Here is a 56,350-nt window from a genome sequence, read left to right as displayed (position 1 = left end):
GGATCTGGGTTGACTTGACGATGAGGATGACGAATGAAAAAGCGATTTGCACTAGGCGCGGCCTGTCTCGCGTTCGGCGCCGGCAACGCGCGCGCCGTGCCCTATCAGGACGTGTTGCTGGCGGCGGTGCCCGAGTACAACGGCAGGATGACGGAGGGCGTCGCGCTGTATGGTTCGCTCGACATGGGGATCAACTACCAGACGGTCGGCGGCCGTTCGCTGTGGCAGACGCAGAGCGGCGGCGAGTGGACCTCCAAATTCGGCTTCTTCGGCCGCGAGAACCTGGGTGGCGGCTGGCGCGCCGAGTTCAACCTCGAAAGCGGTTTTCTCGCGAACAGCGGCGCGCAGCAGGATGCGCAATCGACGTACAACAGGCAATCGTGGGTCGGCCTGTCGTCGGACAGCTACGGCCGGTTGCGTCTCGGCAAGCAGATCGGCACGGCGCTGCCGCTGTTCATCGACGTGTTCGGCACGGTGGGCACGAACTCGGTCTATACGTGGCTGGGCGCGGCAGCCGTGCAGACGAGCCGCGGCGTCGGCTACAACTCGGACCTCGGGCCGGGGGCGACGCAATTGCCGGCGCGCGTCGACAACGCCATCACGTACCGTACGCCGATCGTCGCGGGCACCACGTCGCTGATGCTGATGTTTGCGCCGAGCAACGTGGCCGGGCGGGCACCCGTGGCGTCCGCGCAAGGCGCGCTGCTGCAGTGGTACAACGGCACGACCTATCTGGCCGCGAGCTACAACCAGGTGTGGGGCGTCAACGGGGCGAGCACCGTGCGCAACGACCTGTACGGGCTCGGCGCCGTCTATGACACCGGGCGGATCGTGCTGTCCGCATCGTTCAACCAGTACGCGCCGAAGCTGGCCGGCGACGGCATTGCGCGCGTCTACACGCTCGGCGCGATCGTGCCGTTCGGCGTCAATGCGATTCGCGCGTCGGTTGTCTATCGCGATACGTCGGGTGTGCGCGACGCGGCCGGCCAGCCGGCCAGGGATTCGGCACTCGGTGCGATGCTGGGCTACGACTACCTGCTGTCGAAACGCACCGGCCTCTATGCGCGTGCGGGGTTCATCCGCAACTATGGCATCTCGACGGTGTTGCTGAACGGCAATCCGCTGCCGACCGAACCGGGCGGAACGACACCGCGCACCGGGACGACACCCGTGACACTGTCGCTCGGCATGTATCACAACTTCTGAACGGGAATTTTCGATGCATACCCTGAATCGCACGGCCGCTGCGCCGGTCGAATCCGGGCCGCGCGTAACGCGCCGCACGGTCGTTGCGGCCGCACTCGGCAACGGGCTCGAATTCTTCGACTTCACCGTCTACAGTTTCTTCGCCGCATTGATCGGCAAGCTGTTCTTTCCCGCGTCGAGCGATGTGGGCGCGCTGATGCTGTCGCTCGCGACGTTCGGTGTCGGGTTCGTCGCACGGCCGCTCGGCAGCGTCGCGATCGGCGCCTATGCGGACCGTGCCGGCCGCAAGCCCGCGCTCGTGCTGACGGTCGCATTGATGGCGCTTGGCACCGGGATCATCGGCTTCGCGCCGACCTATGCGCAGATCGGCATCGCCGCGCCGCTGCTGATCGTCATCGGGCGTCTGCTGCAGGGCTTTTCGGCGGGTGGCGAAGTGGGGGCCGCGACGACCCTGCTGATGGAGTCGGGTGACACCGGCCGGCGCGGCGAGCGGGTGAGCTGGCAGATGGCGAGCCAGGGCGGTGCGACGCTCGTCGGCGCGTTCGTCGCGCTGACGCTGTCGCGCGCACTGCCGCCCGACGCGCTGCACGCGTGGGGGTGGCGCGTCCCGTTCGTGCTCGGTCTGCTGATCGGCCCGGTCGGCTTTTACCTGCGGCGCCATCTGGACGATACGCTGCCGCACGCAGCGGCCGGCGCACCGCGCGAGCGTGCGCGCATTCCGTGGCGGCAGGTCGTGGCCGGCACGCTGCTCGTGATCGGCGGCACGTCGACCACCTATACGATCGTGTTTTTCCTGCCGTCGTTCCTGACGCTGACCGTCGGCATGCCGGCATCGGTGTCGCTGCTGTCGGGCTGCGCGGCAGGTGCAGTGCTGCTGCTCGGTTCGCCGTTCGCGGGGCGGCTCGCGGATCGCGTGCGTCGTCGCAAGCGGCTGGTGGGCGTGACGTGCGTCGCGTCGGCCGTGCTCGTGCTGCCAGCGTTTTACGCGATGAAGATGTGGCCGTCGGCGGGCACCGCGGTTGCGGTCGTGATCGTGCTGATCGGCTTGATGACGCTGTCGAGTCCCGCCGGCTTCGTGATGATCCTCGATGCGTTTCGGCCCGAGGTGCGGGCGATGTCGCTCGGGATGATCTATGCGCTCGGCGTGACGATTTTCGGCGGGTTCGCGCAACTGATCGTCGGCGCGATGTGGCGCGCGACCGGCAGCTTTTACGCGCCTGCGTGGTATGTGCTGGGATGCAGCGTCGCGAGTCTGGCCGGTCTGGCGCTGTTCGCGGAAGCGTCCGACGTGGAAGGCAGGCGGTGAACGGGAGAGGCCGACACATGACGTGCCCGCCCTGGGGATGGTGTGCGCGACGAACGGACGGGCGGGGCCTCTCCGTTCATCGCGCGTGCGCTGTCGCGCAATCAGGCCGCGTCGCTCAGCGCCGGGTAATCGGTATAACCCGTTTCGCCTTCCGCGTAGAACGTCTCCGGCACCGGCTGGTTGAGCGGTGCGCCGAGTTCGAGGCGGCGCGGCAGGTCCGGGTTCGCGATGAACAGCTTGCCCCATGCGATCGCGTCGGCGTTGCCGCTGGCGAGCGCGGCTTGCGCGGTGTCGAGCGTGAACTGCTCGTTGGCGATCAGCGGGCCGCCGAACGCTTCCTTCAGGCGCGGGCTCAGGTGGTCGCCCGAATACGATTCGCGCGTGAAGATGAACGCGATCTTGCGGCGGCCGAGTTCGCGCGCGACATAGCCGAACGTTGCCGCCGGATCGGAATCGCCCATCGTGTGCGCGTCACCGCGCGGTGCGAGGTGCACGCCGACGCGGCCGGCGCCCCACACGTCGATCGCGGCGTCGACCACTTCGAGCAGCAGGCGCGCGCGGTTCTCGATCGGGCCGCCGTACGCATCGGTGCGGTGGTTGGTGCTGTCCTGCAGGAACTGGTCGAGCAGGTAGCCGTTCGCGCCGTGGATCTCGACGCCGTCGAAGCCGGCGGCCTTCGCATTCTCGGCACCCTTGCGGTACGCGGCGACGATGCCCGGGATCTCGTCGAGTTCGAGTGCGCGCGGCGTCACGTACGGACGCTGCGGACGCACGAGGCTCACGTGGCCACCCGCGGCGATTGGGCTCGGTGCGACCGGCAGGTCGCCGTTCAGGAACACCGGGTCGGAGATCCGGCCGACGTGCCAGAGCTGCAGCACGATGCGCCCGCCGGCCGCGTGCACGGCCTGCGTCACCTGCTTCCAGCCTTCGACCTGTTCGTCGGACCAGATGCCGGGCGTGTCGGCATAACCGACGCCCTGCGGCGTGACCGACGTCGCTTCGGTAATGATCAGGCCGGCCGATGCGCGCTCGCGGTAATAGCGCGCCATCAGCGCATTCGGCACGCGCGTCGTACCCGCACGGGCGCGGGTGAGCGGCGCCATCACGATGCGGTTCGGCAGGGTCAGGTCGCCGAGGGTAACGGGGTCGAACAACGTTGGCATGGCAGATAACCTCTTCACTAAGGGCGGGAACTCCGTCGCGTCATGTGCGGCGGCGGCCCGCATGGCCGGTTCGGCCGTTGGCTAGAGTTCGCGGCGCAATGCGTCGTGAAATGCGTCGATGACGGCCTCGTTGCGCTGGAAAAACGCCCACTGGCCGATCCGCGTCGACGTCACGAGCCCCGCGCGCTGCAGCGTCGCGAGGTGCGCGGAGACGGTCGATTGCGACAGCCCGCAGCGCGCGTCGATCTGGCCCGCGCAGACGCCGTGTTCATACGGCAGCGTCTGGTTCGGGAAATGCACGTCCGGCGTTTTCAGCCAGGCGAGGATTTCCCGGCGCACGGGGTTCGAGAGCGCTTTCAGGATCGCTTCGATGTCGAGTTCGGTCGGCATGGACAGGTTTGGCGTTTCGCTCGGGTAACGAGGTATCGTCGATGGGCGAATCTTATATCGGAACTTGACGATATGTTTGAAAGCATTGCCGGCAATAGGGTTGATAGCGAAGGGCGATTGCGGGGACAGAGCAAGACGACCGCGAAGGACGCGGAGCGGAGCCGCCGCCCTGCAACGCGCCATCCGACCCTCAGTCGGACACGTCGATGATCTCGTACCTTCCCTGCGTCGCATCGACGTGCGCGAGCGTATCGAGCACGCGTATCGCGGGCGGGGAGCCGCGAGCTTCGGCAACTCGAGCAGCGCCTCGTCGCTGGATCTTCCCGGGCGCACCACGTTGTGCATCCTGTGGGATGCTACGCGGCGAGGCGCGACCCGGACGGGTTCGACGCGGCCGATCGCAAGCCATCCGGCCAGGAGCGCCGATCAATCGACGCGCGCGCGTGCGCATCGCAACGTCATGCCGGTTCGTCCATCGCGCACGAACCGATTTTTTGCGGAGTCCTTTTATGTCTGTTCGGGCCGTCATCTTCGATTTCGATCTGACGCTGGCGGATTCGTCCGCCGCGATCGTCGCGTGCACGGAGTACGCGTTGCATCAGCTGGATGCCGCCGGCGCGACGCCGGCGCAGATCGCGGCCGTGATCGGGCTGCCGCTGCACGAGATGTTCCGCTCGCTGACGGGCGAAACCGAGCCGGCGCGGGCCGACGCGTTCGCGCGTCACTTCGTGGTGCGGGCCGACGAGATCATGGTGCGCGGCACGCGCATCTATCCCGAGGTGCCGCCCCTGCTCGCGCGTCTGCGCGAGCAGGGTCTCGCGGTCGCGATCGTTTCGTCGAAGTTTCGCTACCGGATCGAGGCGATCCTTGCGCTGAACCAGTTGCAATCGCTCGTCGACGTGCTGATCGGCGGGGAAGACGTGCAGCGTCACAAGCCCGATCCCGAAGGGCTCGTGCTGGCGTTGGCGCGGCTTGGCTTGCCGGCTCGTTCGGCGATCTACGTGGGCGACCACGCGGTGGACGCGCAGGCGGCCGAGCGCGCCGGCGTGGCGTTCGTCGGCGCGGTGAGCGGGATGACGTCGTTCGACGGATGGGCACGTGCGGGCAAGCAGGCGGTCGCCAACCATATCGGCGAACTGGACGCGATCGTGCAGCGGATGCGGCGCGACTCGTCCGCGGCATCGGGCTGACGCGCCCCCGAGCGGCGCCCGCGCCGACGCGCTGCAGGTAGCGTTGCGCCTATTGCCGAGGCGGGAATCGCGGTGTCGAGCACACGTTCACCGCCGAGGGTCGTCGACGATTCGCTCTGCTACGATCCTCAACACCATGCGCTCTGCGCGGATATCGGCAGGCTGCCCGATTCGCAGCGCGTGCCGGTGTTCGACTACCCGGCCACTGGCGACGGATTTCGCGACCTTCGCCGTTAAAGTCATATCCGCCACTCGATCCGTCGCCATGTCACTCATTTCCGTCGCCTTCGCCAACCTCCGGTTCTCGGGCATGCTGCCGGCCGCCCGAACGCTGTCATGCGCCGTTTCGCTCGCGGCAGCCTGTGCCGCCATCGGCATGCCGGGCGGCGCGCGTCCGGCCGAAGCCGCCACGCTCACGCAGCGCGAACGCCTCGAGGCGCCGGTCAAGGCCGTCGCCGGCCAGCGCGTGGCCGTCGATACGCCGCAGGGCAATGCGGTGCTGCCCGTCTACGCCGATCGTCCGCTCGACCAGGCCGCGCCCGATGTCACGCGGGTCTTCGTCGTGATTCACGGCACGCTTCGCAATGCCGACGCGTACTACGCATCGGGGCGCGAGGTCGTTGAAAAGGCCGGTGCGGCCGGCAAGGGCACGATGGTCGTCGCACCGCAGTTCCTGACGCGCGCCGATACGCGCGCGTTTTCGTTGCCCGCGCAAACGCTCGCCTGGACGCAGGAAGGATGGAAGGGCGGCGACGCGGCCCGTCAGCCGGGGCCGATCAGTTCGTTCACCGCGCTCGACGCATTGCTCGCGCATTTCGCCGACCGCAGCCTGTATCCCGCGTTGTCGAGCGTGGTCGTGATCGGCCATTCCGCCGGCGCGCAGTTGCTGCAGCGCTATGCGGTGGCCGGGCACGAGGGCGACGCGCTGGTACGGGCCGGCATCGCCGTGCGTTATGTGGTCGCGAACCCGTCGAGCTACCTGTATTTCGACGACGAACGGCCGGACGGCCAGGCGATCGCGGGCGGTACCTGCCCGCGCGCGAACGAGTGGAAATACGGGCTGGAGTCGGCGCCGCCCTATGTCGCGTCGCAGGACGTGCGCGCACTCGAAACGCGCTACGCGGCGCGTCATGTCGTATACCTGCTCGGGCAGGCCGACACGAATCCTTACACGCACTTCATCGACCGTTCGTGCGCGGCGATGGCGCAAGGCCCGTACCGGCTCGCGCGCGGGCTCGCGTATTTCGACTACCTGAAGAAGCGGCATCCGGACGATCTCGCGCAGCAGGTCGTCGAGGTGCCGGGCGTCGGGCACGACAATCTCGGCATGTTCACGTCCGCCTGCGGGCTCGCCGTGCTGTTCGGGCAGGCGCTGCCGCAATCGTGTCCAGTCGTCGCCGGTACCGCGCCGGCCGTGCGGGCGGAATTGCCGTAAGCCGTCGTGCCGTCGTGCCTTCGTGTGATAACCGCCGCGTCGACGATCGATCGGAGGCCGATCGCGCGTGATTTCGCCATGCTGCCGGCGCGCGATGGCGGCGCCGCGCGTCATGCCGGTGTTCCGGCGCCCGGCGCCGCGTCCGGGTCGAATACCGTCAGCCCTTCCGTCGGGTCCGTCGGCAGCTCCCACGGACGTGCGGCGATCGCCCGCCGCGCGGCGTCGTAACCGGCCTGCCGGCGGGCCGCGATGCCGGCCGGCGTGAAATCGATGTCCTTCAGCTGATTGTCGCTGGCGAGGCGCGGCGCCGCGAGCTTGACCAGGTGCATCGTCGTCTCGCATCCCCACGCGGCGAGCCGGCGCACGGCCGGCGACGCGCGTTCGGCTTCCGGCACGTGGCGGGCCAGCTCGCGGATCACGTGGCGCAGCCGGTGAATCTGCTGCTGGCGCGCGATGTGGCTGTCGGTGCGGCTCGCGTACTGGATGTCCTTCTGTCGCTCCGACACCTGCCAGATGCTCTCGGGCTCCGGGCCCGCCGGATTCCACATCTGCACCGAGAAGATGATCGAGCTGCGGCGCGGATTGTCGTCGAGCACGACCTCGACCGGCGTATTCGAATACACGCCGCCGTCCCAGTAAGGCTCGCCGTCGATCCGTATCGCCGGAAACGCGGGCGGCAGCGCGCCCGAGCTCATGATGTGCTCGATCCCGAGCCGCGTATCGCGCGAATCGAAATAGCGCATCGTGCCGGTGCACGCATTGACCGCGCTGACGGTCAGGCGCGGGTGGCCCGCGTTCAGCAGGTCGGGGTCGATCAGCGACGCGAGTGTGTCGCGCAGCGGTGCGATCCGGTAATACGACGCACGATCGACGCCGAGGCGCACCATCGGCCCGAGCCACGAGGCCGGATTGGGCTGGAAGAATCCCGCGATGCCGCCGCCGATGATCATCATCTCGGCCAGCATCCGGTCCCAGCCGGGCACCAGCGGCGGGACGTCGAAACGGGTTCGTTCGGTCACGCGCCGCCAGAACGCCGACAGTTTGTCGTAACGCTGCTCCGGCGGATTCCCGGCGATCAGCGCCGCGTTGATCGCCCCGATCGACGTGCCGACCACCCAGTCGGGCCGGATCCCGGCTTCGTCCATCGCCTGAAAGACGCCGAGCTGGAATGCGCCCAGTGCGCCGCCGCCCTGGAGCACGAGCACGATTTGTCCGGGGAGGTTCATGCGTGCCGGTTCGCTCGCGGTCATGGCTCGCCTTGCTGCGTGTGAAGGTCGCGCGTCGCGCAACGTGAGTGGGTCGGAACCGAATGGCTCGATTCAGTGTAGGCGATGGCCGGCGGAGATCGCGCGCCGCGCAACGGCGATTCGCGCCTGCTTCGCCGGTCGCTTCCGGCGCCTTCGGGGCGTCGGCATCGCGAAGCCGGCGTCCGGCGCGCGCGGCGCGCCTCGCGGTGCATCCGCGCGCGACCCGCGACCCGCGTCACGCGTCCGGGTAAGGCGTGCCGTCCTTGTGCAGGAACCGGCCGTCGCGGCTCGGGCTCATCATGTCGATGTCGGCGCAGGTGATCACGTCGTCCGGCGAGCGCGAGCCGACTTCGAGATAGACGGCAACCGCGTCCGACCGGTTGACCAGGTGATGACCGTTGCCCGAGTTCTTCGGAAACGCCGCGCAGTCGCCCGCGCGCAGCACGGTTTCGCCGTCGTCCTCGATCATCACGAGTTCGCCTTCGAGCACGTAGACGAATTCGTCTTCGTCGGAATGCCAGTGGCGCTGCGCCGACCAGCCGCCCGGCGGCACGCGCATCAGGTTGACGCCGAAATCGCGCAACCCGCCGGCGTCGCCGACGCGCTGGCGGATGCGCTGCGCGCACGGCGCGTCGAACGGCCGCGGATAGCCGCTGCCGCGGCGTTCGGGCACGGCGTTGAGGTCGATCCTGGGCATGGGCGGCTCCGTCGGCCACGCGGGCGAATGGGATGCGGGCATTGTAGGCGCCGCTGCCCGCCATTCGTCCGCGCGTGTCGTGGTGCGCCGCGTCATTCCACCGTGATGGTCTCCTTCATGTACGGGTGAATCCCGCAGAACACCTTGTAGACGCCCGGCTTGTCGAAGCGGAACGAGTACGTGTCGCCCTGGTCGAGCGCCGACGAGTGAAAGATGCCGGCGTCGTTGACGACGGTATGCGGCTCCCCGTCGAGGTTCTTCCACGTGACCGTCGTGCCGGCCTTGATCGTGGTCGACATCGGCGAAAACATGAAATTGCGGATCGTCACGAGCGGGCCGCCCGGGCCCTGAGCGAACGCGGCGAGCGGGGCGGTGGCGCACAGGATCAGCGCCGCGACGAGGCTGGCGTGCTTGAAGCGGGTCATGTCGGTCTCCTTGCGGTTCGGTGCGTCAGGCCAGCGTCGCATCGTGCAGCGACGACGCAACCGGATGGCCCGCGAATTCGACGGTCGTCACGCCGAGCATCGACGGCAGCCGGTCGCGCGGCACGGTGAGCGGCACGGGGCCCGGGCCGTTGCCGGCCGTCGGCTGCGGGAACGCGGTGGAGCGCGCGGTGTGGAACGTCACGTTGCCCTCGACCTTCGACACGATCTGGTGGATGTGGCCGTTCAGCACGGTGACCGAGCCGAAGCGGCGCAGCAGCGCCATCGTCTGCGGCGCGTCGCCGGTGCCCCAGCCCCACGGCTCGTAGATGGTCCACATCGGCATGTGCGAGAACACGACGATCGGCGTGCTCGACGAGCGGCCCTTGAGATCCTGCGCGAGCCAAGCGAGCTGGTCGTCGCCGAAGCTGCCGAGCCCGTTCGGCTTGAAGTGCATCACGTTGACGAGGCCGATGAAGTGCACGCCCGCGTGATCGAAGCTGTAATAGCCGCGGTTGTCCGACGCCTTGCCGAACCGGCTGAAATATTCGGCGCCCGAACCGTCGGTGACGTCGTGCTCGCCGGGCACCGTATGCAGTTCCGGCACGCGCAGCGCGGACAGCAGCTGCGACGCGTGGTCGAACTCCTCGGCCTTGGACAGGTGCGTGATGTCGCCCGTGTGGATGGCCAGCGCGGGCATCGCGGGCATGCCGTTGACGAGTTCGATCGTCTGCTTGAGCGTGGCCGATACATCGGGATTCGCGTCCTTGTTGAAGCCGATGTGCGTGTCGCTGACCTGCACGAACAGCGGCTTGCCCGCGTTGGCCGGGAGCGCGTCGCCGGTTTGCGCGAGCGCCAGGTCGAACGGCGTCAGGATGCCGCCCGACAGCGTAAACAGCGTGCCGAGGCCGCCGAAGGCCATGCATTGCAGGGCCTTGCGGCGCGACGGGCGGGTGGGGGTCGATGAAGACATGGGAGCCTCGCAATCGTGTGACGAAACCGGACGGCCGGATCGTCCTGGAATAAACCGGCGCCTTCGCGTGCCATACCGGCGAAGCGGCGGATTTATTCCCGCGCGTTGCGCGGTCGATCACCCGTGTTCGCGGCTTGCGCGGCGATGCGCTGTCCCGGAAAGATGACCTGTCAATGTCCTGTAAGTGACACGTCACATTTGCGTCACGGCCGATCGATAGCCTGCCACTCCGAGTCACCTCTCCGGAGCCCCTTCATGCCGAATCTCGCGGCAACGGAAACCAGCGGTGCGGTCGGCAACCGCACGCGTGCCGTCAGCCTCGCGCTGATTTTTCTGATCGTTGCCTGCGGCATCGTCTACGTCGGCATCCATCCGGGCGCCGATCTCGGCCCCGTCAAGGAAAGCTCGATCCTCCCGTTCCTGCTGCTGGTTGTCGCGCTGCTGGCCGCACTCGGCTTCGAGAGCGTCAACGGTTTCCACGACACCGCGAACGCGGTCGCGACCGTCATCCATACGCACTCGCTCGCTCCACACCTCGCCGTCGTGCGGTCGGGCCTCCGGAACCCGTTCGGCGTGCTCGTGTCGAGCGGCCCGGGCCTGCGCCGGGATGCGGTGCGTAACCTGATGCTCGCGCGGGTGCTGACGCTGCCCGCGTCGATCGCGCTGTCGGCCGTGCCGTACCGGGCGCTGCACGGGCTGTTCTGATTCGCGCCGGGGGGGCGCCTTCCGGCTGCGCGGCGCGTGGCCGGTCCCGTCGATTTTCAATTCAACACAAGACGCTACCGATGGATATCAGGTTCTTCGATCCGAATCGCACCGCGAACGCTTCGGCGTGGCGCGTGCTCCCCAACCGCTGGGATGCCATCGCGTTTCCGCTGATCATCTGCCTGCTCGCGATGGCGATCGTCGGCTTCCATCAGACGATGGCGCCGATCGGCACCCTGCAGACGCAGAAGATCTCGCTCGATCCGTGGAACCTGCCCGAATACGCGTTGCGCACCACGCTGCGGATGCTCGCCGCGATGGTCGCGTCGCTCGCGTTCACGCTCGTCTACGGCACGCTCGCCGCGAAGAGCCGCCGCGCCGGCATGGTGCTGATCCCGATCCTCGACATCCTGCAGTCGGTGCCGGTGCTCGGCTACATCTCGTTCACCGTCACGTTCTTCCTCGCACTGTTTCCGGGCCGCGTGCTCGGTGCCGAGCTGGCCGCGATCTTCGCGATCTTCACGAGCCAGGCGTGGAACATGACGTTCAGCTTCTATCAGTCGCTGCGTACGGTGCCGCGCGACCTGAGCGAAGTGTCGCGCGGCTTTCACCTGACGCCGTGGCAACGCTTCTGGAAGCTCGAGGTGCCGTTCTCGATGCCGGGCCTGATCTGGAACATGATGATGTCGATGTCGGGCGGCTGGTTCTTCGTCGTCGCGTCCGAGGCGATCACCGTCGGCAACCAGACGATCACGCTGCCGGGCATCGGCGCGTATCTCGCTCAGGCGATCTCGGACAAGAACCTCGGTGCGGTCGGCTGGGTGATCGTCGCGATGTCGGTCGTGATCCTCGCTTATGACCAGTTCCTGTTCCGCCCGCTCGTCGCCTGGGCCGACAAGTTCCGGATGGAGAACACCGCGTCGGGCGATGCGCCGCAATCCTGGCTGCTCGACATGATGCGCCGCACGCACCTGATCCATCAGCTGCTCGTGCCGGCCGGCTGGCTGCTGTCGCAGGCCGCGCGGATTCCGCTGCGCGCGCCGTCGCGGCAGGGTACGCGTGCGCGCGGCGCATCGGCGCGCCGCTCGTCGAGCATCGGCGACATCGTGTGGGGCGCGTTCGTGATCCTGCTGACGGTGTACGTCGTGTGGCGCGTCGTCACGTTCGTCGCGACCGGCGTGACGATGGGCGAGGTCGGCCACGTGCTCGGGCTCGGGCTCGTCACGCTGTTGCGCGTGCTGGTGCTGATCGCGATCGCGTCGCTGGTCTGGGTGCCGCTCGGCGTGCTGATCGGGCTGCGCCCGAAGCTGGCCGAGAAGATCCAGCCGCTCGCGCAGTTCCTCGCCGCGTTCCCGGCCAACCTGCTGTTCCCGGTGTTCGTCATTGTGATCGTCCACTTCCACCTGAATGCCGACATCTGGCTGTCGCCGCTGATCGTGCTCGGCACGCAGTGGTACATCCTGTTTAACGTGATCGCCGGCGCGATGTCCTACCCGAACGACTACAAGGAAGCGACGAAGAATTTCCGCATCCGCGGCTGGCAGTGGTGGCGGCAGGCGATCCTGCCCGGGATCTTCCCGTACTACGTGACGGGTGCGATCACCGCGTCGGGCGGTGCGTGGAACGCGAGCATCGTGTCCGAGTTCGTGCAGTGGGGCGACACGAAGGTCGTCGCGCACGGCCTGGGCTCGTACATCGCGCAGACCACCGCCGCCGGCGATTTTCCGAAGATCATCCTGGGCATCGCCGTGATGTCCCTGTTCGTCACCTTGTTCAACCGTCTGCTGTGGCGTCCGATGTACGCCTATGCGGAATCCCGGCTCCGTCTCGATTGAGAGTAAGCGCGATGCAAAATTCGACCGTTATCAACGCCCCCGTCAAGACGTCCCAGCCGCTGCAGCCGCCGCGCCTCGGCGAAGAAATCCTGCGCGTCGACCACGTCTGTCGCGGCTTCAACAAGACGCAGGGCGAGCTGCTCGTGCTCGACGATGCGAACCTGTCGCTGCGCGAAGGCGAGATCGTCGGCCTGCTCGGCCGTTCCGGCTCGGGCAAGTCGACGCTGCTGCGCATCATCGCCGGGCTGATCGAGCCGACCGGCGGCGACGTGACCTACCTCGGCAAGCCGCTGCGCGGCCCGGCCGAAGGCGTCGCGATGGTGTTCCAGACCTTCGCGCTGTTCCCGTGGCTCACCGTGCTGCAGAACGTGGAAGCCGGGCTGGAAGCGCTCGGCGTCGGCGCGCGCGAGCGACGCGAGCGTGCGCTCGCCGCGATCGACCTGATCGGTCTCGACGGTTTCGAGAACGCGTACCCGCGCGAGTTGTCGGGCGGCATGCGCCAGCGCGTGGGCTTTGCGCGCGCGCTCGTCGTCGATCCGACGATCCTGCTGATGGACGAACCGTTCTCCGCGCTCGACGTGCTGACCGCCGAGACGCTGCGTACCGACCTGCTCGACCTGTGGACGCAAGGCCGCATGCCGATCAAGTCGGTGCTGATCGTCACGCACAACATCGAGGAAGCGGTGTTCATGTGCGACCGGATCCTCGTGCTGTCGTCGAACCCGGGCCGCGTGATCGCCGAGATCAAGGTGCCGTTCAAGCATCCGCGCAACCGGCTCGACCCGGATTTCCGCAAGCTCGTCGACGACATCTACGCGAAGATGACGGCCCGCCAGACCGGCGAGGCGACGAAGAAGGGGCTGGAGCTCGGCAGCTGGCTGCCGCAGGTGTCGACCAACCTGATGGCCGGCCTGATCGAGACGCTCGCGATGGCGCCGTACCACGGCCGCGCGGACATGCCGGAAATCGCGCGCACGCTGCACCTCGAGGTCGACGAACTGTTTCCAATCGCCGAAGTGCTGCAATACCTCGGCTTCGCGGACGTGCGGGAAGGGGACGTGTTCCTGACGCCGCCGGCGCGTGTGTTCGCGGAGTTCGGCACGCAGGAGCGCAAGCTGATGTTCGCCGATCACCTGCTGAAGCACGTGCCGCTGGCCGCGCGGATCAGGAAGGTGCTGAACGAACGGCCGGGCCATCGCGCGCCGCGCGTGCGCTTCGAGCAGGAGCTGGAGGATTTCCTGTCCGATGAAGCCGCCGAGGAAACGCTCGACGCGGTGATCGACTGGGGGCGTTACGGCGAAGTCTTTTCGTACAACGACAAGACGGAAGTGTTCAGTCTCGAGGATGTCGAGAGCTGAAGTCCGTGCCCGAATGGCGAGCGATCGTCATTCGGGCAGATCGCGGCTGTTGGCGTGCTGCTCGATTCCGCCGGTATTGAGCGATTCGATCCTTTCCATCCGCTGCCTTGCCAGCTCAGGCAACCGGTTCGTCACGCCGATCACGAGCGCTTCGGCGAGCGCGAGCGCCGGCACGTTGGTCTGCAGCATCGCGAACGGCTGCCCCTGGATCCGCAGCACGATCTCCGCGAATTCCCCGATCGGCGAATGCCATTCGTCGGTGACCAGCAGCACGCGCGTGCCGAGCTGGTGTGCGGCTTGCGCGAACCGGATGCTGTCGCGCTGGTAGCGGCGGAAATCGAAAATGACGAGCACGTCGCCGGGCCCCATGTCCGCCAGGGCGACCGAGGCGAGGTTCACATTCGGCTCGACATACTGGACGCGTGGCCGCGCATACGCGAGCGTGAACGAAAACAGCGAAGCGAGCGGCGCGGTGTAACGCCCGCCGCCGCAGAAAACGCGAACGTCCTGATCGGCCAGCAGCGCCACGGCGGCATCGAACGCCGCCGCATCGAGCCCTTCGATCGTGGTGGCCAGCGATTGCGACAACCGCTGGAAAATCGCCGCATGACTGTCGCGCAGCCCCGAAGCCGAGTGAAACGCATCCATCCGCGCGAGCGGCGAATTCATCGCGGTGTCGATTTCGCCATACAGCGCCTGCTGGAACGACGAATAGTTGGGAAACCCGATCCTGACGACGAAGCGAAACACGGTCGGGTCGCTCACGTCGGCCTGCTTCGCGAATTGCGCGATGGGCCCCAGCCCGAGACTGGGATAGCGATCCAGCAACGCCTGCGCAACCTTCTGTTCCGACGGCGTGAAGCTATCCATCTGGGATAACAGCAACGCCCTGATGCTCGTCCCCATCGGGCACTCCGACTCTCTCAATCCAAATGACAAACGGCAGACGTGCGTCTGCCGGCGAACCCACGCATGTTAGCCGATTGACGTGCGGCGGGCCGCCCGTAACCCGGATTTAGAGGGACGCATCGCACGGTCGGCCGGCTCGTCAATGAATGTAATGAAACATACATTGATAAAGAAAACATCCGGTCGATATTCGTTCGTGGTTCAGTGATAACCCTAGGTTTTGGTGTAAAAAACCGAGTGCTATGATCGCGGCCTCGCTGGAATGTACGGTTCATTACATCGCGAATCGATGCTTCGATGTGTGACGATGCGGCGTCGCATTCCGGCATGGCACGGTTTATTTGTCTGGAGGATTCCGTCATGAGGCGGCTCGTAGTACTCACCCTGTTGTCGGCAATGAGCGTGTGCGCGTTCGCCGCGTCGGACCCGGCGGTCGAAGCGAAGAACGGCATGGTCGTGTCCTCGCAGCACTTCGCGTCGCAGATCGGCGTCGACATCCTGAAGGAAGGCGGCAACGCGGTGGATGCGGCAGTGGCGGTCGGCTATGCGCAGGCCGTGACCAATTCGTGCTGCGGCAATATCGGCGGCGGCGGTTTCATGACCCTCCACCTGGCCGACGGCCGCGACCGCTTCATCAATTTCCGCGAGACCGCACCGGCCGCGGCTTCCGCGAACATGTACCTCGACGCGAACGGCAACGTCATCCCCGACGACAGCCTGTACGGCTATCGCGCGGTCGGCGTGCCGGGCACGGTCGCGGGCCTCGATCTCGCGCAGCGCAAGTACGGCAAGCTGACGCGCAGGCAGGTGATGGAGCCGGCGATCCGGCTCGCGCGCGACGGCTTCGTGCTGACGCGCGGCGATACGGACATCCTCGACACGACGGTCGCGCGCTTCAGGAAGGACCCGGAAGCGGCGCGCATCTTCCTCCGCCCGGACGGCACGCCGCTGCAGCCGGGCGACCGCCTCGTGCAGAAGGACCTCGCACGCACGCTCGAGCGCATCGCGGAGCAGGGGCCCGACGCGTTCTATCACGGCGAGATCCCGAAGATCGTCGAGGCCGCGGCCAGGCGCGCGGGCGGCGTGATCACGGCCGCCGATTTCGCGTCCTACCGCGCGCAGGACATGGCGCCGCTGACGTGCACGTATCGCGGCTACGAGTTCGTGTCGGCGCCGCCGCCGAGCTCGGGCGGCGTGACGATGTGCGAGACGCTGAACATCCTCGAAGGGTACGACCTGCGCAAGCTCGGCTACCACTCGGCCGCGGCGGTTCACTACATGACCGAAGCGATGCGGCACGCATACGAGGATCGCAACACGCTGCTCGGCGATCCGAACTTCGTCGACAACCCGGTCGCGAAGCTGACGAGCAAGGAATACGCGGCGCAGATCCGCAAGAGCATCCATGCCGATACGGCGACGCCGTCGGTGGACGTGCAGCCGGGTGTCGGCGTGCACGAGAAGCCGGAGACGACCCACTATTCGATCGTCGACAAGGACGGCAACGCGGTGTCGACGACCTACACGGTCAACGGCCGCTTCGGCGCCGTGGTCATCGCGCCGGGCACGGGCTTCTTCCTGAACGACGAGATGGACGATTTCACCGTGAAGGTCGGCGCGCAGAACCTGTTCGGTCTCGTGCAGGGCACGCGCAACTCGATCGCGCCGGGCAAGCGTCCGCTGTCGTCGATGGCACCGACCATCGTGAAGAAGGACGGCAAGGTGTTCATGGTCGTCGGTTCGCCGGGCGGGTCGCGCATCATCACGATCACGCTGCAGACGGTGCTGAACGTGATCGACTACGGGATGACGCCGCAGGATGCCGTCACCGCGCCGCGGATCCATCACCAGTGGCTGCCTGACGAGGTCTATTACGAGACCTACGGCCTGTCGCCCGACACGCTCGCGATCCTGCGCAACATGGGCTACAAGATGGTCGAGCAGACGCCGTGGGGCGCCGCCGAGCTGATCATGGTCGGCCTGCCGGGCACCGAAGCCGCGAGCCGCCAGAGTTCCGGGAACGATTCGTCCGTGTCCGGCAACGTGCGTGTCGGCTTCATCTACGGCTACAACGACCCGCGTCGTCCGGCCGGATCGGCAATCGGCTACTGACCCGATCCCGTCCGCATCGAGATGAGCCGCCGCCGACGACGTTCGCCCTTGCGCGAGCGTCGTTGCGGCGGCAGTCCGTCGGTTCGCGGACATCCGCGAGCCTGACCGGCTCGCCACGCACGCGCCCTGGCACGGCACGGGACGCGCGCCTTTCATCCTTCAACTTCTTCCCGCGCATCGAATTCCATCATGAACAAACGAATGTCCGCGGCAGGCTGGATCCTGCTCGCGATGGCGGCCGGCATCCTGATCGGCTACATGATCTATACGCAACTGCCGGACAAGCAGTCCGCGGCGGAGATCGCCGGGTACATCTCGCTGGTGTCCGACGTGTTCCTGCGGCTGATCAAGATGGTGATCGGCCCGCTGGTGTTCTCGACGCTCGTCGTCGGCATCGCGCACATGGGCGACGCGTCGTCGGTGGGGCGCGTGTTCGTGAAGGCGCTCGGCTGGTTCGTCACCGCGTCGCTGATCTCGCTGCTGCTCGGCCTGTTGATGGCGAACCTGCTGCGGCCCGGCGAGAACCTCGGGTTGCCGCTGCCGGATATCGGCGCGTCCGCGCATCTGGCGACGTCCAAGTTCACGCTGAAGGATTTCGTCGGCCACATGGTGCCGAAGTCGATCGCCGAGGCGATGGCGAACAACGAGATCCTGCAGATCGTCGTGTTCTCGATGTTCTTCGGCGTGGCGCTTGCATCGCTCGGCGAGCGCGGCAAGATCCTCGTCGCGGCGATCGACCAGCTCGCGCACGTGATGCTCAGGATTACCGGCTATGTGATGAAGCTCGCGCCGCTCGCGGTGCTGGCGGCGATGGCGTCGACGGTCGCGATCAACGGCCTGTCGATCCTGCTGAAGTTCGCGGTGTTCATGGGCGACTTCTACCTGAGCCTGTTCCTGCTGTGGGGCACGCTCGTCATCGCCGGGCTGCTGTTCCTCGGCCGCCGCGTGTTCAAGCTGCTGGTGCTGATCAAGGAAGCGTTCATGCTGTCGTTCGCGACCGCGAGCTCGGAAGCCGCGTATCCGAAGATCCTCGATGCGCTCGACCGTTTCGGCGTGCGCCGCAAGATCTCGAGCTTCGTGATGCCGATGGGGTATTCGTTCAACCTCGACGGCTCGATGATGTACTGCACGTTCGCGTCGCTGTTCATCGCGCAGGCGTACGGCATTCACCTGTCGCTCGGCACGCAGGTCACGATGCTGCTGATCCTGATGCTGACCTCGAAAGGCATGGCCGGCGTGCCGCGCGCGTCGCTCGTCGTGATCGCCGCGACGCTGCACCAGTTCAACATCCCGGAAGCCGGGCTGCTGCTGATTCTCGGCGTCGATACGTTCCTCGACATGGGCCGTTCGGCCACGAATGCAGTGGGCAACTCGATCGCCAGCGCGGTGGTCGCGAAATGGGAAGGCGAGCTGATGCCCGAAGCGGAAGCCGAAGCGAATGCGGCGCGGCTGGATGAGGAAGCCGAAGCACGGATGAACGAGGCGGCCCGCGAGGCGGATCGCGTCACCGCTGCCTGAAGCGGTATCCCGCGCCTTCAGGCCGCCTCGGCGGGGCGGGCCGCGTCGATGCACGCGGCCAGCACCATCGCGGCGGCGTTGCCCGGCGTCGAGCCGAGCAATTGCGGCGCATAGACGCTGTCGCCGATCTCGATCGGCTGTCCCGACAGCGCGCACACGCCGCGCTTGCGCGTGGTGAACAGCCGCCACTTCTGATAACCGTAGTGCCCGGTGCATGCGTCGCGCCATGAAATCATCACGGTGTCGGCGGTGGGCCGCTCGAGTACGCTGATGGCCGGCTTGCTCGTCGCGTCCCACGACGGCAGCCGGTCGCGCGTGATGCTACGCCGCCGCGGCGTGCCCCACGAGACGGACGGCATGTCGAAGCTGCCGATCGCGGCGACGGTCATGAGCCAGGGGGCGATACGGTTGTTCATGTCAGTTTTCCTCGAAACGTTACGCGGCACCGCAACGCGCGGCATCACGACAGGCGGATGCGCGGCCGCGCGCAGCCGTTGATCCGTTCGGCGATCCACAGCAGGCTCGCCTTGGAGAAGCCGTGCAGCGCCTGCTGGTGCCGCCGGTAGAGCATCAGGTGGCTGAACTGCGCGAATCGCCCCTGGATGAAGCCGCCACGAAAGAACCCGAACTGCCCGAGCGTGCCGAACGCGTCGTAGTCGCTGATCGACACGAGCGCGCCGAAATCGTGGAATGCGAACGGCGGCATCGGCTTGCCGTCGAGCCACGCGGGCAGGTGCTTCGCGAGATGCTCGGCCTGCTGCGTCGCGACCTGCGCGGTGGGCGGCAGCGGCCGTTCCTGGCCGTCGGGCAACAGGCTCGCGCAATCGCCGATCGCGAACACGTGTTCGTCGCCCGTCGCCTGCAGCGTCGGCCCGACGACGATCTGGTTCGCGCGATTCGTGTCGAGGCCGCCGAGCGCCTGCATGAAATCGGGCGCCTTCACGCCGGCGGCCCACACCATCAGGTCGGCTTCCGCAAACGAACCGTCGCCGTAGTGAAAGCCGTTCGCGTCGGCCGACGTGACGCGGGTCGACGTCAGCACGTGAAAGCCGATCTGTTCGAGCCGTTGCTGTGCCGAGGCGGAAATCTTCGGCGGAAATGCGGCGAGGATGCGCGGACCGCTTTCAAGCAGCGTGAGTTGCAGCCGGTCGCGTACCGTTTCGTCGCCATAGGCTTGTGCCACTTCCAGCAGGCGGCTCAGCTCCGCGGCAAGCTCGACGCCGGTCGCGCCGGCACCGACGATCGCGACGCGGAACGGCTCGTCGCGCGCGATGCTGCGAAATACGCGCATCCGCAACGCTTCGTTGAAGGCCTCGGCCTGTGGCTGGCTGTCGATGAAATAGCAGTGCTCGCGTACGCCCGGCGTGCCGAAATCGTTGGCCTGGCTGCCGAGCGCGAGGATCAGCACGTCGTATTCGAGTTCGCGGGCGTCGAGCACGAGTTCGCCGTCCTGCGAGCGGATCTCGCCGAGCTGCACGCGGCGCCGCGCGCGATCGAGCCCCTTCAGTTCGCCGGGCTGGTACGTGTAACCGTGATCGCGGGCATGGGCGAGGAAGATCACCTGCTGCTGCTGCACGTCGCGCGTACCGGCCGCGATCGTGTGCAGCATCGGTTTCCAGATGTGGGTCGGGCTGCGGTCGACGACGGTGACCTGTGCACGCCCGGACCGGCCGAGACGCTCGCCCAGACGCGTGGCGAGCTGCAGTCCGGCGATCCCGCCGCCGACGATGACGATACGTGTAGGGGTTGCCATGGATAAATCATCACGTGATGAATAAGGTATGATCCTAGCGCTTCCCGGCTTCGCGTGTCAACGGAGCGAGGCAAATCACGCGGTTTCGGCGGTGTTGAAGCGGGGCCGGAACAGGCGCATTCGAATCATTCAAGGAGAGCAGGGAAACGTGGCTGAAGTCACTGAGCGCGCGCCGGGCAAGCGGCGTATGCGAGGGCGGCCGCTGGCCGGGGCGTCCGTCGGACCGGACGTGATATTGCGGGCCGCGCGCCGTACGTTCGCGAAGCGGGGCTACGACGCGACGAGCGTGCGCGAGGTCGCGCGCGAGCTGGGCATCGACGCGGCGCTGATCGCCCATCATTTCGGTACGAAGGAAACGTTGTGGCTGGCCGTCGTCGAGCAGATCGTCGAGATCGCCGAGCCGATGTTCGATGCGCTGCGTGCGTTGCGCACGTCGCCGCTGTCGCATCGCGAACGCGTGCGACGCGCACTCGAGCTGTGCGTCGACCATGAGTTCGACGAACCCGACATGGGCATGTTCTTCTCGACGGCGGCGACCGAAGTGGGCGGGCGGCTCGACCGGCTGCAGGAGCGGCTCGTCCGTCCGTATTACGACGTGATGTTCCCGCTGCTGGCGGACGCCGTGCAGGCCGGCGCGATTCGCGCGGTCGATCCGAACGTGCTGTTCTTCATGATCGCGAGCGCGATCGGCAACACGGTGTCGTACAGCCACATCATGCTGGAGTTCACGTCGCTGCCCACGCAGCCGGACGCGTTCCGGCGTGCCGTGACCGACGCCGCGTTCAACCTCGTCGGCGACTGAGCGCCGCGCGCCACGCGCACACTCACGTCGCGGCAACCAGCCCCAGTTCGCGCACCGCGTTTCGCGCGGTCTCGCGCAGCGCATCGACGAGCGGCGATGGCGTCCGGTACGCGATCGCCAGCTCGTACGCGAGCGGGCTGCCCGCACCCTTCAGTTCGCAGAACGTAATGCCTTTCGGTTGCATCGGCACGAACAGGCGCGGCATCAGTGCGACGCCGATCCCGCCCGCGACGAGCCCGGCCGTCGTCTGCATCTGGCGCGGCTGCTGGACGACGCGCGGCGCGAAGCCGGCCTGCGCGCATGCGGTCACGATCAGCGCATGCATGCCGGGACCGTGGTGTGCGGCGAACATGACCCACGGGTCGTCCGCCAGGTCGGCGAGCGCGATGTGCCGGCGGCGTGCGAGCCGGTGACCGTCGGGCAGCGCCGCGACCATCCGGTCGCGCAGCAGCGGTTCGACGCGCACGTCGCCCGCGTCGGCCACCGGCAGCACGACGAGGCCGATGTCGGTGCGGTCGTGGCGCAGCGCGAGCACCTGCTCGGCGGTCGTGCCTTCCTCGAGCAGGAAATCGACGCCTGGATGGCGTTCCTGGAACGCCCGCAGGATCAGCGGCAATAGCGCGTTGACGGTGCTGTCGACGAAGCGCAGCCGCAGCGTGCCGCCGAGGCCCGCGCCCGCGCGGCGGGCCACGGCCACCGCGCGCTCGGCCTGTTCGAGCGCGCGCCGCGCTTCGAGCAGGAAGGCCTCGCCGGCCGGCGTGAGCGTCGAGCCGCGGTTGTCGCGCTCGAGCAGCGTGACGCCCAGCTCGTCCTCGAGTTTGCGGATCGCCGCGCTGAGCGGCGGCTGCGCCATGTGCAGCCGCTCGGCCGCACGCCGGAAGCTGAGCGTCTCGGCAACCGCGATGAATTGCCTGAACTGGCGCAGATCGACCATGCGATACCTCTCGTGTATCAGTGGATCATCGAATTCGTATTTTACCTATCACCTCGCCACGCCCAGACTTGCACTGTCGGCAATCGTCAACATTCGGGAGGGCAGGACATGACGGGCAGTGAACGGCAACGGACGGCGATCGTCACGGGCGGGTCGAGCGGGATCGGCTTCGCGATCGCACGGCGGCTGGTGGAGGACGGGTATCGCGTCGCGATCGTCGGGCGCGACACGGCGCGGCTGGACGCGGCCGTCGCGCGTCTCGGCGGCGCGGCGATCGGGCAGGCCGCTGATTTGAGCGTGCGGCGCGAGGCCGAGGCGGCGGTCGACGCGATCGTCGCGCAGTGGCCTTGCGTGGACGTGCTGGTCAACAACGCGGGGCTGACCGGCCGCGTTAGCGCGGACACCGAGGCGGGCGAGGCCGAGATCGTGTGGGATGCCGTGCTCGACGCGAACCTGAAAAGCCTGTTCGTGACGACCCTGGCCGTGCTGCCGCACCTGGCCGGGCGCGACGCGCGGATCGTCAACCTCGGCTCGATCGCGGCGCGCGCCGGCAGCCTGCTGCCGGGCGGCCTGGCGTACGCGGCGGCGAAGGCCGGCGTCGAAGGGTTCACCGTTGCGTTGGCGCGCGAACTCGGGCCGCGCGGCGCGACGGTCAATACGGTCGCGCCAGGCTATATCGCCGACACATGCTTCTTCGGCGACGGCGGCGTCGCGCCGGCCATCGCGGCGACGATTCGCGAGCAGACGCCGGCCGGCCGCGCCGGGCATCCGGACGACATCGCGGACGCGGTCGCGTGGCTCGCCGGACCGCGCGCGTCGTTCGTCACCGGCGCGACGATCGCGGTGAACGGCGGCTGGCGCGTCGGGTGACGCCATCCGTACCGGAGGCCGGGCACGGCATCGCGCGCCTCGCCCGGCCGCCGGTCATTCGAGATCCTTGGGCGGCGTATCGCCGAGCCAGCGCCGCGCGCCGGGCCCATTGCGGCCCGCGCGGTCTTCCGGGTTCGTCAGCTTGCAGCGCTTCAGCGACAGGCAGCCGCAGCCGATGCATTCGTCGAGATTGATGTAGAGCCGCTGCAGTTCCTCGATCCGGCTCGCGACGCGTTGCTTCCAGCCGCGCGACAGCCGCTGCCAATCCTTGTTGCTCGGCGCGGTGTCCTCGGGCAGGCTGACGAGCTGCTCGGCGATCTCGTCGAGCGAATAGCCGATCTTCTGCGCGAACACGATGAACGCGATCAGCCGCAGCACCGCGCGCGAATAGTGGCGATGGCTCGAGCCGTTGCGGTGCGACTTGATGAGCCCGCGCGTCTCGTAGAACCGCAATGTCGACGCCGGCACGCCGCTGCGCGCGGCCACTTCGCGGATCGACATCAGCGGCCATTGCGGGATTTCCTGGATACCCATGACACCCCTCCGGGAAAGCTTGACTTGAAGTTAACTTCAACTTTTATGCTACGCGGCAGTTTAACCCGTCGCGAGGCATCATGCTCTCCTTATCCCTACGCAGGACGTCGCCTTTGGGCGCGGCCTGTGCACTGCTGCTGGCGTTGTCGGGCTGTCACGACGGCAAAGGCGCATCGTCGGCCCCGGCCCTTCCCGAAGTCGGCGTTGCCACCATCGCGCCGCGCACGATCCGCCTCGCGGACGAATTCAACGGACGCGTCGAAGCGGTCGACGCAGTCGAACTGCGGCCGCGCGTGAGCGGCTATCTGCAGCGCGTCGCCTACAAGGAGGGCGACCTGGTCACGCAGGGCACGCTGCTGTTCGAGATCGACCCGCGCCCGTACCGGATCGCACTCGATCGCGCGAACGCGCAGCTGCAGCGGGCCCGCGCGGCCGCGAGCCTCGCGAACGTGCAGCTCAAGCGCGTGCAGACGCTGATCGATGCGCATGCGACGTCGCAGGAAGAACTCGACAACGCGCGCGCCACGGCCGAGCAGGCACGGGCTGACCTGCAGGCGGCCGATGCGGCCGTCGCCGACGCGAAGCTCAATCTCGGTTTCACTGAAGTGCGTGCGCCGATCGCGGGCCGCGTCGGCCGCGCGGTCGCCACCGTCGGCAATCTGGCGCGCGCGGACGACACGCTGCTGACGACCGTCGTGTCGCAGAACCCCGTCTACGTGTATTTCGACTGCGACGAACAGAGCTACCTGCGCTACAACGCACGGCGTGCCGACCCGAAGCATCGCGCGATCGGCGCCGATCCGGTTCGCGTGGGCCTCGCGAACGAGACGGGCTTCCCGCATGCGGGCACCGTCGATTTCCTCGACAACCGTCTCGACCCGCAGACGGGCACGATCCGCGCGCGCGTGCGGCTGCCGAATGCGGACCATGCGTTTACGCCCGGCCTGTATGCGCGCGTGCAGCTCGTCAGCGGCCGCGACCAGGATGCGCTGCTCGTCGACGACAAGGCCGTGCTCACCGACCAGGACCGCAAGTACGTGTATGTGATCGGCCCCGGCGACAAGGCGCTGCGCCGTGACGTGACGATCGGCCGCGGGCTGGACGGCGAGCGGATCATCGAGAAGGGGCTTCAGGCGGGCGACCGCGTGGTCGTCGACGGCATGCAGCGGATCTACTATCCGGGCGCGCAGGTGAAGCCGAAGGCACTGCCCGTACGCGCCGATGCCGGTGCCGGTGCCGGTTATGGCGCGGGCAGCGGATCGGGCAACGGCACGCAGGCCGTCGCCGATGCCGGCGCGCCGGCCGTGCAGTGACGGGAGCGATACGATGGATTTCTCCCGATTCTTCATCGACCGGCCGATCTTCGCGGTCGTGCTGTCGATCGTCATCTTCGCGATCGGCCTGATCTCGATTCCGATGCTGCCCGCCGGTGAATACCCGGAAGTCGTGCCGCCGAGCGTCGTCGTGCGTGCGACGTACCCGGGCGCGAACCCGAAGGAAATCGCCGAATCGGTCGCCGAACCGCTGGAAGAGGCGATCAACGGCGTCGAAGGCATCATGTACATGAAGTCGGTTGCCGGGTCGGACGGCAGCCTGCAGGTCGTCGTCACGTTCCTGCAGGGCGTCGATCCCGACACGGCCGCCGTGCGCGTGCAGAACCGCGTGAGCCAGGCGCTGTCGCGCCTGCCCGACGAGGTGCGCCAGTACGGCGTGACCACGCAGAAGCAGTCGCCGACGCCGTTGATGTACGTGAGCCTCTATTCGCCGGACAACAGCCGCGATTCGCTGTACCTGCGCAACTACCTGACGCTGCACGTGAAGGACGAGCTGTCGCGGCTGACCGGTGTCGGCGACGTCGGCTTGTCCGGCTCCGGCGACTACGCGATGCGGCTGTGGCTCGACCCGAACCGGCTCGCGTCGCGCGGGCTGACCGCGAGCGACGTGATTGCCGCCGTGCGCGAGCAGAACGTGCAGGTGTCGGCGGGTCAGCTCGGCGCGGAGCCGACGCCGAAGAAAAACGACTTCCTCCTGTCGATCAACGTGCGCGGCCGGCTGCGCACGGCGCAGGAGTTCGGCGACATCGTGCTGCGCAACGGCGACGACGGCCAGGTCGTGAAGCTGTCCGACGTCGCGCGCGTCGAGCTCGGCGCGGGCGACTACACGCTGCGCTCGTACTTCAACGACAAACAATCGGCCGTGGTCGGCATCTTCCTGTCGCCGGGGGCGAACGCGCTCGAAGTCGCGAAGGCCGTGTATGCGAAGTTCGACGAACTGTCGAAGCGCTTCCCGCCCGGCGTCGCGTACCGTCCCGTGTGGGATCCGACGGTATTCGTGCGCGATTCGATCCGCGCGGTGCAGCACACGCTGATCGAGGCCGTCGTGCTGGTCGTGCTCGTCGTGATCCTGTTCCTGCAGACATGGCGCGCGTCGATCATTCCGCTCGTCGCGGTGCCCGTCTCGGTGGTCGGCACGTTCGCGTGGCTCTATCTGCTCGGTTATTCGATCAACACGCTGACGCTGTTCGGGCTCGTGCTCGCGATCGGGATCGTGGTCGACGATGCGATCGTGGTCGTCGAGAACGTCGAGCGCAACATCGCGCAGGGCTTGAGCCCGCGCGACGCCGCGCACCAGGCGATGCGCGAGGTGTCGGGGCCGATCGTCGCGATCGCGCTCGTGCTGTGCGCGGTGTTCGTGCCGATGGCGTTCATGTCGGGCGTCACGGGGCAGTTCTACCGGCAGTTCGCGGTGACGATCGCGATCTCGACGGTGATCTCCGCGATCAACTCGCTGACGCTGTCGCCCGCGCTCGCCGCGAAGCTGCTGCGTCCGCACGGCGCGCCGAAGGATGCGCTCACGCGCGGGCTCGACCGCGCGTTCGGCTGGCTGTTCCGTCCGTTCAACCGCTTCTTCGACCGCAGCTCGGATCGCTATCACGGCGTCGTCTCGCGCACGCTGAAGCGGCGCGGGGTGGTGTTCGCGGTCTATGCTGCGTTGCTCGGGGCGACCGCGCTGCTGCTCAACGCGGTGCCGGGCGGCTTCATCCCGGTGCAGGACAAGCTGTACCTGTTCGCGGGCGCGAAGCTGCCGGAAGGCGCGTCGCTGGCGCGGACCAGCGAGGTGACCGAGCAGATGACGAAGATCGCGCTCGGCACCGACGGTGTCGAGATGGTGCCGGCGTTTGCCGGGCTGAACGCGCTGCAGGGCGTGAATACGCCGAACATCACGAACTCGTACGTGATCCTGAAGCCGTTCGACCAGCGCCACCGCAGCGCCGCGCAGATCAACGCGGACCTGAACGCGCGCTTCGCGGCCATCGGCGGCGGCATCACCTATGCGCTGATGCCGCCGCCGATCCAGGGCCTCGGCAACGGCTCGGGGTATTCGCTGTACCTGGAGGATCGCGGCGGGCTCGGCTACGGCGCTTTGCAGAACGCGCTCACCGCGTTCCAGGCCGCGGTCGCGAAGACGCCGGGGATGAGCTACCCGGTCAGCTCGTACCAGGCGAACATCCCGCAGCTCGAGGTGAAGGTCGACCGGCTGAAGGCGAAGGCGCAGGGCGTCGCGCTGACCGACCTGTTCAGCACGCTGCAGGTCTATCTCGGCTCGATGTACGTGAACGACTTCAACCTGTTCGGCCGCGTGTACCGCGTGATGGCGCAGGCAGATGCCGGCCACCGGCAGACGGCCGCCGACATCGCGAACCTGCGCACGCGCAACGCGAAGGGCGAGATGGTGCCGATCGGCTCGATGGTGACGGTGGCGCCCGCGTACGGGCCCGACCCGGTCGTCCGCTACAACGGCTATCCGGCCGCCAACCTGATCGGCGACGCCGATCCGAAGGTGATGTCGTCGTCGCAGGCGATCGAGAAGCTGCAGCAGATCGCGAAGGACGTGCTGCCGCCGGGGATCGTGCTCGAGTGGACCGACCTCAGCTACCAGCAGGTCACGCAGAGCAACGCGGCGATCGTCGTGTTCCCGCTCGCGGTGATGCTCGTGTTCCTCGTGCTCGCGTCGCTGTACGAGAGCTGGACGCTGCCGCTCGCGGTGATCCTGATCGTGCCCGTGTGCATCTGTGCGGCGCTGTTCGGTGTGTGGCTGTCGGGAGGCGACAACAACGTGTTCGTGCAGGTCGGTCTCGTCGTGCTGATGGGGCTGGCGTGCAAGAACGCGATCCTGATCGTCGAGTTCGCGCGCGAGCTGGAAATCCAGGGCAAGGGCGTGATCGAATCCGCGCTGGAAGCGTGCAAGCTGCGGCTGCGTCCGATCGTGATGACGTCGGTCGCGTTCATCGCGGGTTCGGTGCCGCTTCTGATCGGCAGCGGCGCGGGCAGCGAAGTGCGGGCCGCCACCGGCATCACCGTGTTCGCCGGGATGCTCGGCGTCACGCTGTTCGGGCTGTTCCTGACGCCCGTGTTCTATGTGGCGATCCGCAAGCTCGCGGGCGGCACGCCGGCCGTGTGGAGCGAACACCACGGCACCCTCGAAGGAGAAAACCGATGAGCGCCGCTTTCCGTTTTTCCGCGCTCGCGATGTCGGTGACGCTCGCCGCATGCGCGGTCGGCCCCGATTTCAGGCGGCCCGATACGGCCACCGCCGAGCGGTTTGCCCGCGACGCGCATCCGGCGGCGCAGCGCGACGCGTTGCCGTCCGGCAAGACGCCGGATACGCCGCCCGACGCGTCGGCCGATGCCGCATTCTGGCGCGGTTTCGGCGATCCGCAGCTGACGCAGCTGATCGACACGGCGCTCGCGGCGAACCAGGATCTTCAGGTCGCCGTGTCGCGCTACGACGCAGCGAATGCGCTGCTGTCGCAGGCCACGTTCGACCGCTACCCGACGATCACCGCGAACGGGAAGATCGGCCATCAGCTGATGAGCAAGGACCAGGCGTTCGGGGCGCCGCGCAGCCAGCGCGATACGCCGACGTCCAGCGTCGGGATCAATGCGGCGTGGGAACTCGACCTGTTCGGCCGCGTGCGTCGTTCGATCGAGTCGCAGCGCGCGGAGACGGCTGCCAGCGCGGCGGACGTGCGCGCGGTGCGCGTCGCGATCGCCGGCGAGGTGGCGAGCACGTACGTCGACTTGCGCGGCTCGCAGGAGCGGCTGCGGATCGCACGCGAGAACGCCGACAACCAGAAGCAGACGCTCGCGCTGATCAATGCGCGCGTCGGCGCGGGGCGCGGCTCCGAACTCGATGCGGCGCGGGCGCGCGCGCAGTACGAATCGACGACGTCGCGGATCGCCGTGTACGAAGCGGCGATCGGCGTCGACGAGCACCGGCTCGCGGTGCTGACCGGGCAGACGCCGGATGCGTTGATCGGCCGCTTCGATCTCCCGAAGGCCGCCGCGTCGGCGGGCACGCCCGTGCCGCTGCCAGTGCTGGCCGCCCGCATCGATCCCGGCACGCCGGGCGACCTGCTGCGGCGCCGGCCCGACGTCGCGGCCGCCGAGGCGCGGCTGCACGCGGCGACTGCACGCGTCGGCGTCGCGACGGCCGACCTGTTTCCGCGCTTCACGCTGTCGGGCCTGCTCGGCAGCGCGACGAGCAGCTACGGGTTCTTCCGTGCGGGCAGCGATACGAACCTGATCGCGCTCGGCATCGACTGGTCGTTCCTCGACGTCGGCCGCGTGCGCGCACGGATCGCCGCGAGCGATGCGGAAGCGGCCGGGCAGCTCGCGCAATACCGGCAGACCGTGCTCGGGGCGCTGGAGGAAACGGAGAACGCGCTGCTGCGTGCGGCACGCACGCGTGACGAGACGGACCATCTCGTACGGGCCGCGACCGACAGCGCGCGTGCCGCGCAACTGGCGCAGACGCGTTTTTCGGCGGGCGCGATCGACTACTACGAAGTGCTCGACGCGCAACGCACGCTGCTGCAGGCGCAGGATGCGGCGGCCGACGGGCGGATGCGCAGTGCGGCGTCGACGGTCGCGCTGTACAAGGCGCTTGCGGGCGGCTGGCCGTCGGGAACGGGGCAGGGGCCGCAAGGCCCGCTCGCGCAGTCGGGGCAGTAGCGCGGGCAAGGCGGCGCGGCAGGCCGGCGCAATCGTGCCTGCCGCGCGCCGCGTGACTACACGCTGGCCGGATCGATCTTGTCGACGTCGATGCCGTAGCGCCGGATGGCTTCGCCGACGCGCGCACGCGGGATCGCGCCGTCGTCGGCGAGCGCCTTCAGCGCCGCGACCACGATGAAGTGCCGGTCGACCTCGAAGAACGTGCGCAGCGCGTCGCGCGTATCCGAGCGGCCGAAGCCGTCGGTGCCGAGCGACACGAAGCGCCGGCCGTCGACGAATGCACGGATCTGGTCACCGACGATCTTCATGTAATCGGTCGCGACGACCACCGGCCCCGTGCGGCCGTCGAGGCATTGCTGCACGTACGGCACGCGCGGCGCCTCATCGGGATGCAGCAGGTTCCAGCGTTCGGCGGCCAGCCCGTCGCGGCGCAGCTCGTTCAGGCTCGTCGCGCTCCACACGTCGCTCGACACGCCGAAGTCCTGCGCGAGCAGGTCGCTCGCGGCGATCACTTCACGCAGGATCGCGCCGCTGCCCATCAACTGCACGTGCGGCGCGTCGGCCGCGCGCGACGCGCCTTCGCGCAGCAGGTAGAGGCCCTTGAGAATGCCGGCCTCCGCGCCGTCGGGCAGCGCCGGATGCGGGTAGTTTTCGTTGAGCAGCGTGATGTAGTAGTAGACGTCCTCCTGTTCCGCGAACATCCGCCGAAGGCCGTCGCGCACGATCACCGCGAGTTCGTACGCGTAGGTCGGGTCGTACGACACGCAGTTCGGAATCACCGACGACAGCACGTGGCTGTGCCCGTCGTCGTGCTGCAGCCCTTCGCCCATCAGCGTCGTGCGGCCCGACGTCGCGCCGAGCAGGAAGCCGCGCGTACGCGCGTCGCCGGCCGCCCACGCGAGATCGCCGACCCGCTGCAGCCCGAACATCGAATAGAAGATGTAGAACGGGATCGCCGGCAGGCCGTGGTTGCTGTAGGCGGTACCGGCCGCGATCCACGACGCGATCGCGCCCGATTCGTTGATCCCTTCCTGCAGGATCTGCCCGTCCTTCGCTTCCCGGTAGTAGCTGAGCTGGCCTGCGTCCTGCGGCGTGTAGAGCTGGCCGAGATGCGAGTGGATGCCGATCTGGCGGAACAGCCCCTCCATCCCGAACGTGCGGGATTCGTCCGGCACGATCGGGACGACCAGCTTGCCGAGTGCCGGATCCTTCAGCAGCGTGCCGAGGATGCGCACGAACGCCATCGTCGTGGACAGCGCGCGTTCGCCGCTGTCCCTGAGCTGCGCGTCGAAGGCGGCGAGCGGCGGCACCGGCAGCGGCGCCACGTCGCTGAAGCGGGCGGGCACGTGGCCGCCGAGCGCGGCGCGGCGTTCCGCGAAGTAGCGTGCCTCGGCGCTGCCGGGTTCGGGTTTCAGGTAAGGCAGGTCGTCGAGTTGCGCGTCGCTGACCGGCAGCGCGAAGCGGTCGCGGAACGCGCGTACGGCATCCGCGCTCATCTTCTTCAACTGGTGGTTCACGTTCTGGCCTTCGCCGGCTTCGCCCATCCCGAAGCCCTTGACCGTCTTTGCGAGCACGACGGTCGGCCGCCCGTCCGCGTGCATTGCCTGCGTATAGGCCGCATGCACCTTTTCCGGATCGTGGCCGCCGCGCGCGAGTTTCCAGATGTCGTCGTCGGACAGGTCGGCGACGAGTTCGAGCAGTTCGGGATACTTGCCGAAGAAATGCTCGCGCACGTACGCGCCGCTCTGCGACTTGAAGGTCTGATAGTCGCCGTCGACGCATTCCATCATGCGCTGACGCAGCAGGCCCGTTGTGTCGCGCTCGAGCAGGCGATCCCAGCCGCCGCCCCAGATCACCTTCACGACGTTCCAGCCCGCCGCGCGGAACGTGCCTTCGAGTTCCTGGATGACCTTGCCGTTGCCGCGTACCGGGCCGTCGAGACGCTGCAGGTTGCAATTGACGACGAAGATCAGGTTGTCGAGCCGTTCGCGCCCGGCGAGCGAGATCGCGGCGAGCGATTCGGGCTGGTCCATTTCGCCGTCGCCGAGAAATGCCCAGACCTTGCGGCCCTGATGCGCTTTCAGCCCGCGATATTCGAGGTAGCGCATGAAGCGCGCCTGATACGCGGCCGTGAGCGGCCCGAGCCCCATCGACACGGTGGGGAATTGCCAGAAATCCGGCATCAGCCGCGGATGCGGATACGACGACAGCCCGTCGCGTCCCGCTTCGCGGCCGGTCTCGCGGCGGAAGTTGTCGAGTTGCGCGTCCGTGACGCGGCCTTCCAGGTACGCGCGGCCATAGATGCCGGGCGCCGAATGGCCCTGGATGTAGACCATGTCGCCGTCGAAAGTATCGGTGCGGCCGCGGAAGAAGTGATCGAAACCGACGTCGTACAGCACCGCGGCCGACTGGTAGGTCGCGATGTGCCCGCCGACGTTCGAATGCCGGCCGGCGCGCAGCACCATCACCATCGCGTTCCAGCGGATCATCGCGTTCAGGCGCCGTTCGAGCGCGAGATCGCCCGGATAGGCCGGCTGCCGTTCGCGCGGCACCGTGTTCACGTACGCGGTCGTCACGCGGCCGTGCAGGTCGCCGTGGCGTGCCGCGTCGAGGTCGGAAAGCCGGTCGATCAGGTAATGCGCGCGCGGGCGGCCCTCGAGCGCGATCACGGATTCGAGCGCATCGAGCCATTCGCGGGTTTCCTGCGGGTCGATGTCGGGTAGCGCGAGAGGTGCGGTCATGCAATGTCTCCAGAAGCATAAGGCTGCGCGGGGCGGCGGTCGTGGCGCCGCATCGCGCGACGGGACGCCCGTCGATCGGCGGGCAGGTAATTGCAATTGCAATCGTATGGGGCAATTGTTATCGAGGTAAAATTTAATTGCAACTGCAATTCAATGAGAGGAACGACCTGACATGAGCGCACCCGAACCCGATCTGTGGTTCTCGTTCGTCCGCGCGCACCGGACGATGATTCGCGAAATCGAGCGCCGCCTCGCGGCTGCCGGCCTGCCGGCGTATGCGTGGTACGACGCGTTGTGGGGGCTCGAGAGCGGGCCCGACGGCACGCGCCGGATGCACGAGCTGGCCGACGTGCTCGCGATCGAGCGTTACAACCTCACGCGGCTGGTCGACCGGCTCGAGCAGGAAGGGCTCGTCACGCGCGCCCGTTCGGCGGACGACGGCCGCGCCGCGTACGCGAGCATCACCGACAAGGGGCGCACGCTGCGCAAGAAGATGTGGAAGGTGTACCAGTCGACGGTCGCGGAACTCTTCCTCGATCAGTTCGGCGGCAAGGAGCAGGCGGCGATGGCCGCCGCGCTCGACCGTGCAACCGCCGCGGCGCGCGAGGCGGCGGCCGACGCGAAGTAGCGGCGGCCCGCCGGCGCGTCAGCCGCTCGCGTGGCGGCGCATTGCCTGCGCGGCCCAGTCGGCAGGCACGCGGCCGTCGTCGGCCAGCAGGCGAAGCGCGACCGCGGCGATCCAGCGCCCATTCGGCGCGCGTGCACCGGCGTCCGAGCCCGCCGAGTCCGCACCGAGCGCCGCGAAGCGGGCCGGGACGAACACGCCGATCTGCGCGGCGACGTGCCGCGCATAGCCCGTCACGGCGAGCACCGGCGTGCGGCTGTCGCCGATGCATCGGCGCACATGCGCGACCTGCGGCTCGTCGTGCGGGTGCAGCAGGTTCCACCGCTCGGCCGCGTGACCGTCGCGGGCGAGCTGCGTGTAGCTCGGGCAGCTCCAGATCGTCGAATCGACGCGCCATTCGTCGCGCAGCAGATCGGCCGCCTCCTGCACCTGTGCAAGCGTGCTGCCCGCGCCGCACAGCCGGATCCGGGCGGCCGCGCCGGCCGCCGCCCGCCGGCCGGCCCGCACCATGCCGCTGAACGCATCGCGAGCCGCGGTGGCCGACAGCGGTTTCGCGTCGGGCACGGGGTCGTCGTGGCTCGCGAGGTAGCAGAACCCCGGCTGGCCGGCGACATAAAGCGCCCGCAGCGCGTGGCGCAGGATAGCGATCGCCTCATGCCCCGAGGCCGGATCGTATGGCGTGCACGCGGGGTTCGCGGCCAGCCAGTGCGGGACGTCGGGCGTCACGCCTTTCGGCCAGGACGACGCGAGCGTTTCGGCATCGTTCACGAAGATCCCGCGGTCGACGGTTTCGATCGACGCCAGCCGCAGCCGGTCGGTCGCGCGGGCATGCAGCAGGTACAGCAGCGGCCGCTCGAACCGCTTGCGCGCATCGAGAAACCGCAGCGGCCAGGCGCTGATGCGGCGATGCGCCCCCGCGTCTGCCAACAGCGCACGCGTGTCGGCTCGCACGATCCAGACGTGTTCCGATGTCGCCGCATCGCGTTCGAGGCAATCGGCGGCCGCGCGCATCGCGCCGAGCGGCGACACCGCACGGCCACGCGGCGCGAGCCGCTGCGTCAGCAGCTTTTCGAGGCAGGCCACCGCGGCGCGGCGGGTGTCGGGCGTCCGCACGGGCGGACCGGATCGCGCAGTCTGCATGTCCCTCCTTTTGGTATTGGCATGTCGCCGGGGCGTCGGTTCCGGCATAGGATTGCAATTGCAACGATTGTAGTTGCAACGACAACCGTAAGACAAGGACCGACATGACTTCGACGCATTCCCTCACGTTCTATACGGCCGACACGCCGAACGGGCACAAGATCGCGATCTACCTGGAGGAGGCCGGGCTCGCGCACGAGCGCGTGCACGTGAACCTGTCCGCCGGGGAGCAGCGCAGCCCGGCGTATCTCGCGATCAACCCGAACGGCAAGATCCCGGCCATCGTCGACCACGACACCGGGCTGACCGTGTTCGAATCCGGTGCGATCCTCGGCTATCTCGCCGCGAAGACGCGCTTTCTGCATCCGGAAACGCTGGCCGAGCGCACGGCGGTGCAGCAATGGCTGCACTTCCAGATCGGCGGGATCGGGCCGATGCTCGGCCAGCTCTGGTGGTTCCTGCATGCATCGAAGACGGTCAATGCGGAAGCCCTCGAGCGCTACCGGAACGAAGCGCGGCGTCTCTATGGCGTCGTGAACGGCCGATTGGCGGAATCGGCATATCTCGCTTCGTCGCGGTACTCGATCGCCGACATCGCCGCGTTCCCGTGGCTGCGCACGGCGGCCGAGCTCGATCTCGACCTCGCCGGCTACCCGCACGTCGAGCGCTGGCTCGCCGGTATCGAGGCGCGGCAAGCCGTTCAGCGGGGCCTGATCGCATGCCGCGCACCGGCGGCAGCGCGCGCGAACTGACGTCGCATCGCCCGCGCCGTACGGATGGCGCGGGCGCCGGCCGCCGGTCTGCCGGGAAACATTGTTCTCCTTCGTCGTAAACGTCTCGAATGCGTGATATTTGCGCCGCGCGATCCGGTTTAGAGTGGCCGCGAATCGATGACGATGTGTCGTATCGCCGCAGTCCCGGGCCGTACAGATGCACGAGAGGAGTTGGAGACAAATGAGTGAAGGCAGGATTACGCAGGTCGAATCGTTCGGTTTCGAGCGCATTCCCGATGCATCGCGCTATGCACGGCCGATCGATCTGTTCAGGTTGCTGTTCGGCGGTTGCAATACGTTTTCCACATCGGTGCTCGGCAGCTTTCCCGTGCTGGTCGGGCTGTCGTTCAAGGCGGGTGTCTGTGCGATCGTGCTCGGCGTGCTCGCCGGCACCTGCATCCTCGCGCCGATGAGCCTGTTCGGCCCGCGCAACGGCACGAGCGACCCGGTGTCGTCCGGCGCGCATTTCGGCATCCACGGCCGGATCGTCGGCTCGTTCCTCGCGCTGCTCACGTCGATCGCGTTCTTCTCGCTCGCGGTGTGGAGCTCGGGCGACGCGCTCGTCGGCGGCGCGCACAACATGGTCGGCGTGCCGGTCAACGGCTTCACGCTCGGTGCGGCGTACATGGTGTTCGCGGTGCTCGTGCTGATCGTCTGCATCTACGGCTTCCGCTTCATGCTGTGGGTCAACAAGATCGCCGTGTGGGCCGCGAGCGTGCTGTTCGTCGCGGGCCTGTTCGCGTTCGCCGGCCTGTTCGACATGAACTACGCGGGCACGGTGCAGCAGGGCAGCGCGGGCTTCTGGGCCGCGTTCGTCGGCGCGGTGCTGGTTGCGCTGAGCAACCCGGTGTCGTTCGCGTCGACGCTCGGCGACTGGGCCCGCTACATCCCGCAGCACACACCGAAGCATCGCGTGATGGGCGCCGTGTTCGCCGCGCAGATCGCGACCTTCGTGCCGTTCTTCTTCGGCCTCGCGACCGCGACGATCATCGCAGCGAAGGCGCCCGCATTCATTGCGTCGAACGACTACGTCGGCGGCCTGCTCGCGATCTCGCCGCGCTGGTTCCTGCTGCCGATGTGCCTGATCGCGATCATCGGCGGGATGTCGACCGGCACGACCGCGCTGTACGGTACCGGCCTGGACGTGTCGAGCATGTTCCCGCGCCTCCTGAATCGCGTGCGTGCGACGCTGCTGATCGGCACGATCGCGATCGCGTTCATCTTCGTCGGCCGCTTCTGGTTCAACCTCGTCGAAAGCGTCGCGACGTTCTCGACGCTGATCGATACCTTCAGTTGCCCGTGGATGGCGATCATGGTGATCGGCTACGTGACGCGGCGCGGCCACTATCTCGCCGACGACCTGCAGGTGTTCAACCGCGGGCTGCGCGGCGGCCATTACTGGTTCACGCACGGCTGGAACGTGCGCGCGATGGGCGCGTGGCTGCCGGCCGCGTTCGTCGGGCTGTCGTTCGTGAACCTGCCGGGCCAGTTCGTCGGGCCGCTCGGCAACCTCGCGGGCGGGCTCGACCTGAGCGTGCCGGTGTCGCTGGTGATGGGCGGGATGATGTATTTCGCTCTGCTGACGCTGTACCCGGAACCGGACGGCGTGTACGGCCCGCACGGGCGCCGCTTCGTGCGCGGCGGCACGCAGGCGGCGCGCGGCAACGGTGCGCCGGCGATCCAGCCGAAGGGATATTGAGCGGCGCGTGGTGCAGCGCTGCGCAGATGACGATGCCGCCGCGCGGGAGAGCCGCCGGCGGCATCGTCGTTTCGGGGCGTGTGATCGCGAGAGGAAGAGGCCGCAACTTCCACGTGCCGCCGCCGCAAACGAAAACGCCTGCCCGGCTGGCAGGCGCGCGCCGGCATCGATGCGTGTCAGTGGAACGTGCTGCCCGCGAGCATCCCGCCGTCGACGATGAATTCCGATCCCGTGCAGTACGCGGATTCGTCGGACGCGAGGAACAGCACGAGGCTGGCGACTTCCTCGGGCTTGCCGATGCGCGCGATCGGCAGGCCGCTGTAGATCGACGACGGATCGAAATCCGCGAACTCGGGCGGGCGCGCCATCACGGTATCGATGCCTCCCGGGTGCACCGAGTTCACGCGAATGCCGTAGCGGCCGAATTCGAGCGCGGCGGCCTTCGTCATTCCGCGTACCGCGAACTTGCTGGACACGTACGCGCTGCCGCCCGCGACGCCCTCCATCCCGGCCGTCGACGACACGTTGACGATCGAGCCGCCACCGGCTTCCTTCAGCGCGGCCACGGCCGATTTCATGCCGAGCCAGCAGCCGACCTGGTTCACGTCGATCACCTTGCGATAGTCGTCGAGCGAACACGCTTCGATCGGCACGAGCTTCAGGATGGCCGCGTTGTTCACGAGGATGTCGAGCCGGCCGAAATGCGCGAGCGTTGCATCGACGGCAGCCTGCCAGCCGGCCTCGCTCGTCACGTCGAGATGCTGGAATCGGGCGGCGTCGCCGAGTTCGGCCGCGACGCGCCGGCCGGCGTCGTCCAGCACGTCGGCGATCACCACGCGTGCGCCTTCGGCGACGAACCGGCGCGCTTCCGCTTCGCCCTGGCCGCGGGCGGCACCCGTGATCAGCGCCACCTTGCCTTCGAGTCGTTTCATGCTGCTTGCTCCTGTTGAGTGTAGGGGGCGCGCGGGGCCGCTCATGCGGAGGTGGCCGTCGCGTCGATGATGCGAACCGGATCGGTGCCGTCCCGGGTGTGTGATTCGGCGATCCGGCGCGCGATCATGTCGCGCATGCCGGCGCCCTCGATGAATTCGACGCGCACGCCGGGGTCGTCGGGGTCGTCGAGATACGCGACGCGCGTGGCCGGGTTGCCCGCTTCGAACACGACGCGCAAGCCGCGTGCGGTGAACCGTGCGATCGCCGCATCGAGATCGTCGACGACCCACGCGACGTGATGCAGCCCGACGAGCGGTTGCCCGTGCACATCGCGGTACGGCGACGACGTGTCGTTCGTCACGTGAATCAGTTCGATCTGCAGATTGCCGCGATACGCGAGTCCGACGTCCATCGTGACCGTCACCGGCTCGCCGAGATGATGGCCGTCGAGGCGTACGTTGCGGAATACGGTCCACGGGGCGATGTCGTGGCGTTCGCGCCAGCGCGCGATGCTGCGGTCGAGATCGGCGACCACGTAGCCGATCTGGTCGACGGGGCCGAGGACTGGGTCGTTCATGGCGTCTCCGTGGCGGACGCCCGTGAGCGTGCCGCGCATTGAATGGCGGTCATGATCGCAACAAAGCGCGCGCGGCGTGCCATCCAAACGGATGAGTGGGCGCGCTTCGTCCCGGCGTGACGGGTGGGCGCGGGTCGTCGCGACGATGCCGGTGCGTCGAGCGCCAGGTAGCGGCCGCTGCCCGCCGCTTCGCGCCAACGCTGGCGGCCCATCGGCGCGGGCGGCAGGCAGGGTGCCGGTTCCGCCGATGGTCATCATCGCGGGCGGCGGCCTACCGCGGCCGCCGTCCGGTCGTTACGCTTGGGCGATCATCCACTCTGTCCGGAAGGTCGCCATGTCCCGGCTCGATTACAAGTTGCTCGGCCCCTGTCTGCTCGCGATCGCGCTCGACGCGATGGGATTCGGGCTCGTCTATCCGATGATGTCCGCGATCTTCAGCGATCCGCACGCGGGCATCCTGCCGGCCGACGCCGGCGCGCACGCGCGCAATTTCTACCTCGGTCTCGGCTACGGGATCTATCCGTTGTGCATGTTCTTCGGCTCGTCGCTGATGGGCGAACTGTCCGATCGCTACGGCCGCCGCAAGATCCTGCTGCTGTGCGTGACCGGCCTTGCGGCCGGCTACGCGATGATGGCGGCCGGTGCGTGGCATGCGAGCGTCGCGCTGCTGTTGATCGGGCGCGGGCTCACCGGGCTGATGGCCGGCTGCCAGGGCATCGCGCAGGCGGCGATCACCGACCTGAGCACGCCGGAAAACAAGGCGTACAACATGAGCATCATGTCGCTCGCGTTCAGCGCGGGCGTGATCGTCGGCCCGGTGCTCGGCGGCGTCACGTCCGACCGCACGATTTCGCCGCTGTTCGACTACGGCACGCCGTTCGTGCTCGTTGCCGGATTGTCGCTGATCGGCGCGTTCTGGACCTGGGCGTCGTATCGCGACTCGGCCGTGCCGCGCGGCGACACGCGCATCGATCCGCTGCTGCCGCTGCGCATCATCGGAGAGGCCGCGCGCCAGCGCAACGTCGCGTTCCTGTCGGTGGTGTTCTTCCTGATGCAGGTCGGCTACGGGCTCTACCTGCAGACCATCATGCTGCTGCTGCAGGCGAAGTTCGGCTACACGAGCGCGCGGCTCGGGCTGTTCAGCGGCGTGATCGGCCTTTGTTTCGTGTTCGGCCTGCTGTTCGTCGTGCGGCTGATGCTGCGCGTATGGCGCGTGGTCGACATCGCGAAGACGGGCCTCCTCGTCGCGGGCGTCGGCCAGGTCCTGTCCGCGCTGTTTCCGCACGAGCCGGTGCTGTGGGCGCTCGCGATGGTCGTCGGCTGCTTCGACATGGTCGCTTATACGACGATGTACACGGCGTTCTCCGACGCGGTCAGCGAGGACCGGCAAGGCTGGGCACTCGGCGTCGCGGGCTCGGTGATGGCCGTCGCGTGGGTCGTCACGGGGGCGCTCACGAACCTGCTGCCGGTGTTCGGCGAGATCGGCCTGCTGCTGATCGGCGGGGCGGGCTTCCTGCTCAGCTTCGCGATGATGGTCGCGTACGGCCGCTCGCAGCCGGGTGCGCGAACGGCCGCGCTGTCGTAGGCGGCATGCACGTTGGCCCGATCCTGTCGGACGTTGTCCCGCGCGCGGCTGTCGCGCCCGGCCGCGCGGCCCGACACTGGCGCCTCGCGGCCGGGGAACGCCCGGGCCGCGTCCGGCGGCGCCGGCTGGCCCGGCGCGCCGTTCCTTCGATACGCCAACCGAGAGAGCGACCTATGCAACATCCGACCATCCGTACCCTGGCGGGCGCGACCGCGCCGACATCGATCGCCGCCGCCCGCACCGCGCTGCTGGTGATCGATTTCCAGAACGAATACTTCAGCGGCCGGCTGCCGATTCCCGAGGGACCGCGCGCGCTGGGCAATGCGCAGCGCGTGATCGCGTTCGCCGATCGCGCGGGCATTCCGGTGTTTCACGTCCAGCACGTCGATTCGCCCGACAGCCCGATCTTCGCGGACGGCAGCGACGGCTTCCGCTTTCATGCGAGCCTGCAGCCGGCGCCGCATCACGCGGTCGTGAAGAAAACCTCGGTGAGCGTGTTCCCGACGACGGACATCGATGCACGCCTGAAGGCGGCCGGTATCGACACGCTGATCGTCACGGGCCTGATGACGCACGCCTGCGTGGCCGGCGCGGCACGCGATGCGGTGCCGCTCGGCTACGCGGTGATCGTCGTCGACGACGCCTGCGCGACGCGCGACCTCGACATCGCGGAGGGCGGCACGGTATCGCACCGCGACCTCCATCGCGCGACGCTGGCTGCGCTGTCGGACACGTTCGGCGACGTGCTGACGACCGAGCAGGTGCAGGCGCTCGGCGTCGCCTGACGGCCGCCGGATTCGTGCTTCAGTCGGCCCAGCCCGGCGCGGCGTACACGACTTCGCCGCGGAAGCACGTCTCGATCGCGCGGGTTTGCGCGAACGTCTCGACGGGATGGGCGAACGGATTGCGATCGAGGATCGCGAAGCTCGCGTCCTTGCCCGCCTCGAGCGAACCCGTGCAGTCGTCGAAGCGCAGCGCATACGCGGTATTCACCGTATAGGCCTCGAGCATCGTGAGCAGGTCGAGGCGTTCGTGCGGATTCCACGGCGGGCTGTCGGGCTGGTCGATCAGCAGGTGCGTGACGCCTGTCTGGATGATCTGCATCGGGTCCATCGTGCTGACCGACCAGTCGGAGCCGGCCGCGAGCATCGCGCCGGCGTTGCGCAGGCTGCGGAACGGATAGTTGCGCGCGGTGCGTTCGGCGCCGAGCAGGTCGCGATAGAGCTGCTGCTGCTCTTCGCGCGCGGCCGTCCACAGCGTCTGCACGCTGGCGATCGCGCCGAGCCGGTTGAAGCGGCTCATGTCGGCCGGATCGACGAGCTGCAGGTGCGCGAGCTGCGCGCGGCGGTCGCGCATGCCGTTGCGGATCCGGACATATTCGAGCGCGTCGAGCGTCATGCGCACCGCGTGGTCGGCGAGCGTGTGGAAGTGCAGGTCGAAGCCGGCGGAATCGGCGAGCAGGCAGATCTCGTTCAGCGCGTCCTGGCTCCACAGCGCGAGGCCGCAGTCGTCGGTGCCGGCGTACGGCTCGAGCAGCGCGGCGGTTTTCGATTCGGGCACGCCGTCGACGAAGATCTTCACCGTATGCAGGCGCAGGTTGTCGCATTCGTACGCGCGACGCCAGGCGGCGAAGCGCTCGATCTGCTCGCGCGGATCGCGGCGCGGGTTCGCATAGAGGCCCGCGCTCATGTACACCTTCAGCGTGCCCGCGCGTTGCGCGTCGGCATACGCCTTGAGTTCGGCCTCCTCGACGCGTGCGTCGAACCAGCCGGTGATGCCGTAGCCGTGCGCCATCGCGTGCGCTTTCGCGAGCGACTTCGGGTAGCCGGCCGGGCTCAGTTGCGGAATGAGCGGGCAGACACGATAGAACGCCGCTTCGTGCACGACGCCGTTCGGTGCGCCGGACGCATCGCGTTCGTAAACGCCGCCGGCCGGGTCGGGCGTGTCGGCGTGGATGCCGGCCGCTTCGAGGCCCTTCGTGTTGAGGCAGCCGCTGTGCACGTCGAAGCCGACCACGAGCAGCGGCCGGTCGGGCACGATCCGGTCGAGCAGTTCGCGGGTCGGATACGCGCCGAATGCGGCCAGGTTGGCGCCGCCGAGATAGACCCACGGCTCGTTCGGCGTCGCATCGGCGCAGGCGCGGATGCGCTGCAGGATCGTGTCGGGATCGTTGATGCCGGACAGATCGAAGTCGCCGAGGATCTGGTGGCCTTCGAGCGGGTGCACGTGGCCGTCGATGAGGCCCGGCAGCATCAGCCTGCCGGCCAGGTCGACGGTGCGCGTCGCGGGGCCGATGAGTGGACGGATATCGTCGTCGCGGCCGACCGCGACGATCTTGCCGTCCCGGGTGGCGAGCGCCTGCGCGAAGCGGCGCTGCGCGTCGCCGGTGTAAAGCAGGCCGTTCAGGTAGGCGGTGTCGGCGTATTGCATGTGTCTCCTCCGGATGGGGGCTGTTCGACGGGCGCACGTGTCCGGCGGGCGGGCCGAGGGGCTCGTCCGGTCGCGTGAACCCGGTCGGGTTGGAATGGGATGGGGGCGGCTATGTGCCGGTGCTGCGCGGCAGGCGCCGCGATGCGTCGCGGTGAAGGCCGGCCGCGGCCGGGGCGTCATGCCGATCGCGCCGCCGGGCCTGAAGCGGCGGATCGATGGGCGACGCGCGCGCGGCCGTGCGGGCCGGCGTCCATCCGGTATTCGGCATTCGGTGTCTCCGTGGCATCCGACGCGTTCCCGTCGTCGGGTGAGTCAGATACTAGGAGCGGGGCGGCCGGCTGTCTGTCATCGTTTTTAGGACAACCTGCGACAAAGCCGGCGGGGGCGGCGGGTGTGGCCGGGATGCGGAGTCGTCGTCTAGCGCCCGCGGTCTGCCGGCGGTTCTTCCTCGGTCACGCACCACGCGAACAGCCCGGCCCGGTTCGCCACGCCGAGTTTCGCGAGCGCGCGCCCGAGATAGGTGCGCACGCTGCTCGGCTTGAGCGCGAGCGTGTCGGCGATCCGGGGGACGGGCCGGCCTTGCAGCACCGCGCGGCACACGAGCCGTTCGCGCTGCGACAGCGTTGCGCCGCTGGCCGACAGGCGCTGTTCGAACCGCTGCAGCAGCGCGCCGTCGTCCGAGCGGGGCGTCAGGCGGGCGAGCCGCGCGTGCTGGATCAGCAGCGGCAGCACGAAATCGCCGAGCTGCCGCAGCAGCGCCAGTTCGGCCAGCGTATAGGACGGCTGGCCGCGCCGGCGGAACAGCGAGAACGCATAGACATAGTCGCGCTCGCTGCCGAGCAGCGTGCAGTCTTCGCCGAGTTCGCCGAGCGCGAACTGGCGGCCGTATTCGGTTGCCGTGTCGACGTCCTCGTTGCACGAGAACACGAGCTGCGAATCGGTGGTGCGCTCGATGTGCGGGAGCAGCGTGTCGTTGCGCCAGTCGCCCTGTGTATACAGATCGAGCGCGTGGCGTGTGCCGTCGGGATCGTCGCCGCCCGCGAAGAACAGCACGTCGACGCTGTCGACCGAATGCGATGGCGCGTCACGCCGGTAGCGCGTCGCGACGCTGTAATGGGACTGAGGATCGACGGTTTCGCGCAGCCAGGCCCAAAGCCGGGCGGGAAACTGCGGACTGCCGAGGCTGGCGACCAGGTCGCCGGCATTGCTGAGGGAAATATGGGCGGGGCTCATCGTTGACACCGTCTTCGCGAACGGCCGCCCGTGCCGGCCGTGTTTCGCGTGCGACGGCGAGCCGGCGGCGCGGCGGCCGGCGGTGCGGTCATGCGGGACGGAGGCCGGCGCGGCGGCGAAGCTCGATTGTAGGAGACTTCGCCGCCGCGAGGCATTCGCGCTTGCCCGGCGGGCGGCCGATCGTCCGTCGACGGGCGGCGCGCATCGTTGCGCGCCGCGTGGCGGCCCGCGCGTCAGAACATCGTGTTCGCGTTCGCGGACGTTTCGGGTACTGGCTGGATCACGTCCCAGTGTTCGACGATCTTGCCGTCCTTCACGCGGAAGATGTCGACGACGGCCTCGCCGCGGTCGCCCGGGCGCTCGGTCGCGTGCACGTGCAGGTAGACGAGGTCGCCGTCGGTTGCGCTGCGCACGATGCGCGCGCGCGACGCCGGGTTCTTCTGGAAGGCGCCGACGAAGTACGACACGAACGGCTTCTTGCCGTCCGGTACGTGCGGGTTGTGCTGTTTGTAGTCGTCCGCGACGGCGGCGGCGGCCTCGACCGCTTCGTGCTTGTTGAAGAAGCGGTCGTAGAACGTCAGCACGAGCTGGCGGTTGGCTTCCTCGGCGGCCAGGTTGCGCGTGGCCGGGCCGGCGGCCAGCGCGGCCGTCGACGCGGCCAGCAGGACGAGCGCGGCAACGGTGCGAACGGGGGAGCGGAGCGATGACATGTAGCGGGTTCCTTGTCTGACGAAGCGTGGGTTGGCGCGCGATGCGCGACGGCGGGTCGGGCCGGCCATGACGATCGGCGGGCGACGGGGCAGGGTGGCGGATGCACGGGCGTTGTCGACGCGAGGGATTCGCCGCCCGGTTCGTATCGTCGAGATACGGAGTGGGCGCGTCGTCGTCATGCTTCGTTGAACTGCCGAATCCGTGCGGCTGCCGGGCCGCTCGAATGGTACAGTTGCCGCGAACCCGTCACAAGAAGTCAGCGCGGTGTGAACAGGTCACACCGCGCTGACCATGCGTTGCCCTTGAAAGAGAATCCCGTCATGCCGTTCCCGCCCGCCGACGAAACCGTCGAACTCGATCAGCCCTGCCCGATCCGCGATGTGCTCGACCGCATCGGCGACCAGTGGAGCCTGCTCGTGCTCGAAGCGCTGTCCGGCGGGACGATGCGTTTCAACGAACTCGCCCGCGCGATCGGCGATGTGTCGAAGCAGATGCTGTCACGCACGCTCAAGCGGCTCGAACAGGACGGCTTCGTCAGCCGCACGCTGTTCGCCGAAGTGCCGCCGCGCGTCGAATATGCGCTGACCGACCTCGGGCGTTCGTTCCTGACGCCGATGCAGGCGATGATCCAGTGGGCGGACGAACATCATCGCGCGATCTGCGCCGCGCGGCGCCGTGCACGGGAGCTGGACGGCGGCGGGCGCTGAGCAGGGCGTACGCGCTGTTTTGTCGATGGACGGTGTGCGGCGGATCGAGTGCGATGCGACGAGGCATGCCGCGATTGCATGTGCATTGCCGCATGTGATTTCGTTATCCGAATGATCTCGACGGGGCGGCAGGCATCGCCGAAGTTTCAATGTGCTCCGTTCGTCCCGAATGCGGGAATGCACTGGCGGTGCCCCGCTTGCGGAGTACGCGCCGGGGCGATTGCAATGGCGGTCTTTCGCTGCATGGCGCATGAGAGGTGCGGCAGGGGCTGGCCGAACCGGGATGGCGTACCGCAGACCGGCGGGCATATCGATTGCCGAGGGTGCCTGATCCGATGGACGCCTGGGCGCATGCGTCGGGGCGAGGTGGGGCAGGGTGCGCGGGGGCGCCTGCCGGGCATCATGATGTCGAGGCTGAATGGCGCGGGTTCGTCGCGCCGTCTGCTTCCGGGGCTGCCATCGGCCGAATGCGGGGTGCCGCGCGCCTGCCTATCGCCACGTGCCGTCGACGTAGATCCACACCTGTCCCTGGCGGCGCCAGTAGCCGGGCACCCATCGACGCCCGGGGCGCCGTGCGACCCAGCGGCCCGGCACCCATATATAGCGGCCTCGCTGCCAGCGCCAGTAACCGTCTGTCCATATATAGCCGTGCGGCCGTGGCGGCGGTGGGCGGCGATCGTGTCTCGCGGCCGGCGGCGCGAAGCCCGGGCGGTCCGCATAGGGCGGCCTGCCGGGCGCGCGGTTCGGGCCGGGCGGCCGATATCCGGGCGGCGGGGGCGGCACGGGCTGGGCCGAAGCGGCACGAAGCCAGCCGCCGGTGCCGACGAAGGCGGCGGTCAATCCGATGGCGCGCAACACGGAGCGTCGATTCATGGCGTGTCCTGTTCAGTATTCGAGGCTGCCTTACATTAGCCTGCCAGTCCGCCGGGCGGGTTACGCGTACGGTCAAGGCTGTTACCGTGTGTCACGGCAGGCGGGCGAACCGCCAGCGGGCGGAGGCCGGTCTCGCTGTTTTTCTGCGGCTGACGATGGATGTTGCCCGCGCTGCACGAACGTCGCGTCCTGTTTACCGGCTGACGGATGTGTTTTAGGCGCTCGGAGCCAGAAATTCGAGATCGAAGCGGGTAAAATTTGCCGATTCCGGGGTGCCGTGCCGAATCCGTTTGTTGTTTCTATGCAACCGTCAAGACGATGACATGAAAGAATGGTGCGATGGAAGCCTCCAAAAAGCCCCCGTCAAGAAGTCAAAAACAAACGTCAAAACAAATACTTATAACTCGGCCCCACTTTCATTATTTCTAGTTCTGGAAAAGCTTATTTCTTTATTTGCGGATCGCTCCCCTAGGGTACACCCCTAAACTCACGGTTCCCAAACGGGCAACTATCCGGGCGCGGCCAGCAGGATCGATGGCGCTCCCGGGCGGTTGCAGACCGTTTATGAACAAGGTCGCGAGACCTGCCTCTTTTTAGAAGGGAGCTCCACGAATGAACAAGACTCTGATCGTTGCAGCAGCTGCAGCATCGTTCGCAACCGTCGCTCACGCGCAAAGCAGCGTCACGCTGTACGGCGTGCTGGACGCAGGCATCACCTACCAAAGCAACGTCGGCGGCAAGTCGCTGTGGTCGATGGGCTCGGGCGTTGACCAAAGCCGTTTCGGTCTGCGTGGTTCGGAAGACCTCGGTGGCGGCCTGAAGGCAATCTTCACGTTGGAAAGCGGTTTCAACATCGGTAACGGCAAGCTGGGCAACAACGGCGGCATGTTCAACCGCCAGGCTTTCGTTGGCCTGTCGAGCCAGTACGGCACGGTTACGCTGGGTAAGCAATACGACGCAACGCAAGACTACCTGGCGCCGCTGACGGCAACGGGCTCGTGGGGCGGCACGTACTTCGCGCACCCGATCAACAACGATCGTCTGAGCACGAACGGCGACGTCGCGCTGAACAACTCGATCAAGTACACGAGCGCTAACTACGCTGGCCTGCAATTCGGCGGCACGTACTCGTTCTCGAACAGCACGAACTTCGGCAACAACCGTGCATACAGCGCGGGTGCTGCATACCAGTTCCAAGGCCTGAAGCTGGCAGCAGCTTACTCGCAAGCGAACCTGGGTGACGGTACGAACACGAGCGGCGCATCGTCGATCAACGCACAAGGCCGTGTCCGTACGTACGGCGCTGCTGCTGGTTACGCATTCGGCCCGGCACAAGTCGGTGCTGCATGGACGCAATCGCGTATCGACAACCAGGCTAACGGTGTTGGCACGCTGCGCGCTGACAACTACGAAGTCAACGCAAAGTACAACCTGACGCCGGCTCTCGGCCTGGGTGCTGCTTACACGTACACGAACGCGAAGGTCAACAACGGCAGCTCGCACTGGAACCAGTTCGGCGTTCAAGCTGACTACGCACTGTCGAAGCGCACCGACGTCTACGCACAAGCTGTGTACCAGCGTGGCGCGAAGGGCAACAACATCGTCGGCACGGGCATCTACAACGGCGACAACACGACGGCTTCGAGCTCGTCGATCAACCAAACCGCAGCAACGGTTGGTCTGCGTCACCGCTTCTAAGCGTGACGGCGGGGTAACCCGCTTCGCAGTATCGAAAAAGGCGCCTTCGGGCGCCTTTTTTTCGTCTGTGGAACGAGGTGTCGGCGATTCGCATCTTCCGGATGCAAAAAAGCGAGGCGTGTGCCTCGCTTTTCTCGTTGTGCGTCGTTGCGGGGCGATACCCGCCGCAGATGGCTCAGCGCGTGTATTCGCCGTTGGCTTCCGGCTGGAACACGATCGCGGCGACCTTCATCAGCTTTTCGGCGCCGCTCGGCTGCATCACCTTGACCATCTGGCCGCGTTGGGTGCCCAACAGTGCCATACCGACGGGCGAGAAGACGTTCAGGCGGCCCAGTTCGAGATTGGCGGCATCCGGATAAACAATCGTCCAGGTGGCCTGTTCCTGGGACGCTTCGTCAAGCAGCGTGATTTGCGAATTCATCGTGACGACGTTCGCCTTGATGGCATCGGGCTGGACGATGTCGGCGCGCTCGAGCAGCGTATCGAGCATCGTCTGGAAGCGCGGGTTGTGTTCGGCGTGTTTCTCGAGGCGAGCAACGTCGAGTTCGGTCAACTGATAAAGGCGTTGTTTCATGGCTGTTCTCCAAATGATCGGCAGGGGCAGGCGTGGCGTGCCTATGAGGATCGCCCGGAGCCTGTCTGACCTGGCTCCGGGAGGAGGCCGAGCCGTCAGATCAGGCGCCGGGCAGGGGCGAGCGGCGCTTGGGCCGTGCGTCGAGCGAGGGGATGCGCCGGATGACCGGCGCGCGCGCGCACGCCGGCCGGGCCGGACGGCGAAACCGAAAGGGGCGTGAGCGCGTACATGGTGGATGGAAGATCGACTGACGAATAAAACCTTACGATTCTACAACACAACCTTCGGAATATGTGATCTGGCCGTCGGCAGTTCGTCAGCGATTGTTGTGCTGCTGAAGCAAGTTGTCGCGACATCGCCCGAAAAATGTCGTCTATTTTTGTCGAAATCGCAACGCTGTATGTTCAAACTAAGGGTTTCCCCTTGGAGATGCGAGAACTACACTTCATTCAATCGCTTCAGACAGTCCTGCCGAGGCGACGTCATAAGAGAACATATTCCGGAGGTAAATCATGAAGTCGATCATCTACGCAGCCATCGCCGCATCCGTCCTTGCCACCCCGATCGCATCGTTTGCACAGTCCGAGCAGGGTTTGACCCGCGACCAGGTCAAGGCCGAGCTCGTGCAACTCGAACAGAACGGCTACAAGCCGCTGGCGAGCGATTCGCAGTATCCGGACAACATCCAGGCCGCCGAACAACGCATTCAACCGAACCAGCCGATGCTCGCGCAAGCCGATACGAGCGGCTACGGTGCCGTGGCAACGGGTGCCGGGCAAGCCGGCCGCCGCATGACGCGTGAAGCACCGAACCCCGTGAACTCGGTCTACTTCGGGAACTGAACACCGCCGGGTCTGCCCGAGCGCACCGCTTAATCGACGAGACGCGCGCCAGTTGCGCGCGTCATTCGCCCGCAGGAGCAGAACCTCCGTCGCCGCATTCCGGCGGCTTTCCGCCCAGACGCTCACGCGTTTGGGCCTTTTTTGCTGGGGCGGGTCAGGCGGACGTAACCGCAGGCGTACCGTGGATATAGTGTTCGAGCTGGCTGATCGTGAACTGCTGATCGGCAATCACGCTCTTGACGAGGTCGCCGATCGAGATGAGGCCGACCAGCTTGCCGCCGTCGAGGACGGGCAGGTGGCGCATCCGGTGTTCAGTCATCAGCGCCATGCACTCGTCGGTGGATTGCGACGGTTCGACGTAGCGCACCTTCGCCGTCATGATTTCCTCGACGCGGGTGGCTTTCGACGAGCGATCCTGCAGGACGACCTTGCGCGCGTAATCGCGCTCGGTGACGATGCCCGCTATGTCGTCGCCGTCCACGACCAGCAGCGCGCCGATGCCCTTTTCCGCCATCAGCTTGATGGCGTCGTAGACGAGATCGGTCTTCGTGACGGTATAGATGGTGCGGCCCGAATCCGGCTTGGCCTTGAGAATCTGCGCGACAGTCGTGCTCATTCGCTTTCTCCGTGTGCAGGTCGATGCAGGGCAGGCAGGGCGTGATGCGTGTCACCCGATGAGCCCAGTATAGCCGCGCAGGTGGCGGCAGTCGCGTGACGATTCCAGATTAGCGGTAAACTCCTGTCACGCACTATCCACACAACTCCTACATTCCTGAACGTTTCGATTGAATTCATGATGTCTTCGCGTCCACAATCGCCCACGCCGGGCAAATCGAAAGCTTCATAGGAACATTCCTATTTCGGTTTTAGTCTTTTTAAGACCTTGATTTACAAGGTAAATTTACAGACCTTGGCTCCGGGTGGAGTTTTCGCGGAAGTGGTCTAAAAAAGTCGAAGTTACGCGGAAGTTACGCGACACGGTAAGATGATGACTATTGCTCATCATCCGGGGGAACCGTGGCAACACCAAAACCAAGCATTCAGTCACGAACTGCTCGCGCCAAGCTTGCGCATCAGAATGAACCGTATTGGCATAGCCTTCGGCGCGGTCTACATCTTGGCTACAGAACGTCCACGCTGGGCCCCGGAACATGGGTCGGACGGCTGTATCTCGACAAGCGATATCACCACACAACCCTCGAAGAGCAAGCCGAATTTGACGAAGCTCGAAAGGCGGTTGAGCAATGGGCCGATGCTGTCGTCAAAGGTACTGGAAAGCGGGCAGACGATCCGACAGCGCCAGTTACGGTTGAGGACGCCTGCCGGAAGTACGTTGAGGACTTGGAGAACCGGAAGGGGAAAAGGAGCGCTTACGACGCGTCCAACCGATTCGAACGCTTGGTATACGGCAAGCCGATAGGGAAGACCGTGCTTGCCCTGTTGGAATCGAAACAGGTCACAGGATGGCACCGCAATCAAACGAAAGGTGCCGAAGGTGAAGATGATCTCCGAAAGGCGCGCGACTCTGCTAACCGCAATCTAAAGAGCCTCAAAGCCGCGCTGAACTTCGCGCGCGACAACAAGTGGGTTGATAGTGACTTGCAGTGGAAGGTCGTGAAGTACTTCGAAAAGGTCGATATGGGCCGCGATGGCTTCCTGACCGTCGAGCAGCGCAATCATCTACTTAACTGCATGCCAGAAGATTTGCGCCTATTCGCAACCGCACTCGTGCTGCTTGGATGCCGTCCGGGAGAACTCGTTAAGGCTCGCGTCTCGGACTACAACCCGCACTCGGGAACGCTCATCCTGCGCCCGAGCAAAACAAAATCACGCACGATAACTCTCTCAACAAAGGCCCGCGAATTATTTGATGCGCAAGCGAAGGACAGGGGTAGGGATGCCTACCTGTTCGTAACTGATCATCATAAGAAATGGACCGTTGACGCGTGGCACAGCCGATTTGTTAAGGCTCGCGAAAAGGCTGGACTTCCGGAGGCGGTCTTGTATTTCACGCGGCACACATTCATTACAGAGCTTTTGACGAAAGGCGTGCCGATACTTGACGTAGCGAAATTTACAGGAACTTCGGTCAAGCACATCGACAGAAATTATGGTCACTTGACGAAAGAGGGGCAAGACCGCATTAATCGCGTGGCGATCTTGTAGTAAGAAAAGCCCGCGACGCTAGCGGGCCTTTCCGATTCCTAATCCGCGCCTCCGTGGCCTTGTCTAGGCGCTGTATGAATCACAAGTCACAGTAGATGAAGGACAACATTTCCTGTGCCAAGCTGGCCCAATCATCGGGGCTACGTGATGACCACGCGTGATGCGGGCCATTGAGCGCTTCTCGGAATTGATGAAGTCTCTTTGCTTGTTCTTCGGTAAGCGCTTCTGCCGACTCAAGCCCGGTAATCAGTTCGCCTAGTTGGCATTTATTGAGGCCGTTGTCAAAAATTTGCTGCCTATATCGCTCATGAACTTCGGTTTCCAGGAATACTCTCAGGTCCGAATCAATTTCGCGATCACGTGCACCGTCAATAAAACTTCGAAGTTTCTTGTATTTCCGATGGTGCTCGGTTTCGATAAAATCCTCTTCCGTACCGGTGCATAATCCAGTTCCGTTTGCATCTTTGGTCAACTTCAGCACCGCCATGCTGCCCGTCAATCTCATGTCGACCAACATATGGCGGGCAAGTTTCGGATAATGTGTCAGAAAAATAGCTTGGCAAAATTTATCAAGAGCGGATTGAATCTCCATCATCGTTACTGAGATTCTATTGTCATCAAAGCTCGTAACGGGGTCATCAAAAATCAGTATCGTTTTGTTCTTTTCTTCGTCTGTCATTATTGACAGTCTTGCCCAAAATATGGACAAGGCCAATGCTCGTCTGTCCGATTCGCTAAAGACTCGAACCAATTGCGATGTTGGTATCTTCTTTCCTTTGAACTTGACAATAAGAGATATAACGGGCTGATGTCCCTTTGCATCGAGGGCGGTATCTGTACTGATAGTGAAATCGCGTGACCCAAATTTGACGAAGTAGTGGTTGATTTTCTCAAAAAACTTCGCAAGGAAAGCGGACTGCTGCTGCGACAGTTCCTGTTGATCTTTCTTTATTTTTAAGTCGAGATCAGAGATTTTTTCCGATAGTGCTTTATACTCTTCGCACGTGGCATCCATTTGGATGCGTCTTTTTTTTAAGCCGAACGTGCCTAGTTCGACGTTGTGAGAGTTTATCTCCTGATTTAGTTTGTCAATTTCTATTGACCGCTTAAATGCAGTTATTTCGTCATTGATCTTTTGGGTGATTTCATTGTATTCGGCAACTGCGTTTCCAATGGCTTCTTCGGAAAGCAATAGCGGTGTGCTATCTAATCCCTCAATTTCATCGTGAGGAATTTTCCGCTTAGTTTCAATGAGTTGGGCCATTTTGGGCTGTATGTCATCCCAAAGCTGATTAAATGCATCTGCACTCTTAGTAAGATCGACTGCTGCCTTTTCTAGTGCCGATGGAAGTGGTTTGAATGAATCGCTGTCTGCCAACTCCGGGTACAGCTGAATTGTATTGAGATTCGCTTGTATTTTTGCTTCGTAAGTGACGCCGCTGTATTTTTGGAAGCGATCAAACGCGGACTTCATGTTTGTGCTGAGTTCAGCGAATTTTGTTTTGAATGTTTCGTTAAAGCTTTTTCGATATACGTCGATGAGTTCGTTGGCTTGTTCGCCAAGAGGTTGTGAGCAAAACGGACATTCATTTCCCCCAGTGAATTCTAGCCCTTGGCGAATCCACTGCTGAGCATCCGATCGTTGCTGCATGTGGGTACTAATGTGCAGCTCCAATTTCCTCTTCGCCTCTTCGTCAACGGCCTGGAGTGATAGTTTAAGGGATTCGTTGAGTTGATTAATCGCATCGCCAGCTCCTATAGCGAAGCGGCAATCAACCAGCTCTGGGCGCGTGACAATCTTATGTGCGTTGGCAATCTGCTTTTGCTTCCTGTCAATGGAAACGTTTAATTGTGCTATAGCTGCTTCAACTGCGACCTCAGACTCAGATACCTTGGTGTTTATGAAAGCCTGAATATTCGGGATGCCATTGAACCCTTTTTCAAGAATTTTCAGCTCACTCTTTTTCTGGGCTTGCGCCTTGCTTTCGGCTGCAATTTGCTCGGCATGAATCACTCCCTGTTCGCCTAGTACAAACTGGGTCAACGCTTCTTTATTCCGTCTCTCTATGTCTTGACCTGTAAAAAGATTGCGCGAAATGAAACCTGAATCAAAGACTGAAAATTTCATCGCGTAGGGTACTGGGTCTGTCCATGAATCATCTTGGAATCGGAGGGACACCTCGGGTTGTCCATCCTCCGACACGCTCAGCAATACCTTCTGTGCGGCTGATGCAGGGATGGTTTTCCTTTCCTTTATTGGTGTCGTATCAGGGGTCTCCAACGTCCTCAGCACGTCACATAGAGTAGACTTACCGTAGCTGTTGCTGCCGTATATCAGCGTTAGTTTCTTTAATTCGACTGCAGCTGCCTTGCACGAAATATAAGGACCCACGCCCGATATTTCTTTGATTCTTTTAAGCATTTTTGACCCCGGTTTCTGTTGGTTTTAGGACGCGCTTGAGACGTCAGCGATAGTCAGATCGTAGCTTCGTGCCCCTTCGCTAGCGACGATGCAATGGCTGAATCCCGGCCACACGATTGTACGCCCGCCAACGCACATGCCGAAGGCAACGGACATTGAAAAAAAATTGGGCTAATCCGAATTAGGATTAGCCCCTGCCTGAATATCAGCAACCGTGTATTCCGCCATCATCTTGGTTGTTCTGGACACGCTGACCTTGTTGCTGTGGCGTGCTGTTGCCATCCAAAACACCAGCGACCAATGGCCCGAGTTGGCGAACCGGAGCACCAAGCGCGCGAACAGCGATCGGACGGCTACTGAGCAGAGCCGGTACTGCGTCACGTACACGCGGCAGGTACGGAAGCGAAACGGTAGCGGCTTTGAGTGCTGTAATCGGGTTTGCCAAGAAACCACCGGCACCGATGGCCGCATTAAGCGCGGCACGTCCTGCGGTGCCCGAATCTGGAACCGTCGCGCCTAGCAGTGGTTGCGCGGTCTGCGCCAATTGCTGCTCCGGGTCTCCACCGCCACCGCTTGATGTTGCGCGCTGCGCCCCGGTCTGACCCGCACGTGTGCGTTGGGTATGCGCGCGATTATGGAATGGCAGCGCTTAATGCTCAGATAGCGAACTATCGGAATCAAGGCGGGGCAGGAGGCGCAGAGGAAGCGAGCCAAACACCGAGATTCCAAGCGTATGCGAACGAAGTATCGAATGCTGCACGATTACTGCGCACGGGTAGGGGAAAAGCTTGGCGGGCAGGTATCGCGCGATGTTATTTACGCGCGAAAGTGGTAGTTGAGCCCGTCAACCTTCACAGCGTGAAGTAGCTGCGTTACAGTGATCCGGTTAGTTCGGGGGCAGGTGCTTTGTTCAGTATTGACGATTTTGAAATAATCGATTGATTTATTGGCGAACCTATTTATGGCTGATGTAAAAAAGATTCCTTACTATAAACCGCAAAAAGGTTTGCTGGGGCCAGAGTTGAAGAAGTACGAGGGTGCGCAAGGATGCGTCCCGCTTGAGACTCAAAAGACGGTATCAATCGATAGGCTTGCTCCGGGCGAAAAACCTCCGCCACCCCCTCCGCCGCCACCAAAGCCGGTCGCGGAGCCGCCCAAAGCTCAGAAGCCACCCGAGGCACCGCAGGCGAAGCAACAGCCGAAGACCCAAGAGCCACCCAAGCAAGCCGAGGCCGAAGTTTGCGAGAATCCGCCGCCTTTTGATTTGCAGGATGTGCCTATCGCGATGGATAACTTGGGCTGGAAAGTGTCCGCTAAACTCGCGCGCCGTTGGTTCGCGGGTCCAGAGCACATTTACAACGATAATGCTAAGTCGATCCAGCCAATTGACAGTGACAGCGTAACCCTAGACTGGGCGCTGAAATTCGGAAGTGTCCGAAAGAAGTACGAAAAACTTCTTGCCGAGGATGTCTATCGAGACGCCGCGATGGTCGAAGCAAGGACAAAAATTCTCGCAAGAGCTAACAAAATGTTCTCAGAGAATCGAGGGGCGAATCTCAATATCAATACGACTCAATTTTTGTCGGATATCCTTCAGTTTCATATCGATTGGCAATTTCAGCTTGCATCGATTGGAAATTGGGATACGTTGGAAAATCTCACGCCTACCGATCTTACGGGGGCGTTGGCGAACTTCAACATATACGCAGCCGTTGGCAATGTAGAAATTACTGGTGAGAAGTATTATCGATATGAAAAGACCAGTAACTTTTATTGCCAGAATGCCGTTGCAAACATTACGCATGTGTACGTTTACGTCAAAGATAATTACTCATTCAACGGCATTCAATATTTGGGCCACTGGAACAAGCGCGGTGTGATCATCGCGCCGGGGCCTGTGATCAGTGGAGCGGCGTCTAGTTCGCCCAAGCGTGACACTGATGCCGATATTTGGGTAAAAAGCATCAACAAGCCCGTCGATACGAGAAAAAGTCTGTTCGGTAAGTTCAAAGAGCCTGACGTGTTCTATCCAGTCTACAACTCAGATTACAACCGATGGCGTGCCAAGCACCACAGGGGCGAGGATTTTATGATATATTCGAAACCCGTTTATTTGAAGTTGAAGAAGCCCATTGAAATTAAACTTGGTGAAATATGCAGATTAGCGCCGTCAGACTCGTTGGGTTAGCCGCTCTTGCGTTTTTGCTGGTTGGCTTTTCCGTCCATTTGGCTAGGCCAAAGTATGATCGATGTGATTTCTTTGAAAAAGAACTGAATGGCGGGAAAAAGGAATTCGGGGGTGTGGAATACTATGCGAAGTTGTGCGGCGCGGATATCCGCAACGGACATGAAGTGAGATTCCAGCTTTTCGATGGGGCCGGAGAATTGCGTGCTCAACGCTATTTTTCATACTACGTAAATACGGCAACTGAGCGAGAATTGGTAGATGGTGTTGGCGGAATCGTCTATTACGATAGCTCAAGCAGTGACGTGATGAAGTTGCTTGCGATCCCCCCGACTACATGGGATTGGATTCGGGCGCGACTACCCTTGTTTTAATTGTGCTGATTGGGCGTAAAAGAAAAGCCCCCGAACCTTCACAGGCCGGGGGCTTTTTCTTTGCTTCTAATCAACGAGAATTACGCCACGTAGCGCGGCTTCGTGCTCCACGGTAGTCTGACCCGTGCATACGCGGTTCTCAGCTTCACGCCGCAACCGCAATCCCTTCACTTCCTGCAACGAGCCGGCCGGACCCACGCGTGCATACTTGTACTCAAGAATCTTCGCGCATGCCTTGTCCACGTCACCCGCCAAGAGAAGGGGGCGCAGTGATCCGGCATTCAACGCACCGATTCCAAGGTTGTGCACGAAGTCGATCAGGATGACCTCCTGTCCCTGCGTAAGCGGCACGTCGTAGCCAATCGAAGCGCGTAGCTGCGCCTCGTCCTTGTTCAAGTCTTTGATGAGAAGTCGCCCGCATTCCTCATTGGTGTAGGTTGGCTTGGTTATCTTCTCTGTGCCGATTCGGTCGGTATGCCCTGCGCACACGGTAGAAACGCCGCCCTGATCCTTGTAGACCGTATTGCGCCAGCCTTCCCACCCGGTGACGAAGGGCGCAGCCGCAACCACTGCCGCGCTGGCAGCGCCGACCAGCGTAAGCGTGTCCCCAGCACCGTCTCGACTGGGTGAAAAGAAGTTGCCAGAGTAGTCCCCACCAAAGTAGTGGAGACCAAATTGGCAACAGACGC

General features: G+C 65.4%; 47 protein-coding genes and 1 pseudogene. 24 read left to right on the top strand and 24 right to left on the bottom strand.

Translation table 11 applies throughout. The features are described 5' to 3' along the window. Positions 1 to 33 precede the first annotated feature (33 nt). Both ABIC51_RS18260 and ABIC51_RS18255 read left to right on the top strand, forming a co-directional pair. A complete protein-coding gene (locus tag ABIC51_RS18260) occupies positions 34 to 1,206 on the top strand; it encodes a porin (RefSeq protein ID WP_027789445.1) in 1,173 nt (390 codons plus the stop codon). A 13-nt stretch (positions 1,207 to 1,219) separates the two neighbouring features. Beyond that, positions 1,220 to 2,512, top strand: coding sequence for an MFS transporter (locus ABIC51_RS18255; RefSeq protein WP_146253843.1), 1,293 nt, complete (start codon positions 1,220 to 1,222; stop codon positions 2,510 to 2,512). Between the two features lie 101 nt (positions 2,513 to 2,613). Here ABIC51_RS18255 and ABIC51_RS18250 read toward each other — a convergent pair whose 3' ends face one another. Then, positions 2,614 to 3,675, bottom strand: coding sequence for an alkene reductase (locus ABIC51_RS18250; RefSeq protein ID WP_027789443.1), 1,062 nt, complete (start codon positions 3,673 to 3,675; stop codon positions 2,614 to 2,616). Positions 3,676 to 3,756: 81 nt separating this feature from the next. Beyond that, the gene (locus tag ABIC51_RS18245) at positions 3,757 to 4,065 is read right to left on the bottom strand and encodes an ArsR/SmtB family transcription factor (RefSeq protein ID WP_027789442.1); all 309 of its coding nucleotides are present in this window, start codon (positions 4,063 to 4,065) and stop codon (positions 3,757 to 3,759) included. A 509-nt stretch (positions 4,066 to 4,574) separates the two neighbouring features. Here ABIC51_RS18245 and ABIC51_RS18240 point away from each other — a divergent pair. Together ABIC51_RS18240 and ABIC51_RS18235 are read left to right on the top strand one after the other, a co-directional pair. Continuing rightward, the gene (locus ABIC51_RS18240) at positions 4,575 to 5,255 is read left to right on the top strand and encodes an HAD family hydrolase (RefSeq protein ID WP_027789441.1); all 681 of its coding nucleotides are present in this window, start codon (positions 4,575 to 4,577) and stop codon (positions 5,253 to 5,255) included. Positions 5,256 to 5,520: 265 nt separating this feature from the next. Next, positions 5,521 to 6,690, top strand: coding sequence for an alpha/beta fold hydrolase (locus ABIC51_RS18235; protein ID WP_226127990.1), 1,170 nt, complete (start codon positions 5,521 to 5,523; stop codon positions 6,688 to 6,690). Positions 6,691 to 6,800: 110 nt separating this feature from the next. Here the strand turns inward: ABIC51_RS18235 and ABIC51_RS18230 are convergent, their stop codons facing one another. From ABIC51_RS18230 to ABIC51_RS18215, 4 genes are all read right to left on the bottom strand, one after another. After that, positions 6,801 to 7,940 (bottom strand): patatin-like phospholipase family protein, encoded by a 1,140-nt coding sequence (locus ABIC51_RS18230; RefSeq protein ID WP_226127987.1) that lies wholly within the window; start codon positions 7,938 to 7,940, stop codon positions 6,801 to 6,803. Between the two features lie 232 nt (positions 7,941 to 8,172). Then, positions 8,173 to 8,634, bottom strand: a complete 462-nt coding sequence (locus ABIC51_RS18225; protein ID WP_226127985.1) for a cupin domain-containing protein — start codon at positions 8,632 to 8,634, stop codon at positions 8,173 to 8,175. Between the two features lie 92 nt (positions 8,635 to 8,726). Further along, positions 8,727 to 9,059 (bottom strand): cupredoxin domain-containing protein, encoded by a 333-nt coding sequence (locus ABIC51_RS18220; RefSeq protein WP_027789437.1) that lies wholly within the window; start codon positions 9,057 to 9,059, stop codon positions 8,727 to 8,729. 25 nt (positions 9,060 to 9,084) lie between these two features. Beyond that, complete coding sequence (locus tag ABIC51_RS18215) at positions 9,085 to 10,029, bottom strand: metallophosphoesterase family protein (RefSeq protein WP_060066394.1); 945 nt, start codon at positions 10,027 to 10,029, stop codon at positions 9,085 to 9,087. Between the two features lie 255 nt (positions 10,030 to 10,284). On the opposite strand from ABIC51_RS18215, the pseudogene ABIC51_RS18210 reads away from it, so the two are divergent. The 3 genes and pseudogenes from ABIC51_RS18210 to ABIC51_RS18200 all read left to right on the top strand — a co-directional run. Continuing rightward, positions 10,285 to 10,620: pseudogene (locus tag ABIC51_RS18210) on the top strand (inorganic phosphate transporter); the annotation flags it as partial. A gap of 194 nt (positions 10,621 to 10,814) precedes the next feature. Then, complete coding sequence (locus ABIC51_RS18205) at positions 10,815 to 12,569, top strand: ABC transporter permease (protein WP_226127983.1); 1,755 nt, start codon at positions 10,815 to 10,817, stop codon at positions 12,567 to 12,569. Between the two features lie 11 nt (positions 12,570 to 12,580). Continuing rightward, complete coding sequence (locus tag ABIC51_RS18200) at positions 12,581 to 13,927, top strand: ABC transporter ATP-binding protein (protein WP_226127981.1); 1,347 nt, start codon at positions 12,581 to 12,583, stop codon at positions 13,925 to 13,927. A 27-nt stretch (positions 13,928 to 13,954) separates the two neighbouring features. On the opposite strand, the gene ABIC51_RS18195 is transcribed toward ABIC51_RS18200, so the two are convergent. Beyond that, positions 13,955 to 14,833, bottom strand: coding sequence for a MurR/RpiR family transcriptional regulator (locus tag ABIC51_RS18195; RefSeq protein ID WP_027789432.1), 879 nt, complete (start codon positions 14,831 to 14,833; stop codon positions 13,955 to 13,957). 363 nt (positions 14,834 to 15,196) lie between these two features. Between ABIC51_RS18195 and ggt the strand changes: the two genes are divergently transcribed. After that, positions 15,197 to 16,948 carry a gamma-glutamyltransferase gene (gene ggt, locus ABIC51_RS18190; protein ID WP_124814508.1) on the top strand — a complete coding sequence of 584 codons (1,752 nt, stop codon included), beginning with the start codon at positions 15,197 to 15,199 and terminating at the stop codon, positions 16,946 to 16,948. A 189-nt stretch (positions 16,949 to 17,137) separates the two neighbouring features. Further along, positions 17,138 to 18,466 carry a dicarboxylate/amino acid:cation symporter gene (locus ABIC51_RS18185; RefSeq protein ID WP_027789430.1) on the top strand — a complete coding sequence of 443 codons (1,329 nt, stop codon included), beginning with the start codon at positions 17,138 to 17,140 and terminating at the stop codon, positions 18,464 to 18,466. 17 nt (positions 18,467 to 18,483) lie between these two features. Here ABIC51_RS18185 and ABIC51_RS18180 read toward each other — a convergent pair whose 3' ends face one another. Then, on the bottom strand, positions 18,484 to 18,882 hold the full coding sequence (locus ABIC51_RS18180; protein ID WP_146253846.1) for a DUF3331 domain-containing protein: 399 nt from the start codon (positions 18,880 to 18,882) through the stop codon (positions 18,484 to 18,486). 44 nt (positions 18,883 to 18,926) lie between these two features. After that, positions 18,927 to 20,219 carry an NAD(P)/FAD-dependent oxidoreductase gene (locus tag ABIC51_RS18175; protein ID WP_059697651.1) on the bottom strand — a complete coding sequence of 431 codons (1,293 nt, stop codon included), beginning with the start codon at positions 20,217 to 20,219 and terminating at the stop codon, positions 18,927 to 18,929. Between the two features lie 148 nt (positions 20,220 to 20,367). On the opposite strand from ABIC51_RS18175, the gene ABIC51_RS18170 reads away from it, so the two are divergent. Next, entirely contained in the window at positions 20,368 to 21,021 is a 654-nt protein-coding gene (locus ABIC51_RS18170) for a TetR/AcrR family transcriptional regulator (protein ID WP_027789427.1), read from the top strand. 22 nt (positions 21,022 to 21,043) lie between these two features. On the opposite strand, the gene ABIC51_RS18165 is transcribed toward ABIC51_RS18170, so the two are convergent. Next, positions 21,044 to 21,955, bottom strand: coding sequence for a LysR family transcriptional regulator (locus tag ABIC51_RS18165; protein WP_027789426.1), 912 nt, complete (start codon positions 21,953 to 21,955; stop codon positions 21,044 to 21,046). A gap of 108 nt (positions 21,956 to 22,063) precedes the next feature. Between ABIC51_RS18165 and ABIC51_RS18160 the strand changes: the two genes are divergently transcribed. Then, on the top strand, positions 22,064 to 22,825 hold the full coding sequence (locus ABIC51_RS18160) for an SDR family NAD(P)-dependent oxidoreductase (protein ID WP_175897600.1): 762 nt from the start codon (positions 22,064 to 22,066) through the stop codon (positions 22,823 to 22,825). Between the two features lie 54 nt (positions 22,826 to 22,879). Here the strand turns inward: ABIC51_RS18160 and soxR are convergent, their stop codons facing one another. Then, positions 22,880 to 23,359, bottom strand: coding sequence for a redox-sensitive transcriptional activator SoxR (gene soxR / locus ABIC51_RS18155; RefSeq protein ID WP_027789424.1), 480 nt, complete (start codon positions 23,357 to 23,359; stop codon positions 22,880 to 22,882). Positions 23,360 to 23,439: 80 nt separating this feature from the next. Here soxR and ABIC51_RS18150 point away from each other — a divergent pair, with 80 nt between their 5' ends. From ABIC51_RS18150 to ABIC51_RS18140, 3 genes are read left to right on the top strand one after another with little or no spacing between them, the layout of a single operon-like run. After that, a complete protein-coding gene (locus tag ABIC51_RS18150; protein ID WP_175897599.1) occupies positions 23,440 to 24,672 on the top strand; it encodes an efflux RND transporter periplasmic adaptor subunit in 1,233 nt (410 codons plus the stop codon). A gap of 13 nt (positions 24,673 to 24,685) precedes the next feature. Next, on the top strand, positions 24,686 to 27,859 hold the full coding sequence (locus ABIC51_RS18145) for an efflux RND transporter permease subunit (RefSeq protein ID WP_060349807.1): 3,174 nt from the start codon (positions 24,686 to 24,688) through the stop codon (positions 27,857 to 27,859). Continuing rightward, a complete protein-coding gene (locus tag ABIC51_RS18140; protein ID WP_175897598.1) occupies positions 27,856 to 29,373 on the top strand; it encodes an efflux transporter outer membrane subunit in 1,518 nt (505 codons plus the stop codon). The genes ABIC51_RS18145 and ABIC51_RS18140 overlap by 4 nt, the downstream gene beginning before the upstream one ends. A gap of 56 nt (positions 29,374 to 29,429) precedes the next feature. Here ABIC51_RS18140 and aceE read toward each other — a convergent pair whose 3' ends face one another. Further along, positions 29,430 to 32,114: a pyruvate dehydrogenase (acetyl-transferring), homodimeric type gene (gene aceE, locus ABIC51_RS18135; RefSeq protein WP_175897597.1), complete on the bottom strand. Its 2,685-nt coding sequence runs from the start codon at positions 32,112 to 32,114 to the stop codon at positions 29,430 to 29,432. A 172-nt stretch (positions 32,115 to 32,286) separates the two neighbouring features. Here aceE and ABIC51_RS18130 point away from each other — a divergent pair, with 172 nt between their 5' ends. After that, a complete protein-coding gene (locus tag ABIC51_RS18130; protein ID WP_027789419.1) occupies positions 32,287 to 32,742 on the top strand; it encodes a MarR family winged helix-turn-helix transcriptional regulator in 456 nt (151 codons plus the stop codon). 18 nt (positions 32,743 to 32,760) lie between these two features. Here the strand turns inward: ABIC51_RS18130 and ABIC51_RS18125 are convergent, their stop codons facing one another. Further along, on the bottom strand, positions 32,761 to 33,879 hold the full coding sequence (locus ABIC51_RS18125) for a transketolase-like TK C-terminal-containing protein (protein WP_175897596.1): 1,119 nt from the start codon (positions 33,877 to 33,879) through the stop codon (positions 32,761 to 32,763). 104 nt (positions 33,880 to 33,983) lie between these two features. On the opposite strand from ABIC51_RS18125, the gene ABIC51_RS18120 reads away from it, so the two are divergent. Both ABIC51_RS18120 and ABIC51_RS18115 read left to right on the top strand, forming a co-directional pair. Then, positions 33,984 to 34,631: a glutathione S-transferase family protein gene (locus ABIC51_RS18120; RefSeq protein WP_175897595.1), complete on the top strand. Its 648-nt coding sequence runs from the start codon at positions 33,984 to 33,986 to the stop codon at positions 34,629 to 34,631. 202 nt (positions 34,632 to 34,833) lie between these two features. After that, positions 34,834 to 36,351 (top strand): purine-cytosine permease family protein, encoded by a 1,518-nt coding sequence (locus tag ABIC51_RS18115; RefSeq protein ID WP_226127979.1) that lies wholly within the window; start codon positions 34,834 to 34,836, stop codon positions 36,349 to 36,351. A gap of 176 nt (positions 36,352 to 36,527) precedes the next feature. Here the strand turns inward: ABIC51_RS18115 and ABIC51_RS18110 are convergent, their stop codons facing one another. Both ABIC51_RS18110 and ABIC51_RS18105 read right to left on the bottom strand, forming a co-directional pair. Further along, complete coding sequence (locus ABIC51_RS18110; RefSeq protein WP_027789415.1) at positions 36,528 to 37,283, bottom strand: glucose 1-dehydrogenase; 756 nt, start codon at positions 37,281 to 37,283, stop codon at positions 36,528 to 36,530. Positions 37,284 to 37,324: 41 nt separating this feature from the next. After that, complete coding sequence (locus ABIC51_RS18105) at positions 37,325 to 37,861, bottom strand: VOC family protein (RefSeq protein ID WP_175897594.1); 537 nt, start codon at positions 37,859 to 37,861, stop codon at positions 37,325 to 37,327. Positions 37,862 to 38,195: 334 nt separating this feature from the next. Between ABIC51_RS18105 and ABIC51_RS18100 the strand changes: the two genes are divergently transcribed. Together ABIC51_RS18100 and ABIC51_RS18095 are read left to right on the top strand one after the other, a co-directional pair. After that, on the top strand, positions 38,196 to 39,446 hold the full coding sequence (locus ABIC51_RS18100) for an MFS transporter (RefSeq protein ID WP_175897593.1): 1,251 nt from the start codon (positions 38,196 to 38,198) through the stop codon (positions 39,444 to 39,446). A gap of 173 nt (positions 39,447 to 39,619) precedes the next feature. After that, positions 39,620 to 40,231: a cysteine hydrolase family protein gene (locus tag ABIC51_RS18095; RefSeq protein ID WP_175897592.1), complete on the top strand. Its 612-nt coding sequence runs from the start codon at positions 39,620 to 39,622 to the stop codon at positions 40,229 to 40,231. Positions 40,232 to 40,250: 19 nt separating this feature from the next. Here the strand turns inward: ABIC51_RS18095 and ABIC51_RS18090 are convergent, their stop codons facing one another. The 3 genes from ABIC51_RS18090 to ABIC51_RS18080 form a co-directional block, all read right to left on the bottom strand. After that, positions 40,251 to 41,876 carry an amidohydrolase gene (locus tag ABIC51_RS18090; protein WP_175897591.1) on the bottom strand — a complete coding sequence of 542 codons (1,626 nt, stop codon included), beginning with the start codon at positions 41,874 to 41,876 and terminating at the stop codon, positions 40,251 to 40,253. A 417-nt stretch (positions 41,877 to 42,293) separates the two neighbouring features. Further along, positions 42,294 to 43,109 (bottom strand): helix-turn-helix transcriptional regulator, encoded by an 816-nt coding sequence (locus ABIC51_RS18085; RefSeq protein WP_027789410.1) that lies wholly within the window; start codon positions 43,107 to 43,109, stop codon positions 42,294 to 42,296. A 233-nt stretch (positions 43,110 to 43,342) separates the two neighbouring features. Further along, positions 43,343 to 43,819: a nuclear transport factor 2 family protein gene (locus tag ABIC51_RS18080; protein ID WP_175897590.1), complete on the bottom strand. Its 477-nt coding sequence runs from the start codon at positions 43,817 to 43,819 to the stop codon at positions 43,343 to 43,345. Between the two features lie 321 nt (positions 43,820 to 44,140). Between ABIC51_RS18080 and ABIC51_RS18075 the strand changes: the two genes are divergently transcribed. Then, positions 44,141 to 44,527, top strand: a complete 387-nt coding sequence (locus ABIC51_RS18075; RefSeq protein ID WP_027789408.1) for a winged helix-turn-helix transcriptional regulator — start codon at positions 44,141 to 44,143, stop codon at positions 44,525 to 44,527. 489 nt (positions 44,528 to 45,016) lie between these two features. Here ABIC51_RS18075 and ABIC51_RS18070 read toward each other — a convergent pair whose 3' ends face one another. Then, positions 45,017 to 45,400, bottom strand: coding sequence for a YXWGXW repeat-containing protein (locus ABIC51_RS18070; RefSeq protein ID WP_081066229.1), 384 nt, complete (start codon positions 45,398 to 45,400; stop codon positions 45,017 to 45,019). 612 nt (positions 45,401 to 46,012) lie between these two features. On the opposite strand from ABIC51_RS18070, the gene ABIC51_RS18065 reads away from it, so the two are divergent. Beyond that, on the top strand, positions 46,013 to 47,098 hold the full coding sequence (locus ABIC51_RS18065) for a porin (protein ID WP_354006579.1): 1,086 nt from the start codon (positions 46,013 to 46,015) through the stop codon (positions 47,096 to 47,098). A 175-nt stretch (positions 47,099 to 47,273) separates the two neighbouring features. Here the strand turns inward: ABIC51_RS18065 and ABIC51_RS18060 are convergent, their stop codons facing one another. After that, positions 47,274 to 47,672 carry a GreA/GreB family elongation factor gene (locus ABIC51_RS18060; RefSeq protein WP_021162294.1) on the bottom strand — a complete coding sequence of 133 codons (399 nt, stop codon included), beginning with the start codon at positions 47,670 to 47,672 and terminating at the stop codon, positions 47,274 to 47,276. A gap of 512 nt (positions 47,673 to 48,184) precedes the next feature. Between ABIC51_RS18060 and ABIC51_RS18055 the strand changes: the two genes are divergently transcribed. Next, entirely contained in the window at positions 48,185 to 48,514 is a 330-nt protein-coding gene (locus ABIC51_RS18055; protein WP_091919085.1) for a DUF4148 domain-containing protein, read from the top strand. 154 nt (positions 48,515 to 48,668) lie between these two features. On the opposite strand, the gene ABIC51_RS18050 is transcribed toward ABIC51_RS18055, so the two are convergent. After that, complete coding sequence (locus ABIC51_RS18050; RefSeq protein ID WP_021162297.1) at positions 48,669 to 49,130, bottom strand: CBS domain-containing protein; 462 nt, start codon at positions 49,128 to 49,130, stop codon at positions 48,669 to 48,671. Between the two features lie 401 nt (positions 49,131 to 49,531). Between ABIC51_RS18050 and ABIC51_RS18045 the strand changes: the two genes are divergently transcribed. After that, positions 49,532 to 50,680 (top strand): tyrosine-type recombinase/integrase, encoded by a 1,149-nt coding sequence (locus ABIC51_RS18045; protein ID WP_175861318.1) that lies wholly within the window; start codon positions 49,532 to 49,534, stop codon positions 50,678 to 50,680. A gap of 79 nt (positions 50,681 to 50,759) precedes the next feature. Here the strand turns inward: ABIC51_RS18045 and ABIC51_RS18040 are convergent, their stop codons facing one another. Next, a complete protein-coding gene (locus ABIC51_RS18040) occupies positions 50,760 to 53,102 on the bottom strand; it encodes an AAA family ATPase (RefSeq protein ID WP_175861320.1) in 2,343 nt (780 codons plus the stop codon). A gap of 961 nt (positions 53,103 to 54,063) precedes the next feature. Here ABIC51_RS18040 and ABIC51_RS18035 point away from each other — a divergent pair. Beyond that, positions 54,064 to 55,290 (top strand): DUF6402 family protein, encoded by a 1,227-nt coding sequence (locus ABIC51_RS18035; RefSeq protein ID WP_175861322.1) that lies wholly within the window; start codon positions 54,064 to 54,066, stop codon positions 55,288 to 55,290. On the opposite strand, the gene ABIC51_RS18030 is transcribed toward ABIC51_RS18035, so the two are convergent. Then, positions 55,287 to 55,499, bottom strand: coding sequence for a hypothetical protein (locus ABIC51_RS18030; protein ID WP_175861324.1), 213 nt, complete (start codon positions 55,497 to 55,499; stop codon positions 55,287 to 55,289). The two genes, ABIC51_RS18035 and ABIC51_RS18030, sit on opposite strands and share 4 nt — an antisense overlap. Positions 55,500 to 55,727: 228 nt before the next feature. Continuing rightward, positions 55,728 to 56,231 carry a lysozyme gene (locus ABIC51_RS18025; RefSeq protein ID WP_354006595.1) on the bottom strand — a complete coding sequence of 168 codons (504 nt, stop codon included), beginning with the start codon at positions 56,229 to 56,231 and terminating at the stop codon, positions 55,728 to 55,730. Between the last annotated feature and the right edge of the window lie 119 nt (positions 56,232 to 56,350).

Source organism: Burkholderia sp. 572, assembly GCF_040545135.1.
GTDB lineage: Bacteria > Pseudomonadota > Gammaproteobacteria > Burkholderiales > Burkholderiaceae > Burkholderia > Burkholderia cepacia.
Note: the sequence above shows the minus strand (reverse complement) of the source record. Positions and strands in the feature narration are given on the sequence as shown.

What these genes read in the sequence shown, in the direction of transcription:
- ABIC51_RS18260 (WP_027789445.1), top strand. Translation starts at nt 34, where the DNA reads ATGAAAAAGCGATTTGCACTAGGCGCGGCCTGTCTCGCGTTCGGCGCC.
- ABIC51_RS18255 (WP_146253843.1), top strand. Translation starts at nt 1,220, where the DNA reads ATGCATACCCTGAATCGCACGGCCGCTGCGCCGGTCGAATCCGGGCCG.
- ABIC51_RS18250 (WP_027789443.1), bottom strand. Translation starts at nt 3,675, where the DNA reads ATGCCAACGTTGTTCGACCCCGTTACCCTCGGCGACCTGACCCTGCCG.
- ABIC51_RS18245 (WP_027789442.1), bottom strand. Translation starts at nt 4,065, where the DNA reads ATGCCGACCGAACTCGACATCGAAGCGATCCTGAAAGCGCTCTCGAAC.
- ABIC51_RS18240 (WP_027789441.1), top strand. Translation starts at nt 4,575, where the DNA reads ATGTCTGTTCGGGCCGTCATCTTCGATTTCGATCTGACGCTGGCGGAT.
- ABIC51_RS18235 (WP_226127990.1), top strand. Translation starts at nt 5,521, where the DNA reads ATGTCACTCATTTCCGTCGCCTTCGCCAACCTCCGGTTCTCGGGCATG.
- ABIC51_RS18230 (WP_226127987.1), bottom strand. Translation starts at nt 7,940, where the DNA reads ATGACCGCGAGCGAACCGGCACGCATGAACCTCCCCGGACAAATCGTG.
- ABIC51_RS18225 (WP_226127985.1), bottom strand. Translation starts at nt 8,634, where the DNA reads ATGCCCAGGATCGACCTCAACGCCGTGCCCGAACGCCGCGGCAGCGGC.
- ABIC51_RS18220 (WP_027789437.1), bottom strand. Translation starts at nt 9,059, where the DNA reads ATGACCCGCTTCAAGCACGCCAGCCTCGTCGCGGCGCTGATCCTGTGC.
- ABIC51_RS18215 (WP_060066394.1), bottom strand. Translation starts at nt 10,029, where the DNA reads ATGTCTTCATCGACCCCCACCCGCCCGTCGCGCCGCAAGGCCCTGCAA.
- ABIC51_RS18205 (WP_226127983.1), top strand. Translation starts at nt 10,815, where the DNA reads ATGGATATCAGGTTCTTCGATCCGAATCGCACCGCGAACGCTTCGGCG.
- ABIC51_RS18200 (WP_226127981.1), top strand. Translation starts at nt 12,581, where the DNA reads ATGCAAAATTCGACCGTTATCAACGCCCCCGTCAAGACGTCCCAGCCG.
- ABIC51_RS18195 (WP_027789432.1), bottom strand. Translation starts at nt 14,833, where the DNA reads ATGGGGACGAGCATCAGGGCGTTGCTGTTATCCCAGATGGATAGCTTC.
- ggt (WP_124814508.1), top strand. Translation starts at nt 15,197, where the DNA reads ATGAGGCGGCTCGTAGTACTCACCCTGTTGTCGGCAATGAGCGTGTGC.
- ABIC51_RS18185 (WP_027789430.1), top strand. Translation starts at nt 17,138, where the DNA reads ATGAACAAACGAATGTCCGCGGCAGGCTGGATCCTGCTCGCGATGGCG.
- ABIC51_RS18180 (WP_146253846.1), bottom strand. Translation starts at nt 18,882, where the DNA reads ATGAACAACCGTATCGCCCCCTGGCTCATGACCGTCGCCGCGATCGGC.
- ABIC51_RS18175 (WP_059697651.1), bottom strand. Translation starts at nt 20,219, where the DNA reads ATGGCAACCCCTACACGTATCGTCATCGTCGGCGGCGGGATCGCCGGA.
- ABIC51_RS18165 (WP_027789426.1), bottom strand. Translation starts at nt 21,955, where the DNA reads ATGGTCGATCTGCGCCAGTTCAGGCAATTCATCGCGGTTGCCGAGACG.
- ABIC51_RS18160 (WP_175897600.1), top strand. Translation starts at nt 22,064, where the DNA reads ATGACGGGCAGTGAACGGCAACGGACGGCGATCGTCACGGGCGGGTCG.
- soxR (WP_027789424.1), bottom strand. Translation starts at nt 23,359, where the DNA reads ATGGGTATCCAGGAAATCCCGCAATGGCCGCTGATGTCGATCCGCGAA.
- ABIC51_RS18150 (WP_175897599.1), top strand. Translation starts at nt 23,440, where the DNA reads ATGCTCTCCTTATCCCTACGCAGGACGTCGCCTTTGGGCGCGGCCTGT.
- ABIC51_RS18145 (WP_060349807.1), top strand. Translation starts at nt 24,686, where the DNA reads ATGGATTTCTCCCGATTCTTCATCGACCGGCCGATCTTCGCGGTCGTG.
- ABIC51_RS18140 (WP_175897598.1), top strand. Translation starts at nt 27,856, where the DNA reads ATGAGCGCCGCTTTCCGTTTTTCCGCGCTCGCGATGTCGGTGACGCTC.
- aceE (WP_175897597.1), bottom strand. Translation starts at nt 32,114, where the DNA reads ATGACCGCACCTCTCGCGCTACCCGACATCGACCCGCAGGAAACCCGC.
- ABIC51_RS18130 (WP_027789419.1), top strand. Translation starts at nt 32,287, where the DNA reads ATGAGCGCACCCGAACCCGATCTGTGGTTCTCGTTCGTCCGCGCGCAC.
- ABIC51_RS18125 (WP_175897596.1), bottom strand. Translation starts at nt 33,879, where the DNA reads ATGCAGACTGCGCGATCCGGTCCGCCCGTGCGGACGCCCGACACCCGC.
- ABIC51_RS18120 (WP_175897595.1), top strand. Translation starts at nt 33,984, where the DNA reads ATGACTTCGACGCATTCCCTCACGTTCTATACGGCCGACACGCCGAAC.
- ABIC51_RS18115 (WP_226127979.1), top strand. Translation starts at nt 34,834, where the DNA reads ATGAGTGAAGGCAGGATTACGCAGGTCGAATCGTTCGGTTTCGAGCGC.
- ABIC51_RS18110 (WP_027789415.1), bottom strand. Translation starts at nt 37,283, where the DNA reads ATGAAACGACTCGAAGGCAAGGTGGCGCTGATCACGGGTGCCGCCCGC.
- ABIC51_RS18105 (WP_175897594.1), bottom strand. Translation starts at nt 37,861, where the DNA reads ATGAACGACCCAGTCCTCGGCCCCGTCGACCAGATCGGCTACGTGGTC.
- ABIC51_RS18100 (WP_175897593.1), top strand. Translation starts at nt 38,196, where the DNA reads ATGTCCCGGCTCGATTACAAGTTGCTCGGCCCCTGTCTGCTCGCGATC.
- ABIC51_RS18095 (WP_175897592.1), top strand. Translation starts at nt 39,620, where the DNA reads ATGCAACATCCGACCATCCGTACCCTGGCGGGCGCGACCGCGCCGACA.
- ABIC51_RS18090 (WP_175897591.1), bottom strand. Translation starts at nt 41,876, where the DNA reads ATGCAATACGCCGACACCGCCTACCTGAACGGCCTGCTTTACACCGGC.
- ABIC51_RS18085 (WP_027789410.1), bottom strand. Translation starts at nt 43,109, where the DNA reads ATGAGCCCCGCCCATATTTCCCTCAGCAATGCCGGCGACCTGGTCGCC.
- ABIC51_RS18080 (WP_175897590.1), bottom strand. Translation starts at nt 43,819, where the DNA reads ATGTCATCGCTCCGCTCCCCCGTTCGCACCGTTGCCGCGCTCGTCCTG.
- ABIC51_RS18075 (WP_027789408.1), top strand. Translation starts at nt 44,141, where the DNA reads ATGCCGTTCCCGCCCGCCGACGAAACCGTCGAACTCGATCAGCCCTGC.
- ABIC51_RS18070 (WP_081066229.1), bottom strand. Translation starts at nt 45,400, where the DNA reads ATGAATCGACGCTCCGTGTTGCGCGCCATCGGATTGACCGCCGCCTTC.
- ABIC51_RS18065 (WP_354006579.1), top strand. Translation starts at nt 46,013, where the DNA reads ATGAACAAGACTCTGATCGTTGCAGCAGCTGCAGCATCGTTCGCAACC.
- ABIC51_RS18060 (WP_021162294.1), bottom strand. Translation starts at nt 47,672, where the DNA reads ATGAAACAACGCCTTTATCAGTTGACCGAACTCGACGTTGCTCGCCTC.
- ABIC51_RS18055 (WP_091919085.1), top strand. Translation starts at nt 48,185, where the DNA reads ATGAAGTCGATCATCTACGCAGCCATCGCCGCATCCGTCCTTGCCACC.
- ABIC51_RS18050 (WP_021162297.1), bottom strand. Translation starts at nt 49,130, where the DNA reads ATGAGCACGACTGTCGCGCAGATTCTCAAGGCCAAGCCGGATTCGGGC.
- ABIC51_RS18040 (WP_175861320.1), bottom strand. Translation starts at nt 53,102, where the DNA reads ATGCTTAAAAGAATCAAAGAAATATCGGGCGTGGGTCCTTATATTTCG.
- ABIC51_RS18035 (WP_175861322.1), top strand. Translation starts at nt 54,064, where the DNA reads ATGGCTGATGTAAAAAAGATTCCTTACTATAAACCGCAAAAAGGTTTG.